This window comes from Streptosporangium longisporum, from assembly GCF_039534895.1.
Lineage (GTDB): Bacteria > Actinomycetota > Actinomycetes > Streptosporangiales > Streptosporangiaceae > Streptosporangium > Streptosporangium longisporum.
This window is the reverse complement of sequence record NZ_BAAAWD010000006.1, coordinates 287,224-344,894: the sequence shown is the minus strand read 5'-3', so window position 1 is coordinate 344,894 and position 57,671 is coordinate 287,224. Positions and strand designations below refer to the sequence as shown.

Annotated in this window: 48 protein-coding genes (2 of these 48 only partly in view); 30 read left to right on the top strand and 18 right to left on the bottom strand. The window is 72.7% G+C overall.

Annotation, left to right across the window (positions count from 1 at the left end):
• Both ABD832_RS05625 and cofD read right to left on the bottom strand, forming a co-directional pair.
• Nucleotides 1–569 carry the start of a coenzyme F420-0:L-glutamate ligase gene (locus ABD832_RS05625; RefSeq protein WP_413224128.1) on the bottom strand. The gene continues 766 nt to the left of window position 1, outside the view, so 569 of the gene's 1,335 nt are visible here — the first part of the coding sequence; its start codon is at nucleotides 567–569; the stop codon falls past the left edge of the window.
• Nucleotides 566–1,585: a 2-phospho-L-lactate transferase gene (gene cofD / locus ABD832_RS05620; RefSeq protein WP_344889362.1), complete on the bottom strand. Its 1,020-nt coding sequence runs from the start codon at nucleotides 1,583–1,585 to the stop codon at nucleotides 566–568. The genes ABD832_RS05625 and cofD overlap by 4 nt, the downstream gene beginning before the upstream one ends.
• A gap of 287 nt (nucleotides 1,586–1,872) precedes the next feature.
• On the opposite strand from cofD, the gene ABD832_RS05615 reads away from it, so the two are divergent.
• The 4 genes from ABD832_RS05615 to ABD832_RS05600 all read left to right on the top strand — a co-directional run bounded on the left by ABD832_RS05615 (nucleotide 1,873) and on the right by ABD832_RS05600 (nucleotide 10,012).
• Nucleotides 1,873–4,872 carry a hypothetical protein gene (locus ABD832_RS05615; RefSeq protein ID WP_344889359.1) on the top strand — a complete coding sequence of 1,000 codons (3,000 nt, stop codon included), beginning with the start codon at nucleotides 1,873–1,875 and terminating at the stop codon, nucleotides 4,870–4,872.
• Between the two features lie 227 nt (nucleotides 4,873–5,099).
• Complete coding sequence (locus ABD832_RS05610) at nucleotides 5,100–5,360, top strand: WhiB family transcriptional regulator (RefSeq protein ID WP_037969494.1); 261 nt, start codon at nucleotides 5,100–5,102, stop codon at nucleotides 5,358–5,360.
• Nucleotides 5,361–5,723: 363 nt separating this feature from the next.
• Nucleotides 5,724–8,600 carry a glycosyltransferase gene (locus ABD832_RS05605; RefSeq protein ID WP_344889356.1) on the top strand — a complete coding sequence of 959 codons (2,877 nt, stop codon included), beginning with the start codon at nucleotides 5,724–5,726 and terminating at the stop codon, nucleotides 8,598–8,600.
• Nucleotides 8,597–10,012, top strand: coding sequence for a DUF5719 family protein (locus ABD832_RS05600; RefSeq protein WP_344889353.1), 1,416 nt, complete (start codon nucleotides 8,597–8,599; stop codon nucleotides 10,010–10,012). Before ABD832_RS05605 ends, ABD832_RS05600 begins: the two co-directional genes overlap by 4 nt.
• An 83-nt stretch (nucleotides 10,013–10,095) precedes the next feature.
• Here the strand turns inward: ABD832_RS05600 and ABD832_RS05595 are convergent, their stop codons facing one another.
• On the bottom strand, nucleotides 10,096–10,551 hold the full coding sequence (locus ABD832_RS05595) for a metallopeptidase family protein (protein ID WP_344889350.1): 456 nt from the start codon (nucleotides 10,549–10,551) through the stop codon (nucleotides 10,096–10,098).
• A gap of 241 nt (nucleotides 10,552–10,792) precedes the next feature.
• Here ABD832_RS05595 and ABD832_RS05590 point away from each other — a divergent pair, with 241 nt between their 5' ends.
• From ABD832_RS05590 to ABD832_RS05570, 5 genes are read left to right on the top strand one after another with little or no spacing between them, the layout of a single operon-like run.
• Complete coding sequence (locus ABD832_RS05590) at nucleotides 10,793–11,161, top strand: DUF3499 domain-containing protein (protein WP_344889347.1); 369 nt, start codon at nucleotides 10,793–10,795, stop codon at nucleotides 11,159–11,161.
• Between the two features lie 49 nt (nucleotides 11,162–11,210).
• Nucleotides 11,211–12,566, top strand: coding sequence for a phosphomannomutase/phosphoglucomutase (locus ABD832_RS05585; RefSeq protein WP_344889344.1), 1,356 nt, complete (start codon nucleotides 11,211–11,213; stop codon nucleotides 12,564–12,566).
• 4 nt (nucleotides 12,567–12,570) lie between these two features.
• Nucleotides 12,571–12,744 carry a Trm112 family protein gene (locus ABD832_RS05580; RefSeq protein ID WP_344889341.1) on the top strand — a complete coding sequence of 58 codons (174 nt, stop codon included), beginning with the start codon at nucleotides 12,571–12,573 and terminating at the stop codon, nucleotides 12,742–12,744.
• Nucleotides 12,741–13,844, top strand: a complete 1,104-nt coding sequence (locus ABD832_RS05575) for an SIS domain-containing protein (RefSeq protein WP_344889338.1) — start codon at nucleotides 12,741–12,743, stop codon at nucleotides 13,842–13,844. Before ABD832_RS05580 ends, ABD832_RS05575 begins: the two co-directional genes overlap by 4 nt.
• A 46-nt stretch (nucleotides 13,845–13,890) precedes the next feature.
• Nucleotides 13,891–14,832: a cation diffusion facilitator family transporter gene (locus tag ABD832_RS05570; protein ID WP_344889335.1), complete on the top strand. Its 942-nt coding sequence runs from the start codon at nucleotides 13,891–13,893 to the stop codon at nucleotides 14,830–14,832.
• Between the two features lie 105 nt (nucleotides 14,833–14,937).
• Here ABD832_RS05570 and ABD832_RS05565 read toward each other — a convergent pair whose 3' ends face one another.
• Nucleotides 14,938–15,417 carry a MerR family transcriptional regulator gene (locus ABD832_RS05565; RefSeq protein ID WP_344889332.1) on the bottom strand — a complete coding sequence of 160 codons (480 nt, stop codon included), beginning with the start codon at nucleotides 15,415–15,417 and terminating at the stop codon, nucleotides 14,938–14,940.
• Between the two features lie 211 nt (nucleotides 15,418–15,628).
• Here ABD832_RS05565 and ahcY point away from each other — a divergent pair, with 211 nt between their 5' ends.
• A complete protein-coding gene (gene ahcY, locus ABD832_RS05560; RefSeq protein ID WP_344889329.1) occupies nucleotides 15,629–17,056 on the top strand; it encodes an adenosylhomocysteinase in 1,428 nt (475 codons plus the stop codon).
• A gap of 70 nt (nucleotides 17,057–17,126) precedes the next feature.
• A complete protein-coding gene (locus tag ABD832_RS05555; protein ID WP_344889326.1) occupies nucleotides 17,127–18,368 on the top strand; it encodes an adenosylhomocysteinase in 1,242 nt (413 codons plus the stop codon).
• A gap of 82 nt (nucleotides 18,369–18,450) precedes the next feature.
• On the opposite strand, the gene ABD832_RS05550 is transcribed toward ABD832_RS05555, so the two are convergent.
• Nucleotides 18,451–19,080, bottom strand: coding sequence for a DUF305 domain-containing protein (locus ABD832_RS05550; protein WP_344889323.1), 630 nt, complete (start codon nucleotides 19,078–19,080; stop codon nucleotides 18,451–18,453).
• A gap of 159 nt (nucleotides 19,081–19,239) precedes the next feature.
• On the opposite strand from ABD832_RS05550, the gene ABD832_RS05545 reads away from it, so the two are divergent.
• The 4 genes from ABD832_RS05545 (at nucleotide 19,240) to ABD832_RS05530 (ending at nucleotide 24,066) form a co-directional block, all read left to right on the top strand.
• On the top strand, nucleotides 19,240–20,691 hold the full coding sequence (locus ABD832_RS05545; protein ID WP_344889320.1) for an LVIVD repeat-containing protein: 1,452 nt from the start codon (nucleotides 19,240–19,242) through the stop codon (nucleotides 20,689–20,691).
• Between the two features lie 424 nt (nucleotides 20,692–21,115).
• Entirely contained in the window at nucleotides 21,116–22,441 is a 1,326-nt protein-coding gene (locus ABD832_RS05540) for an LVIVD repeat-containing protein (protein ID WP_344893330.1), read from the top strand.
• A gap of 216 nt (nucleotides 22,442–22,657) precedes the next feature.
• Nucleotides 22,658–23,710 carry a hypothetical protein gene (locus ABD832_RS05535; RefSeq protein WP_344889317.1) on the top strand — a complete coding sequence of 351 codons (1,053 nt, stop codon included), beginning with the start codon at nucleotides 22,658–22,660 and terminating at the stop codon, nucleotides 23,708–23,710.
• Complete coding sequence (locus ABD832_RS05530; protein ID WP_344889314.1) at nucleotides 23,710–24,066, top strand: GntR family transcriptional regulator; 357 nt, start codon at nucleotides 23,710–23,712, stop codon at nucleotides 24,064–24,066. The genes ABD832_RS05535 and ABD832_RS05530 overlap by 1 nt, the downstream gene beginning before the upstream one ends.
• Nucleotides 24,067–24,162: 96 nt before the next feature.
• On the opposite strand, the gene ABD832_RS05525 is transcribed toward ABD832_RS05530, so the two are convergent.
• Nucleotides 24,163–25,263 carry an RDD family protein gene (locus ABD832_RS05525; protein WP_344889311.1) on the bottom strand — a complete coding sequence of 367 codons (1,101 nt, stop codon included), beginning with the start codon at nucleotides 25,261–25,263 and terminating at the stop codon, nucleotides 24,163–24,165.
• A gap of 37 nt (nucleotides 25,264–25,300) precedes the next feature.
• On the opposite strand from ABD832_RS05525, the gene ABD832_RS05520 reads away from it, so the two are divergent.
• Complete coding sequence (locus tag ABD832_RS05520; RefSeq protein ID WP_344889308.1) at nucleotides 25,301–26,296, top strand: stage II sporulation protein M; 996 nt, start codon at nucleotides 25,301–25,303, stop codon at nucleotides 26,294–26,296.
• A 15-nt stretch (nucleotides 26,297–26,311) separates the two neighbouring features.
• Here ABD832_RS05520 and ABD832_RS05515 read toward each other — a convergent pair whose 3' ends face one another.
• From ABD832_RS05515 to ABD832_RS05495, 5 genes are all read right to left on the bottom strand, one after another.
• Nucleotides 26,312–27,712 (bottom strand): DUF58 domain-containing protein, encoded by a 1,401-nt coding sequence (locus ABD832_RS05515; RefSeq protein WP_344889305.1) that lies wholly within the window; start codon nucleotides 27,710–27,712, stop codon nucleotides 26,312–26,314.
• A 3-nt stretch (nucleotides 27,713–27,715) separates the two neighbouring features.
• Entirely contained in the window at nucleotides 27,716–28,687 is a 972-nt protein-coding gene (locus ABD832_RS05510; RefSeq protein WP_344889301.1) for an AAA family ATPase, read from the bottom strand.
• A gap of 269 nt (nucleotides 28,688–28,956) precedes the next feature.
• Entirely contained in the window at nucleotides 28,957–30,051 is a 1,095-nt protein-coding gene (locus ABD832_RS05505; RefSeq protein WP_344889298.1) for a DUF4350 domain-containing protein, read from the bottom strand.
• A gap of 167 nt (nucleotides 30,052–30,218) precedes the next feature.
• On the bottom strand, nucleotides 30,219–30,890 hold the full coding sequence (locus ABD832_RS05500; RefSeq protein WP_344889295.1) for a DUF4129 domain-containing protein: 672 nt from the start codon (nucleotides 30,888–30,890) through the stop codon (nucleotides 30,219–30,221).
• Nucleotides 30,887–32,269 carry a DUF7847 domain-containing protein gene (locus tag ABD832_RS05495; protein ID WP_344889292.1) on the bottom strand — a complete coding sequence of 461 codons (1,383 nt, stop codon included), beginning with the start codon at nucleotides 32,267–32,269 and terminating at the stop codon, nucleotides 30,887–30,889. Before ABD832_RS05495 ends, ABD832_RS05500 begins: the two co-directional genes overlap by 4 nt.
• A 340-nt stretch (nucleotides 32,270–32,609) precedes the next feature.
• On the opposite strand from ABD832_RS05495, the gene mtrA reads away from it, so the two are divergent.
• From mtrA to ABD832_RS05465, 6 genes are all read left to right on the top strand, one after another.
• Nucleotides 32,610–33,287: an MtrAB system response regulator MtrA gene (gene mtrA, locus ABD832_RS05490; RefSeq protein WP_030907316.1), complete on the top strand. Its 678-nt coding sequence runs from the start codon at nucleotides 32,610–32,612 to the stop codon at nucleotides 33,285–33,287.
• Between the two features lie 24 nt (nucleotides 33,288–33,311).
• On the top strand, nucleotides 33,312–35,051 hold the full coding sequence (mtrB, locus tag ABD832_RS05485) for an MtrAB system histidine kinase MtrB (protein WP_344889287.1): 1,740 nt from the start codon (nucleotides 33,312–33,314) through the stop codon (nucleotides 35,049–35,051).
• A 34-nt stretch (nucleotides 35,052–35,085) separates the two neighbouring features.
• A complete protein-coding gene (locus ABD832_RS05480; protein WP_344889284.1) occupies nucleotides 35,086–36,876 on the top strand; it encodes an LpqB family beta-propeller domain-containing protein in 1,791 nt (596 codons plus the stop codon).
• Between the two features lie 143 nt (nucleotides 36,877–37,019).
• Nucleotides 37,020–37,724: a ComF family protein gene (locus ABD832_RS05475; RefSeq protein ID WP_344889281.1), complete on the top strand. Its 705-nt coding sequence runs from the start codon at nucleotides 37,020–37,022 to the stop codon at nucleotides 37,722–37,724.
• A 520-nt stretch (nucleotides 37,725–38,244) separates the two neighbouring features.
• Entirely contained in the window at nucleotides 38,245–38,916 is a 672-nt protein-coding gene (gene hpf, locus ABD832_RS05470) for a ribosome hibernation-promoting factor, HPF/YfiA family (protein WP_344889278.1), read from the top strand.
• A gap of 94 nt (nucleotides 38,917–39,010) precedes the next feature.
• Nucleotides 39,011–39,715, top strand: coding sequence for a response regulator transcription factor (locus ABD832_RS05465; RefSeq protein WP_329090540.1), 705 nt, complete (start codon nucleotides 39,011–39,013; stop codon nucleotides 39,713–39,715).
• 153 nt (nucleotides 39,716–39,868) lie between these two features.
• Here the strand turns inward: ABD832_RS05465 and ABD832_RS05460 are convergent, their stop codons facing one another.
• Nucleotides 39,869–41,056 (bottom strand): winged helix-turn-helix domain-containing protein, encoded by a 1,188-nt coding sequence (locus ABD832_RS05460; protein ID WP_344889273.1) that lies wholly within the window; start codon nucleotides 41,054–41,056, stop codon nucleotides 39,869–39,871.
• A gap of 185 nt (nucleotides 41,057–41,241) precedes the next feature.
• On the bottom strand, nucleotides 41,242–41,547 hold the full coding sequence (locus ABD832_RS05455; RefSeq protein WP_344889270.1) for an HGxxPAAW family protein: 306 nt from the start codon (nucleotides 41,545–41,547) through the stop codon (nucleotides 41,242–41,244).
• Between the two features lie 250 nt (nucleotides 41,548–41,797).
• Between ABD832_RS05455 and secA the strand changes: the two genes are divergently transcribed.
• On the top strand, nucleotides 41,798–44,611 hold the full coding sequence (secA, locus tag ABD832_RS05450; RefSeq protein ID WP_344889267.1) for a preprotein translocase subunit SecA: 2,814 nt from the start codon (nucleotides 41,798–41,800) through the stop codon (nucleotides 44,609–44,611).
• A gap of 191 nt (nucleotides 44,612–44,802) precedes the next feature.
• Here the strand turns inward: secA and ABD832_RS05445 are convergent, their stop codons facing one another.
• The 3 genes from ABD832_RS05445 to ABD832_RS05435 form a co-directional block, all read right to left on the bottom strand.
• Nucleotides 44,803–45,441 carry an Rv3235 family protein gene (locus tag ABD832_RS05445; RefSeq protein WP_344889264.1) on the bottom strand — a complete coding sequence of 213 codons (639 nt, stop codon included), beginning with the start codon at nucleotides 45,439–45,441 and terminating at the stop codon, nucleotides 44,803–44,805.
• 221 nt (nucleotides 45,442–45,662) lie between these two features.
• Entirely contained in the window at nucleotides 45,663–47,207 is a 1,545-nt protein-coding gene (locus ABD832_RS05440) for a PTS transporter subunit EIIC (protein WP_344889261.1), read from the bottom strand.
• A 189-nt stretch (nucleotides 47,208–47,396) separates the two neighbouring features.
• Nucleotides 47,397–48,137, bottom strand: coding sequence for a GntR family transcriptional regulator (locus ABD832_RS05435; protein ID WP_344889258.1), 741 nt, complete (start codon nucleotides 48,135–48,137; stop codon nucleotides 47,397–47,399).
• Between the two features lie 160 nt (nucleotides 48,138–48,297).
• Here ABD832_RS05435 and ABD832_RS05430 point away from each other — a divergent pair, with 160 nt between their 5' ends.
• The 7 genes from ABD832_RS05430 to nagZ all read left to right on the top strand — a co-directional run bounded on the left by ABD832_RS05430 (nucleotide 48,298) and on the right by nagZ (nucleotide 54,422).
• Nucleotides 48,298–49,332 carry an SIS domain-containing protein gene (locus ABD832_RS05430; protein WP_344889255.1) on the top strand — a complete coding sequence of 345 codons (1,035 nt, stop codon included), beginning with the start codon at nucleotides 48,298–48,300 and terminating at the stop codon, nucleotides 49,330–49,332.
• A gap of 81 nt (nucleotides 49,333–49,413) precedes the next feature.
• The gene (locus ABD832_RS05425) at nucleotides 49,414–49,650 is read left to right on the top strand and encodes a PTS sugar transporter subunit IIB (protein ID WP_344889252.1); all 237 of its coding nucleotides are present in this window, start codon (nucleotides 49,414–49,416) and stop codon (nucleotides 49,648–49,650) included.
• 43 nt (nucleotides 49,651–49,693) lie between these two features.
• Complete coding sequence (locus ABD832_RS05420) at nucleotides 49,694–50,149, top strand: PTS sugar transporter subunit IIA (protein ID WP_344889249.1); 456 nt, start codon at nucleotides 49,694–49,696, stop codon at nucleotides 50,147–50,149.
• Between the two features lie 115 nt (nucleotides 50,150–50,264).
• On the top strand, nucleotides 50,265–50,930 hold the full coding sequence (locus ABD832_RS05415) for an HAD family hydrolase (protein ID WP_344889246.1): 666 nt from the start codon (nucleotides 50,265–50,267) through the stop codon (nucleotides 50,928–50,930).
• A 50-nt stretch (nucleotides 50,931–50,980) separates the two neighbouring features.
• Nucleotides 50,981–51,238 carry an HPr family phosphocarrier protein gene (locus ABD832_RS05410; protein ID WP_344889243.1) on the top strand — a complete coding sequence of 86 codons (258 nt, stop codon included), beginning with the start codon at nucleotides 50,981–50,983 and terminating at the stop codon, nucleotides 51,236–51,238.
• Complete coding sequence (ptsP, locus tag ABD832_RS05405; protein ID WP_344889240.1) at nucleotides 51,235–52,917, top strand: phosphoenolpyruvate--protein phosphotransferase; 1,683 nt, start codon at nucleotides 51,235–51,237, stop codon at nucleotides 52,915–52,917. The genes ABD832_RS05410 and ptsP overlap by 4 nt, the downstream gene beginning before the upstream one ends.
• Nucleotides 52,918–53,036: 119 nt before the next feature.
• Entirely contained in the window at nucleotides 53,037–54,422 is a 1,386-nt protein-coding gene (gene nagZ, locus ABD832_RS05400) for a beta-N-acetylhexosaminidase (RefSeq protein WP_344889238.1), read from the top strand.
• A 150-nt stretch (nucleotides 54,423–54,572) separates the two neighbouring features.
• Here the strand turns inward: nagZ and ABD832_RS05395 are convergent, their stop codons facing one another.
• Both ABD832_RS05395 and ABD832_RS05390 read right to left on the bottom strand, forming a co-directional pair.
• Nucleotides 54,573–54,716: a hypothetical protein gene (locus ABD832_RS05395; protein ID WP_344889235.1), complete on the bottom strand. Its 144-nt coding sequence runs from the start codon at nucleotides 54,714–54,716 to the stop codon at nucleotides 54,573–54,575.
• 66 nt (nucleotides 54,717–54,782) lie between these two features.
• Nucleotides 54,783–57,671: the 3' portion of a cation-translocating P-type ATPase gene (locus ABD832_RS05390; RefSeq protein WP_344889232.1), read on the bottom strand. It continues 1,710 nt past the right edge of the window; only the last 2,889 of its 4,599 coding nucleotides appear in the window; its start codon lies beyond the right edge, outside the window; it ends in the stop codon at nucleotides 54,783–54,785.

Genomic DNA, 57,671 nt, shown 5'->3' with positions numbered 1-57,671 from the left:
ACCTCCAGGGCGTTGCCGTGGTCGTCGGACATCCCCCGGTAGTCGAGGGCGGGCGTGACCCCGGCCAGGCCGACCGCCATGTCGGTCTGGCCGTTGCGCCACGGCCGGCCGAAGGTGTCGGAGACCACCACGCCGACCGAGACGCCGAGCAGCTCGGCCAGGCGCGCCCGGATCGCCGACGCCGAGGCGTCCGGGTCGGCCGGGAGCAGCACCACCGTGCCCGGCCGGGTGTTGGAGGCGTCGACCCCGGCGGCGGCCATGACGAACCCGTGCGCGGTCTCGGCGATCACGGTCTCCCCCCTGCGGGCGACCACCCGCCTGGTCTCGGCCTCGACGGCCTCGGCGCGGGTCACGCCGTGCAGGACCCGGCCCTCGGCCTTGCTCGCGATCTTGGAGGTGACCACCAGGATGTCGCCGTCGCGCAGGCCGGGCAGGGCCGTGGCGATCAGCTCGCCGAGGTCGTCGCCCTCGCGGACCTCGGGCATGCCGGGTACGGCGAAGATCTCCACCTTGACGTCCCCGGGCTCGCGTCCGGCCCGTCCCGGCCCGCGCCCGCCCCGGCCCGTCACGCCCCCTCCCCGGGGGAGACGTCCGTGCGGGGGGTGTCCGTGGCTGGGGTGTCCGTGGGGGAGGGGGTCGAGGTGACGGGCGAGGCCAGCCGGACGGCCATGTCCAGGGCGGCGCGGGCCAGGGCGGCGGCGGAGTCGAGGTCGTGCATGATCAGCGGGCGGGCCTCCACCTCCACGCCATCGAGGGCGACCCCGGCGTCCTCCTCGGCGACCAGCCAGCCGTCCACCAGCGCCGGTCCGTACAGCTCCAGGACGGCCTGCGCGGTGGTGGGGACGCCGATCGCGGTCAGGCAGGCGTCGGCCATGCCCCGGACCGGGGCCCCGCCGACGATGGGCGAGACGCCCACGACCGTCTTGCCCTCCAGGGCCTCGCGGATGCCCTTGATCTGCAGGATCGTGCCGATGCTGACGACCGGGTTGGACGGCGGCAGCAGGACCACGTCGGCCGCGGCGACCGCCTCCAGCACCCCGGGGGCGGGGACGGCCTGGTCCGCGCCGACCAGGATGATCTGCTCGGCGGGCACCGAGGCGCGCAGCCGTACCCACCACTCCTGGAAGTGGACGGCGCGCCGGCCGCGCTCGTCGGAGATCACCACGTGGGTCTCGGTACGGTCGTCGCTCATCGGGATCAGGCGGACGCCCGGCTGCCAGCGCGCGCACAGCGCCTCGGTGACGGCCGAGAGCGGGTATCCGGCGTCGAGCATCTGGGTGCGCACGATGTGGGTGGCGAAGTCGCGGTCGCCGAGGCCGAACCACTGCGGCTCCACGCCGTAGGCGGCCAGTTCCTCCTTGACGACGTGGGACTCCTCCCGCCGCCCCCAGCCCTGCTCCTCGTTGATGCCGCCGCCCAGCGTGTACATCACGGTGTCCAGGTCGGGGCAGACCCGAAGGCCGAAGAGGCTGATGTCGTCACCGGTGTTGCCGATGACGGTGATCTCGGAGTCGGGGGCGGTGGTGAGGAGACCCCGCAGGAAGCGGGCGCCGCCGATTCCACCGGCGAGGGACACGATGCGCATGCCGTCCAGTGTTCCACTAGGTCGTCACGGGCGCGGGCGGGGTGCCGTGCGGGCCGTCCGGGGCCGCCTGGGGCCGTGCGGGTCGGCCGTGCTGGTGGACCGTGCTGGTGGGCCGTGCTGGTGAGCCGTCACACCGCCGGTACGGGGGAGTTGCCTGTCGGAAATATGCATGTATGGGGGACAATGGAGCACTTATGGGGGTGGTGGGCTTCCTGGGACCACCGGCGGCAAAGTCAGCCATGTGCAAAACTGACCCGGGTTTACCTAAAGACCCTATGGGGGTAGTTGTGATCAATGTCGAAGCGAGCCGGCTTCGGGAACCGGCGGCGTGGCTCCTGGCCGCCGTCGCGTCCGCGATCGTCCTCGTCGGCATCGAACGCCTGCTGTTCGGGGGGTCCACGTTCGGGGACTCGTCCTTCACCGCGCGCGCCGCGGCCCACCTGAGTACCTTCACCTCGCCGGTGACCGTCGCCCTGCTCGTCGGGGCCGTGCTGCTGGCCACCCGCTTCGGCCCGGCGATCGCGCGACTGCGCCCGCTGGTCCTGCTGGTGACGGTCACCCTCGGGCTCTGCGTGCTGTTCGGCCTGATCGCCCTGCTGGGCGGGGTGCTGGGCGACTCGACGAGCACCCGGGAGAAGATCGAGATCCTCCTGGTCCACCTGCCCTCCCTCGCGCTGGCCGCGGTCGCGTTGCTGTACGTGCTGCCCAGGGCGATCCCGGCCACCTCCCGGGCCGCCGGCGTGTCCGGCCCGCTGTTCGGCGGGCAGGGACACCAGAACCCCGTCCCCGGCGGGTACGGCCCGGTGGGAGGGCAGGGCCCCTTCCAGGGACAGGGCCCCTCCCGTGAGCACGCCCCGTTCCAGGGCGCCCCGGACGGCCGGGGCCCGCGCGACGGCCACGCCCACCCCCAGGGCGGGGACGGTTACGCCCACCCCCAGGGCGCTCCCGGCCAGGACCCTCACTTCCAGGGCGTCCCGGGTCAGGGCCCTCACTCCCAGGGCCCCCACTTCCAGGGCGTCCCCGGACAGGGTCCCCACCCCGGGCAGCACCTTCCCCAGCAGGGGTTCCACCCGCAGGACCGGCCGGCGCAGGAGATGCAGCCCGCGCAGTCCCCGCCCCCGCACGTCCCGTACGGCCGCCCGGCCCTCCCGCCGGCCCCCGCGCACGCCTCCACCGGCACCCCCGCCGAGAACACCGCCCAGGAGTCCGTCCCGCTGTCGGCTCCCCCCGCAGGACACGCCCCGAGCCCGTACACCGCCACGGACGCCCCGCCCGCGCCCCCGGCCACGCCGTACGACGCGCCGTCCCTCTCCTCCTCCGCCTCCTCCGTGCCGGCGGAGCAGCAGGACCGGACGGAACCGCGCCTGCCCAACCCGCTCTCCTCCGATTCCTCGTACGGGCGGCCCGACCCGGCGTACGGGCAGGCGTCCTCCGACCCGGCGTACGGGCGGCCCGACCCCCAGGGTCTCGGGCACCGGACCGACGCCCCGGCCTACGGGTGGCAGGAGGCGACCTCGTCGGGATCCTCCGGCCGTCACTCCGAGGCGCAGGGCACCGGACGGGCCGAGCACGAGCAGGGGTCGTACCCGCAGCCCGAGCAGCAGGGGTCGTACCCGCGGGCCGAGCAGCAGGCGGACCCGCGGACCGAGCAGTGGGCGACGGCGGGGTATCCGCAGCCGGAGACCCAGGGGTACGCGCAGACCGGGCCGGACGACCGGCGACGGGCCGAGGCGCAGGAGCACGGACGGCGCGCCGAGTCCCGCCAGCCCGGGTACGGGCAGCACCACTCCAGCCCGCGGCTGCCCGATCCGCTCTCCTCCGACCCTCTCTCCTCGGAGTCGTTCACCTCGAACCCGCGGCTGCCCGATCCGCTCTCGTCGGACCCGCTGTCGGAGTCGTTCACCTCCAGCCCGCGACTGCCGGACCCCCTCTCCTCCGAGTCGTACACCTCGAACCCGCGGCTGCCGGACCCCCTCTCCTCCGAGTCGTACACCTCCAGCCCGCGGCTGCCGGACCCGCTCTCGTCGGACCCGCTGTCGGAGTCGTTCACCTCCAGCCCGCGGCTCCCCGACCCCCTCTCCTCCGACCCGGCGTACGGGCGGTCCGAGCCGCGTGATCAGGCACGGCAGGAGTCGTACGGACGGCAGGAGCCCTCGCCCGCCGAGCCCTCGGGCTGGTACACCGACTCCCAGGCCCAGGGTGCCGACCGGTCCGAGCAGTGGGCCCGCGGAGGTTCCGAGCAGGGCCACAGGCCCGAGCCGCAGGCGCACGGATTCCCGGAGCCGCAGGGCTACCTCCGGCCGGAACCGGAGGACCGGTCGCAACCCGCATCCCAGGGACCCGGGCACCGGCAGGACCCGCAGGGGTTCGGGCAGCAGGGCCCGTACACCCCCGACCTCCAGGCAGCCGCCCCGCAGGCGTACCGGCCGGAGCAGCAGGTTCCCGCTGGTCAGGCCGGGGTGCCCCTCGCGCCCGACGACGTCTCCGCGTCCCCGTTCGAGGACCGTCCCTCACCCTTCGAGGACCGGGCGCCGCACGGCTTCCCCACGCCTCCGGAGAACTACGGCGGGCCGGTCGCCGGCCACCCGGGTGCGGACCCCGCGTACTCGACCGCGCCGGACCTGCACTACCCGACGCCGGACCCGGTGGACCTGAGGTCCCAGCAGATGGCCCAGGCCTACCAGCAGGCGAAGAACTACCAGCAGACGCACGGCAACGAGTCGCCGCTCCGCCTTCCGGAGTACGGGGCCTCGGGCCACGGCGACCCGCTCGGGCACCCGCAGACCTCGCAGGCGTCCCAGCACCCCCAGCCCTCCCAGGACCGGTACCCCCAGACCCCGCCCTCCCAGACCCCGTCCCCCCAGGACCAATACCCGCAGGCCCAGCCCTTCCAGCCGCAGTCCCCTCAGGAGCAGTACCCGCAGGCCCAGCCCTCCCAGGCCGAGTACCCCCGGGACCGGTACTCCCAGGCGCAGCCCCCGTACGACCCGGCGCCGCAGTACCCGCCGCGTGACGAGCAGCGGTGGGAGCCCGAGTCCGAGGCGACGCTCCGGTTCAACCCGGCCGCCTACCGGGACGACCCGCTGGGCGCCCCGGTCACTCCCCCGGGGGCCCCCGCCCACACCCCCGAGACGTGGGACTCGAAGCCGATAGATCCCACCGCGATCTATCGTCCCGAGCAACGCCGGGGACAGGTCACGGATGAGGAAACCCCGGATACAGACAAGGTGGGCCCCGGTCAGGATCAGAACATCTCCTGGTACGGTTCCGACCGCCGAGAGCGCTGAGCCCCTGGCGGTGACAGCGATCACCTGGTGCAATTGCCGTCGTGGCAGGCAGACGACCCACAACCGGGGAGAGCAGGTCTTTCCCCGGATACCAGCATGCCGCTTGACGTCACACCGGGCACGCGCGTGTAATTACACACGTGTTGTTACGCCTTCCTCTGGGTGGGTAAGGGGCAGGCGTTCATAGGGGGGCTCCATTTTGCGGGCGTGCGGCAGGGAGGTGTGCAGTGGCCGACCTGGTCATCGCACAGGAGAGCATCGCTGAAGAGCAGCTTGGCTGGCAGGAGCGTGCCTTGTGCGCGCAGACCGACCCGGAGGCGTTCTTCCCGGAGAAGGGAGGCTCCACCCGCGAGGCCAAGAAGGTTTGCCGCTCCTGCGAGGTGCGTGCCGAGTGTCTTGAGTACGCACTGGAACATGACGAGCGGTTCGGCATCTGGGGTGGACTGTCCGAGCGTGAACGCCGCCGGATCAAGCGCGAGGCCGTCTGACCCGTCCGGACGAGGGCCGGCCGGCAGGCCGGAGCACACCGAGGATCCGGACGGCACGCGAGTCCGAGCACCGATGAACACGAAGTCCGACACACCGATGAACACCTGACAACATCCGACCGGTACCGAACGGGTGCCGTGCAGGGCACCGTGCGGGTGCCGCAAGGCCACCGGAGAGGTCCGGACGGTCCGACAGAGAACACGTGACGCCCTGGAGAGGGCTTGACGAATATGCCCACGGGGCCACGTGACGTCGGTCGCGTGGCCCTTTTTCATGGGCGTCATCAGCTGTAAGACATACTCCGACATAGGGTGCCGTATCGTGGTCGCGCCGATCACCGCCCCCTCCTGAACACGGGACGTATGTCCATCAACGACCCCCAGCGCCCCCCTCGCCCTCAGCACACGGTCACCGCGATCGTCGTCTCCCACGACGGTTCCCGCTGGCTGGGGGAGACCCTGGAAGCCCTGCTCCGGCAGACCCGCCCGGTGGACCGGGTCGTCGGGGTGGACAACGGCAGCAGGGACGGCAGCGCCGACCTGCTGACCCGGTCCCTCGGCCCCCGCGCCGTCCTGACCCTGCCCCGCTCGACCGGGTTCGGCGAGGCCGTGACCGAGGTGCTCGACCGGCTCGGGCCCGGCGGCGGCCGGGAGTGGATCTGGCTGCTGCACGACGACTGCGCCCCGGACGCCCACGCCCTGCAGATCCTGCTGGAGGCCGCGGACTCCGACCCCAAGGCGGCGGTGCTCGGTCCCAAGCTGCGTGACTGGGTGGACCGGCGGCTGCTGCTGGAGGTCGGCTTCACCGTCGACCGGACCGGCCGCAGGGACACCGGGCTGGAGGCCCGCGAGTTCGACCAGGGACAGTACGACGGCACCAGGGACGTGCTCGCGGTCTCCACCGCGGGCATGCTGATCCGCAGGGACGTGTGGGAGGAGGTCGGCGGTCTCGACCCCGCCCTGCCGCTCTTCCGCGACGACCTCGACCTGTGCTGGCGGGTCAGGGTCGCCGGGTACCGCGTGCAGAACGTCACCCGGGCGGTCGCCTGGCACGCCGAGGCCGCCACCCGGCGCAGGCGCCGCATCACCGCCAGCGGCGACCATCCCCGCCGCCTGGACCGCCGCAACGCCCTGTTCGTCGTCATGGTGAACCTGCCCCCGCGGGCGCTGCCGTGGGCGCTGGTCCGCAACCTGTTCGGGTCGCTGCTGCGCACGGTGCTGTTCCTGGTGGCCAAGCAACCGGCCAACGCGCTGGACGAGTTCCTGGCCTTCGGCTCGGTGTTCGGCCATCCGGTACGGATGATCAAGGCCAGGCGGACGCGGTCCAGGGGACGCGGATCGGGGGCCGTGGCGACCGCCAGGCTGCTCACGCCCGCGGGCGCGGGCTACCGCAGGCTCGTGGACCGGGCCCGCAACTACCTGGCCGGGGCCGGGTTCGTGGAGTCCGCCGGTCGCCACCACGCCGTGGCCGCCCAGCGCCCGCAGGAGGACGGCGAGGAACTGCTCGCCGACACCGGGGTGATGCAGCGCGTCTTCGGCAACCCGGGGGTGCTGCTCTTCCTGGCGCTCACCCTGGTCACACTGATCGCCGAGCGGGCCCTGAACGGCGGCGCCCGGCTGGGCGGCGGCGCGCTCGTCCCGGCGATCGGCGGAGCCTCGGACCTGTGGGACCTCTACCGCGAGGGCTACCACCGGACCGGCCTGGGCACCGACGCCTGGGCCCCGCCGTACGTGGCGGTGCTGGCCGCGCTGTCCACGGTGCTGTTCGGCAAGACCTGGCTCGCGGTCTCGGTGCTGCTGCTCGGCTGCGTGCCGCTGGCCGGGATCTCCGCCTACGCGGCCACCCGGTGGATGATCCCGGGCCGCTGGACCCGGGTCTGGCTGGGCTCGTCGTACGCCCTCCTGCCGGTGGCCACCGGCGCCGTCGCCGCGGGGCGGCTGGGCACCGCGGTGGTGTTCGTCCTGCTGCCCGTCTACGCGGCGCTGGCCACCGTCGTGCTCACCGGGGAACGGCGCCGGGCCCGTCGCGCCGCCTGGGCACTGGGGCTCCTGCTGGCGGTCGGCACGGCCTTCGCGCCGCTGGTCCACCCGCTCACCGCGGTGCTCGGCGGGCTGGCGGCGCTGGCCTTCCCGCGCCGGGGCGTCGCGGTCTCGATGCTGGTGGCGTTCGCCGTGCCGGTGGCCCTGCTGCTGCCCTGGCTGGTCCAGATGGCCGCCTCCCCGGGACGGCTGCTGCTGGAGGCCGGTCTGCACCAGCCCTCGCTGGTCGATCCCGCGCTGAGCGCCGAGTCGCTGCTGCTGCTGAGCCCGGGAGGGCCGGGCATGCCGCCGCTCTGGGTGACGGCCGGCCTCATCGTGGCCTGCCTGCTCGCGCTGCTGATGCGGCGCAACCGGATGGTCATCGCGGTCGGCTGGGGCGTCGCGCTCTTCGGGCTGCTGACGGCGATCCTGGTCAGCAGGACCTGGGTCACCTCGATCAACGGCGACGTGGAGGCCCCGGCCTGGCCGGGGGTGCCGCTGGCCTTCGCCGCCACCGGCATGCTGGTGGTGGCCGCGCTCACCGCCGGCCGGATCACCGAGTTCCGGGCCGCCGGGGGGACGCGCAGGCTCGTCGCGTTCGGCGTCGTCGTGGTGGCGTTCTCCACGCCGCTGCTCGCCGCGGGCATGTGGATCGCCAGGGGCGCGGACGGCCCGATCCGCGGGACCGTGCGCGACGTCGTCCCCGCCCTGGCCGCGGTGAACTCCGCGGGCGGCGAGCGGACCCTGCTGCTGCGCGCCTCGCCGGACCGGCTGCTCTTCACCGTGCTGAGCGGGCGCACGCCGATCGTCGGCGAGGCCGACATCCCCGTCCCCGAGGGTCCCAGGGAGCGGGTCCGCCTGGCCGCCGCCGGGCTGGTGTCCGGCCGGGGCGGGGACGACGCCCGCGTGCTCGCCGCCCACGGCGTCCGTTTCGTCGTGGTGACCGCGCCCGTCGATCCGCAGGTCAGCGCCGCGCTCGACTCGCAGCCCTCGCTGGCGAGGATGAGCCTGTCCCGCTCGGTCGGCGTGTGGCGGCTGACCTCGCCCGTGGCCGCCCCGCCCACCCCGCCCGGTGATCCCTGGCACGGCCGCTGGCTCCTGGTCCAGACCGTGCTGGTGATCGTCGTCATGGTGCTGGCGGCGCCCGGCCGCGGCGAGAACGACGAACCCGCGGTCCCCGTGGACCTGCCCGAACCCCGTAGAGAGCCGGTCGCCCGGTGAGATCCCTGATCGAGAACCGATTCGGCCTGCTGGCCCTGGTGCTGGTGGCCCTGCTCGCCCTGTACGGGACGGCCGCCGCGAGCCGGCCACAGGTCGCCGCCACCCCGGCGCCCCGCCCCGAGAGGGTGCCCGTCGCCTCTGTGACGGCCGTCTGCCCGGCGCCCGGCGAGGCCGCCGTCGGCGTGCTCGCGCCTCCGGGAAGCAGGCAGGCGGGCGCCGCCTCGCTCGTCACCGGGGAGAAGACCCTGGCCACCCTGGACACCCCGGGACGCCTCTGGCGCGAGGAGGTGCCCGCCTCGTCGCCGCCCCTCGTCGTCACGGCCTCCGGGAGCATGGCCGCGGGCCTGGAGGCGTCACAGACCCGGAAGGAGACCTCGGGCGGGCAGCGGGGGCTGGCCGGGGTGCGCTGCGCCGAGCCCACGGCGAGCACCTGGCTGGTCGGGCCGGGACCGGCCGCGGCCGACGTCACCCTGTACCTGTCCAACGCCGATCCGGCCGCGGCCATCGCCGAGGTCATGATCTATTCCGGTGAGGGCCCGGTGATCACCGACCGCGGGAGCGTGTTCACCCTCAAGCCCGGGGAGAGCCGCACGGTCAAGGTCGCCGATCTGGCGCCCTCGGCGCTGGTCATGGCGATCCAGGTACGCACCACCTCGGGGCGGGTCACCGCGGCGGCCCGCGCGCTGATGAACGACGGGCGCGGCGTGGACTGGCTGCCGGTCTCCGCCGCCCCCGCCACCCGCGTCGTGGTGCCCGCCATCCCCGGCGGGGGCGGGAGACGGGAGCTGCTCGTCGCCTCCCCCGAGGAGGTGGACACGCTGGTCGAGATCAGGGCGCTCACCCCCGACGGGACGTACGCCCTCAAGGGCCGCGAGCTGGTGGAGGTGCCCGCGGGTTCCGTCGCCACCCTGGACCTGTCCACCGGGGTCGGCGGCCAGCCCGCCGCGCTGCTGCTCACTTCCGACAGCCCGGTCGTCGCCGGGCTCGTCGTCACCGGCACCGGCGCGCGGCCGGACGTGGCGTTCACCGCCGGGTCGGCCCCCATCGACCTGGGCAGCGTCGTGGCCGAGAACCGTACGGGCGGCAAGACGGCCTCCCGGCTGCTGCTGACCGCGCCGCAGACGGCGGGCTCGGTGAGCGTGCAGGTGGTGACCGGTACGGACGAGGCGCCCGAGCCGTTCCAGGTGGACATCTCCGCGGAACGCACCCGGCAGGTGGACCTTCCCAAGATCAAGGGGGCCTTCGCGGTGGTCGTGCAGCCGCTGCCCGGCTCGGGGCCGGTCCACGGCGGGCGCGTGATGGAGGAGCGGCTCAAGGGGGGGACGGCGCTGACCGTGCAACCCCTGGCCGCGGCCCGGATGTGGGCGCTGGTCCCGCCGATCGCCGAGTCCGCCGCGACCGTGCTGCCCTGAGCCGTGCCGTCCCTGAGCCGGGTGCCCCGGGCCCGTGCCGTCCCTGAGCCCGTGCCATGCCGGGGGGGCGGTCGTGCCGGAGGTCAGTCGTGGTCGTCGAAGCCGGGGTCGACCGACTCGGGGGAGAGCCCCAGCAGGCCCGCGACCTGTTCCACCACGGCCTCGTGCACCATCGCGCCCAGGTGGTCGCGGTCGCGCGACCGGCTCTCCAGGGGGCGGCGGTAGATGATCACGACGGCCGGACGGCTCCCCGCGGCCGGTTCGGACCGTCCGAACGGGATCGGCTCCCCGGTCAGCAGGCCCGGCCCGTCGCCCAGCTCGCTGATCGGCGGGACCTCCTCGACCGCGAACTCCACGGCCGCCAGCTGCTTGCCCCAGCGGGGCTTGAGCCGGTCGACCGCGTCCAGCACCAGGTCGTCGAACCGCTCGCTGCGGGCCTTGGCGATCGGCACGTGCGAGGGCGCCAGCGGGCCGCGCAGGCCGCGGCCGTGCCTGTCGCGCCTGCGGGGAGAACGGGGTCTGCCGGGTGCCGGGCTCACGGCCCCAGCTTAGACGCGACCCGGGCGGGCACGGGAGGGCGCCGGTCGCGGACGGCGGGACCTCCCGGGGACCTTCCGGGGAGATCCGAGGGAGATCCCGGGGAGATCCGGGGGCGTGCGGACAGGGGGTGAAGCCGTACAGGCGGGTGGAAGCCAGGACACGTGTCCGAATTGTGGCGACACGCTCGTTAAGAGCGCTCAGATAGTGGCGCCCCGGACGCTTACCGGATACGGTCCCACCGTGAGCCCCGTCCGCCGCTGTTCCCGCACCGCGTGCAGTCAGCCTGCCGTTTTCACGCTCACGTACGTCTACGCCGATTCGACCGCTGTTCTCGGGCCCTTGGCGACGTACGCCGAGCCGCACTGTTACGACCTGTGTGCCGAGCATGCCGAGCGGCTCACCGCCCCCCGCGGCTGGGAGGTGGTCCGCCTGCCGACCGACGGCACCCCGCCCAGCACGGACGACCTGGAGGCCCTGGCGAACGCGGTCCGCGAGGCCGCCAGGCCCGCGCCGAGCGGCGGCACCGAGCCGGTCGGCCAGGGGGTCGAGGTCGGCCGCAGGGGGCACCTGAGGGTGCTCCGCTCGGCTCAGCCCCAGCGTGACCGCTGACCCTACTAGGCTGGGGGGCACCGGACACGACGTAAAGGGTGGAGCTGGAGTGGGCGACCTCGCCAAGATCTTCAAGGCGTACGACGTTCGTGGCGTCGTGCCGGACGAGTTCGACGAGGCGACCGCCGAGGCGGTGGGCGCGGCCTTCGCCGAGGTGACGGGCGCGAGGACCGCGGTCGTGGCGTACGACATGCGGGCCTCCTCGGTGCCGCTGGCTGCGGCCTTCGTCCGGGGGGTCGTCTCCCGCGGGGCGGACGTGATCAACGCGGGCCTGGGCTCCACGGACATGCTCTACTACGCGAGCGGCAGCCTCGGGCTCCCCGGCGTGATGTTCACCGCCAGCCACAACCCGGCCCGCTACAACGGCATGAAGATGTGCAGGGCCGGTGCCGTGCCGATCGGCGGCGCCACCGGGCTCGTCGAGATCCGCGACCGGGCGGCCGAGATCCTCGCCTCCGGCTCCCTGGGCGGCCCCGGGGGCGGCACGGTCTCCGAGCGCGACCTGCTGGCCGGTTACGCCGAGTACCTGCGCGATCTGGTCGACCTGTCCGGCATCCGGCCGCTGCGGGTCGTGGTGGACGCCGGCAACGGGATGGGCGGGCACACGGTCCCGACTGTGCTGGAGGGGCTGCCGGTCGAGCTGACCGCCCTGTACTTCGAGCTGGACGGGACCTTCCCCAACCACGAGGCCAACCCCATCGAGCCGGACAACCTGCGCGACCTGCAGAAGGCCGTGCTGGACGTGGGCGCCGACCTCGGGCTGGCCTTCGACGGCGACGCCGACCGCTGCTGGGTGGTGGACGAGCGCGGGGAGTCGGTCTCCCCGTCCACGATCACCGCGCTGGTCGCGGTCCGCGAGCTGGGCAGGCACCCGGGAGCCGCGATCATCCACAACCTGATCACCTCCCGGGGGGTCCCGGAGATCGTCGCCGAGCACGGCGGCCGGGCGATCCGCACCCGGGTGGGCCACTCGTTCATCAAGGCCGAGATGGCCCGGACCGGCGCGGTCTTCGGCGGCGAGCACTCCGCCCACTACTACTTCCGGGACTTCTGGTTCGCCGACTCCGGCATGCTGGCCGCGCTGCACGTGCTGGCCGCGCTGGGCGAGCAGGAGCGGCCCCTGTCGCAGGTCCTGGCGGAGTACTCCCGCTACGCGGCCTCCGGGGAGATCAACAGCACGGTCGCCGACCAGGCGGCCGCGACCGAGCGGGTCCGCGCCACGTTCGCCTCCCGCGACGGCGTCACCTTCGACGAACTGGACGGCATGACCGTCTCCGGCCCCGGATGGTGGTTCAACCTCCGTCCGTCCAACACCGAGCCGCTGCTCCGGCTGAACGCCGAAGCGGCCGACGAGACCCAGATGGCAGCGATCAGGGACGAGGTCCTTGCCCTCGTGAGGAGCTGAACACGTGAAGATCGACGACTGGCTGCTGGAGATCCTGGCCTGCCCCAACTGCAAGTCCCCGCTGCGGGCCGAGCCCGCCGTGGACGAGCTGTCCTGCACCTCCGCCTCCTGCGGCCTGGTCTACCCGGTCCGCGACGACATTCCGGTCCTGCTGGTCGACGAGGCCCGGAAGTCGTGAACTGGGAGCCGGATCGGCTCGACGACCAGAAGTGGCTGACCGAGGGCGACCCCTCGGGCATGCTGCGAGCCGTGGCCGACTCGGCCGCGCAGATCCGTACCTCCCGCAGGGCCGCCGTGGAGGCGGGCCTGTCCTCGCTCACCGGCCAGGGCCGCCCCCGGGCGATCGTGGTCGCGGGCATGGGGGGTTCGGGCACCGCCGGTGACATCCTCAACGTGGTGTGCGGCCCCGGCGCCCCGCTGCCGATCGTGACCGTCAGGTCCCACCGGCTTCCGGGCTGGATCGGCGCGACCGACCTGGTGATCGCCGTCTCCCGTTCCGGCGGGACCGAGGAGACCGTCACGGCGGCCACCGAGGCCGTCCGGCGCGGGTGCCGCCTGCTCGCCGTCGCCGCGCCCGGCTCGCCGCTCCAGGCGATCGCCAGGCAGGCGGGGGCGCCGTTCGTGCCCGTCGAGGGGACGCGTCCGCGTGCCGCGCTGTGGGCGCTGGCGGTCCCCCTGGTGGTCGCCGCGGCCGAGCTCGGCCTGGTCGAGGCCGGGGAGGAGATCTTCGAGGGGGTCGCCGGGCGGCTGGAGGACCTGGCCAACCGCTGCCGCCCGGCCAGCGAGTCCTTCATCAACCCCGGCAAGTCGCTGGCCATGGACGTCGCCGAGACCGTGCCGATGATCTGGGGGTCCTCGCCGGTGGCGACCGTCGCGGCCCAGCGGTGGGCCTGCCAGTTCGGCGCGACCGGCAGATACCCGGCGATGTGGGGGGAGCTGTCGGAGGCCGGCCACAACCAGGTCGCCGCCCTTGACGGCCCGCTCGCCCAGCGCGACATCTTCGCCGACGAGAGCGGAAGGTCGCTCCGACTGTTCCTGCTGCGCGACGTGGATGAGGACCCCCGGCTGCTGCGCCGCAGGGAGGCGTCGGTCCGGCTGGCCGAGGGACGCGGTGTCCCGGTCACCCAGATCGCCGCGGAGGGGCTGCACCCGCTGGAGCGGCTGGCCACGCTGATCGCGCTCGGAGATTTCGCGAGTACATACCTCGCACTCGGGTACGGGCTGGACCCGACCCCTGTATCGGCCATCACCGAACTCAGGGCGAGAATTTCCCAATAGGATTCCTGTCTCGTCTTTCGACCATACGAGCTGAGCGGAGGCTGCCGTGAGCGCGGGCGGCGGTACTAAGGCAATCATCGCGGCGTTGGCCGCCAACCTGGCGATCGCCGTGGCCAAATTCGTGGCGTTCCTCTTCACGGGTTCGTCATCGATGATCGCCGAATCGGTCCACTCGGTGGCCGACTCGGGCAACCAGGCACTGCTGCTGCTGGGCGGCAAGCGCGCGCAGCGCGCCCGCACGCCCCAGCACCCCTTCGGGTACGGCAGGGAGCGCTACTTCTACGCGTTCGTGGTCGCGGTGGTGCTGTTCACCATCGGCGCGGTGTTCTCCCTCTACGAGGGCATCCACAAGCTCCAGCACCCCGAGAAGCTCACCTCCCCGCAGTGGGCCTTCGGCGTGCTGATCTTCGCGATCATCGCCGAGTCGTTCTCCTTCAGGACGGCGATCATCGAGTCCAACCACGTCCGGGGCAACCAGTCCTGGGTGCAGTTCATCCGCCGCTCCAAGTCGCCCGAGCTTCCGGTCATCGTGCTGGAGGACCTCGGCGCGCTGCTGGGCCTGATCTTCGCGCTCTTCGGCGTGACGATGGCCGTGGTGACCGAGAACCCGGTCTGGGACGGCGTCGGCACCATCATGATCGGCGTGCTGCTCGCGGTGATCGCGATCATCCTGGCGATCGAGACCAAGTCGCTGCTGCTCGGCGAGGGCGCGGGCCCGGAGGTCGAGGCCGCCATCATGCAGGCGCTGGAGAGCGCCCCCGAGGTGACCCGGGTCATCCACATGCGCACGCTGCACCTGGGCCCCGAGGAGGTCCTGGTCGCGGCCAAGATCGCGGTCGACCACGACGACACGGCCGCCGACGTGGCCCGTGGCATCGACGAGGCCGAGAAGCGCATCCGCGCCGCCGTCCCCACGGCCCGGGTCATCTACCTGGAGCCCGACCTGTACCGGTCCGACGTCTCGGCCCCCTCCTCCGGCGCCGTCTGACCGCACCGTCCCGCCGTGCCCCGGCCGGTCACCGAACGGGTGACCGGCCGGCGCCGTCCGGACTGCCTTCTGCGGGCCTTCTTTTCAGGCCGCCCGTCGCGGGCGTCAGGGCCGCCCGTCGCGGGTGGCCCCAGGGACGCCGCCGCGAGCGGTCCCGGAGATGCCGGTGCGAGCGGCCCCGGGGATGCCGCCGCGGGAGGCCACGGAAGTGCCACCGCGGGAGGCTCCGGGAATGCCGCCGCGAGCGGCTCCGGGGCCACCCTGGAGCAGGCGCAGCGCCTTCTCCTTCTCGAAGTCCAGGGCCCTGCGGGGGATCTGCAGGCGGCCGATCCGCAACCCCAGATCCCGTACGGCCTGGGCGACCGCGGGCTCGCTCAGCACGCGCAGCGCGAAGGCCAGCTCGGCGGGGGAGACGTCGAACCGCCGCTCCAGCTCCAGGCTCTGGGCGACGGCCGCGAGCTCCTCGGGACCGAACCGGCGGTGCGCGCCCTGGTTCCTGATCGGGGGCAGCAGCCCGAGCGCCTCGCGGTAGCGGAGCATCCTGGGAGACATCCCGAGCCTTCTGGCGGCCTCGGTGATCCGCATCGACGACCCCTTTCCGCGGAACCTTACATTCTTGTGTCAGGTTAACCCCTCAAAGGGTGCGCGCGGTCGTTCCGTCCGCCTAAACTCGCAAGCGTCGAACTTTCCGGTGGAGCGGTGAGCCGGGGCCCGAGAGCGAGGCCGGTCGCGGGACGAGAGCGACGGGCGCGGGCGCGAGGCACGTACCGCCCATCAACCAGAGGGGTAACCACACATGGACTTCAAGGTCGCCGACCTTTCCCTTGCGGCCTTCGGCCGCAAGGAGATCCAGCTGGCGGAGCACGAGATGCCGGGCCTGATGGCCGTCCGCGAGGAGTACGCCGCGGCCCAGCCGCTCGCCGGTGCGAAGATCATGGGCTCGCTGCACATGACCATCCAGACCGCCGTCCTCATCGAGACCCTGGTCGCGCTGGGCGCCGAGGTCCGCTGGGTGAGCTGCAACATCTTCTCCACCCAGGACCACGCCGCCGCCGCCGTGGTGGTCGGCCCCGAGGGCACTCCGGAGGACCCCAAGGGCGTCCCGGTCTTCGCCTGGAAGGGCGAGACCCTGGAGGAGTACTGGTGGTGCACCGAGCAGGCGCTGCTCTGGCCCGGCGGCGGTGGCCCCAACATGATCCTCGACGACGGCGGTGACGCCACCCTGCTCGTCCACAAGGGCGCCGAGTACGAGAAGGCCGGCGCCGTGCCGAGCGCCTCCGAGGACGACCCCGAGGAGTGGGGCGTCATCCTGGAGCTGCTCCGCCGCACGGTCACTCCCGAGGGTCACTGGACCAAGGTCGCCGCGGGCATCAAGGGTGTCACCGAGGAGACCACGACCGGTGTGCACCGCCTGTACGAGATGTTCAAGAACGGGACGCTGCTCTTCCCGGCGATCAACGTCAACGACTCGGTCACCAAGTCCAAGTTCGACAACAAGTACGGCTGCCGCCACTCGGTGATCGACGGTCTCAACCGCGCCACCGACGTGCTGATCGGCGGCAAGGTGGCGCTCGTGGCCGGTTACGGCGACGTCGGCAAGGGCTGCGCCGACGCGCTCCGCGGCCAGGGCGCCCGCGTGATCATCACCGAGATCGACCCGATCTGCGCGCTCCAGGCGGCCATGGACGGCTTCCAGGTCGCCACGCTGGACGAGGTCGTCGGCAGCGTCGACATCTTCGTCACCACGACCGGCAACTTCAACATCATCACGGCCGACCACATGGCCCAGATGAAGCACAACGCCATCGTGTCCAACATCGGCCACTTCGACAACGAGATCGACATGGCCGGCCTGGCCAGGATCCCGGGCATCGAGAAGACCGAGGTCAAGCCGCAGGTGCACACCTGGCGCTTCCCCGACGGCAAGCAGATCATCGTGCTCGCCGAGGGCCGCCTGATGAACCTGGGCTGCGCCACCGGCCACCCGTCGTTCGTGATGTCGAACTCCTTCACCAACCAGGTGATCGCGCAGATCGAGCTGTTCACCAAGACGGACGACTACCCGATCGGCGTCTACGTGCTGCCCAAGCACCTGGACGAGAAGGTCGCCCGCCTGCACCTGGACGCCCTGGGCGTGAAGCTCACCAAGCTCACCAAGGCCCAGGCCGAGTACATCGGCGTGGACGTCGAGGGCCCCTACAAGTCCGACCACTACCGTTACTGATACCGATCGGTACGTTCCACCGGGCCCCCGCGACGTCGCGGGGGCCCTGCCGGGTGAGCGGGGGAGAGACGTGGACAGCGCTCTGGTGGCCGCCGGGGAGCGGAGGATCGGGTGGGCGGCGCGGGCGATGCCGGTGCTCACCGCCCTCGGCGAGCGGTTCGCCGCCGAGCGGCCCTTCGAGGGCCTGCGGATCGCCGCCTGCCTGCACGTCACCGCCGAGACCGCCGTGCTCATGGGCACGCTCCGGGCCGGCGGGGCGGAGATCGCCCTGGCCGCCTCGAACCCCCTGTCCACCCAGGACGACGTGGCCGAGGCGCTGCGCGACTACGGGATCGTCGTGCACGCGGAGGCCGGGGTGACCAGGGAGGCCTACTACCGCCACATCCACCAGGCGCTCGACATCCGCCCCGACCTCGTCCTGGACGACGGCTGCGACCTGGTCAACATCCTGCACACCGAGCGGACCGACGTGCTGGAGACGGTCTCCGGAGGGTGCGAGGAGACCACCACCGGGATCATCAGGCTCCGCAGGATGGCCGCGGAGAACGCCCTGCGCTTCCCCGTGGTGGCGGTCAACGACACCCGGACGAAGCGGATGTTCGACAACCGCTACGGCACCGGCCAGTCGACCATGGACGGCATCATGCGGGCCACCAACACGCTGCTCGCGGGCAAGACCGTGGTGGTCGCCGGGTTCGGCTACTGCGGCCGGGGCGTCGCCGAGCGGGCCAGGGGGCTGGGCGCGCGGGTCGTGGTGACCGAGATCGACCCGGTGAAGGCGCTGGACGCCCTGCTCCAGGGCTACGACGTGCGGTCGATGACCGCCGCGGCCGAGACCGGGGACGTCTTCGTCACGGTCACCGGCAACCGCGACGTGATCAGGGGGGAGCACCTGGTCCTGATGAAGGACGGCGCGATCCTGGCCAACGCCGGGCACTTCGACGTCGAGATCGACGTCCGTGCCCTGGACGACCTGGCGCAGGCCGTCCATCGCGGCGTACGCCCCAGCACCGACGAGTACGTCCTCGCCGACGGCCGCAGGATCCTGCTGCTCGCCGAGGGCCGCCTGGTGAACCTGAGCGCCGCGGAGGGGCATCCCGCGGCCGTCATGGACATGTCCTTCTCCGCGCAGGCGCTCTCGGTGGAGTGGCTGGTCCGCGAGCGGGCACGGCTCGCGCCCGGCGTGTACGACGTGCCGGAGGACGTGGACGTGGAGGTGGCGCGGCTCAAGCTGGCCGCCGCCGGGATCGAGGTGGACGAGCTGACCGATGACCAGGAGGAGTACCTGCACTCCTGGCGGCTCGGCTCGTAGGCGTCACCCGTCCTCCGCAGGCGTCACACCCCTCCTCGCAGGCGTCACGCCGTCACCCTGCTCCTCGCGGGCGTCCACCCGCTCAGAGCTCGGCCTCCATCTCCCGCATCCTGCGGATCTCGGCGCTCTGGGTGACCGAGACGTCGTTGGCCAGCTCCTCGATCCGCTGGTGCGAGCCGGAGACCAGCAGCTTCTCGGACATGGTGATCGCGCCCAGGTGGTGGGCGGTCATGAGCTCGATGAAGAGCCGGTCGAAGTCCTTGCCCGAGGCGGCCTTGAGCGCCTCCATCTGCTCCGGCGTGGCCATCCCGGCCATGCCCTCGTGCCGGGCGTGGTGGTCGGGGGCGCTCACCCCCTGCTGCTGGAGCCAGGAGATCATGAACTGGATCTCCGGGCCCTGGGTGTCCTTGATGCGCGAGGCCAGGCCCTTCAGCCGGGTGTGCTCGCCCCTGGTGGGGGCCAGGGCGGCCATGTCCAGGGCCTGGCGGTGGTGGACCACCATGTTGCGGACGTACGTCACGTCGGCGGCGTTGGCGGTGTCGGTGGGGACGATCGTGGCGGCCTCGGAGGGGCCGACGGTCCTGGCCTGCTCGCCCGGCTTTCCCGGGACGATCACCGGTGCCGACGCCCGTGAGGCCGCGGGCGGTTCCGCCTCCGAGGTGCACGCGGAGAGGGAGAGTGCGGCGATCACGATGACGAGCGCGGCACGCACCCGGCCTCCTTCTGCCAGTTTCCAGTAATGCATGACCGTAACTGCCTGCGCATCCGTCCGTAAAGGGCTCACCCCGGCAACAGTTGCTAACACTATGACAACTTGTCGCGCGAGGCGCTTGGGTGAACTATTTGGACTTTATGCTCCATTTATAGGTGCATGTACCAAGGAGGTCCACGAGTGTCCACCCTTTTCGGGAAGGGCCTGACCGGTCGTTTCCTGATCGCGGCAGGCATCGCCGCCGCGACGGCACTGGCGGCGCTACCCGCGCAGGCCGCTGACATCCCGGCGCCCGGTGAGATCGCCAAGAGCGCGAACATCGAGCACGTGCTCAACGTTCCCAAGCCCGCCGAGCTCCCCGACATCCACACCGACATGGCGTTCCAGGGCGACTACGCCTACGTCGGCAACTACTCCGGCTTCTCGATCTACGACATCCGGAAGCCGAAGCGGACCTCTCTGGTCAGCTCGGTGCTCTGCCCCGGCGGCCAGATGGACGTGGCGGTCTACGGCAACCTCCTCTTCGGCGCGGTCGACTCCTCCCGCAACGACGACTCCTGCAACAGCGTCGGCCAGACGGCCGACATCAAGGAGTCGTGGGAGGGTGTGCGGATCTTCGACATCAGCGACAAGAAGAACCCCAAGTACATCAAGGCGGTCGAGACCGCCTGTGGTTCGCACACGCTGACCCTCGTCCCGGGCAAGGGCAGGGACCGGCGCAACGTCTACGTGTACGTGTCCTCGTACCGGCCGGGCGCCGCGTTCCCGGACTGCCAGCCGCCGCACGACAAGATCTCGGTCATCAAGGTGCCGCTGCGCACGCCCACCGACGCGGCCGTGGTCGCCACCCCGGTGCTCTTCCCCGACGGCGGCAACCCCGGTGACGGCCTGCCGTACCCGGAGGGGACCTCGGCGACGAGCGGCTGCCACGACATCACCGCCTACCCGGAGAAGAACATCGCGGCCGGAGCCTGCATGGGCGAGGGCATCCTGATGGACATCTCCGACCCGGTCGCCCCCAAGGTCACCGCCACGGTCCGGGACGACCAGAACTTCGCGTTCTGGCACTCGGCGACCTTCAACAACGAGGGCACCAAGGTGATCTTCACCGACGAGCTCGGCGGCGGCAGCAGGGCCACCTGCAACGAGGCGATCGGCCCCAACCGCGGTGCCAACGCCTACTACGACCTCGCCGGCGGGCAGTTCGTCTTCAAGAGCTACTTCAAGATCGCCCGCCACCAGGCCGACACGGAGAACTGTGTCGCGCACAACGGCTCGCTGATCCCGGTCAAGGGCAAGGACATCATGGTCCAGGCCTGGTACCAGGGCGGCATCTCGGTCGTGGACTTCACCGACTCGGCCAACCCGCAGGAGATCGCGTTCTTCGAGCGCGGCCCCGACGAGACCGCCGCCCCGCTCAGCGGTGGCTTCTGGTCGGCGTACTACTACAACGGTTACATCTACGGTAGTGACTTCAACCTCGGCCTCGACGTGTTGAAGATCAACGACCGGCGCACGGACAAGGCGTCGAAGGTGAGGTTCGACATCCTGAACGCGCAGACCCAGGCCTCCTACCGGGAGGGCCACGGCCACGGCCACGGTCACCACTGATCGACGATCGACGGCGGGACGGCCGCCGGGAGCCCGGACGGGGCACCCGGCGGCCGTCCCTTTTCCCGTCGCGGCGTGCCCGGCCTTCCGGGGCCGGCCGTCCCCGGAAGGGTGACGTCCGTGCGGCCGGTCCCGTCGCGGGCGCCCCTCGCCGGCGTGGGCCCCGGCCGCGATCGCGTGACCTCGGACATCCCGGCTGGCGCGTACGAAAAAGGCGTTAATCATAATGTCCACAAGATCTCAAGTAAAGACCCCGTATTACATTTTATTGTGACAAACCAACAGGCGATCCCCCGGATCTGTCAAGGATGTTGTTTGTTAATTTATGGGTGCCTTATGTCTGCTCCTAGGAGGCACCCGAGTGTTCGCTCATCGAAGAGCCGTACGGGCGTTGGTGGTGGCGGCGACGGCCGCGGCCACGCTGATGTCCACGGTGTCCGCGCAGGCCAACGACATCCCCCCGCCAGGTGAGGTCGTCACCAGCCCCAACGTGACGCACGTGGGCACCCTGCCCAAGCTCCCCGGTCTCGAAGCCACCACCAACAGCGACATCGCCTTCCAGGGCGACTACGCCTACGTCGGCAACTACGGCGGCTTCTCGATCTACGACATCAGGAACCCCACGCGGGCCAAGCTGGTCAGCGGAGTCCTGTGCCCCGGCTCCCAGATGGACGTCTCCGTCCACGGCGACCTGCTGTTCACCGCGGTCGACAACTCCCGCAACGACGACTCCTGCAACAGCGTCGGCCAGACGGCCGACATCAAGGAGTCGTGGGAGGGTGTGCGGATCTTCGACATCAGCGACAAGAAGAACCCCAAGTACATCAAGGCGGTCGAGACCGCCTGTGGTTCGCACACGCTGACCCTGGTCCCGGGCAAGGGCAGGGACCAGCGGCGCAACGTCTACCTGTACGTCTCCTCGTACAACCCGAGCGCCGCGTTCCCGGACTGCCAGCCGCCGCACGACAAGATCTCGGTCATCAAGGTGCCGCTGCGCAAGCCGACCGACGCGGCCGTGGTCGCCACCCCGGTCGTCTTCCCCGACGGCGGCAACGAGACCCAGCCGGGCCTGCTGCTGCCGACCAGCGGCTGCCACGACATCACCGTGTACGCCGAGAAGGACATCGCGGCCGGGGCCTGCATGGGTGACGGCGTCCTGTTCGACATCTCCGACCGGGCGAACCCGGTGGTCACCGAGCGGACCACGGACCCGAACTTCGCGTTCTGGCACTCGGCGACCTTCAACAACCGGGGCAACAAGGTGATCTTCACCGACGAGCTCGGCGGGGGAAGCCTGGCCACCTGCAACGAGGCCACCGGTCCGACCCGGGGTGCCGACGCCGTCTACGAGATCGTCAAGGGCAAGCTCGTCTTCAAGGGCTACTTCAAGATCGGCCGTCACCAGACCGACACGGAGAACTGTGTCGCGCACAACGGCTCGCTCATCCCGGTCAAGGGCAAGGACATCATGGTCCAGGCCTGGTACCAGGGCGGCGTCTCCTTCGTGGACTTCACCGACCCGGCCAACCCGAGGGAGTTCGGCTACTTCGAGCGCGGCCCCGAGCCCGACGGCGGACGCGGCGGCATCTGGTCCGCGTACTACTACAACGGGTACGTCTACGCGAGCGACTTCCGCCGGGGACTGGACGTCCTGCGGATCGACGACCGCCTGACCGACCCGGCCAAGCGGGTCCGCATGGACCGGCTGAACGTGCAGACCCAGAGCTCCTACCCGGAGCGCCGGCACTGACCACCCGGCGGGCCGCCGTCCCGTGTCCCTGACGGGGGACGGCGGCCCGCGACCACGGACCCGACCGACGGGTCCGCTCCAGCGTGAACGACGCCCCGGCCGCCTGCGGCCGGGGCGTTTCGGCGTGACAGGACCCTCTCCTGCCGGCCACGGTCCAGGCCATGGCGCGACTGTTTAGACTGTTATAGTCTAATACAAACAGTAGGAGGTGGGATCGTGTTCATCCCCTTGTCCGCCGTGTCTCCCTACCGCTCCGATCACGCCGCGCCGGGACGGACGCGTCGGCTGGTCCTCACGGTCCTCGGCCCGGTGTTCCTCCTGGTCGTGCCTCTGGCCACCATCAAGCTGTACACCGGGCGCCTTCCCGGCCATGTCCACTTCGCCGGGTGGGCCGTCGACACCGGGTACGAGCTCACCTGGCGGGGCGTGTCCTCCCAGTCGCTCTTCGGGCTGATGGTGTGGTTCGAGACCGCGCTCGTCATCCCCTTCCTGTACTACTGGCGTCTGCCCCGGGTCCAGCGCGGACTGGTGGCTTTCAGCTTCGCCTTCGGCCTGTACGTGCCGGTGTCGGGCCTGCTGTCGATCTCGGCCACGGGCTCCGCGAGTCGGCCGGTGTGGCACGTGGCGGTGGAGGCCGTCGCGCTGGCGGTGGGGTTCGCGCTGGGCAGGGTGGCGGCGGGTCCGCTGCCGCAGCCGCCCGAGGTGACCGCCGCACCGCCGTCGCACGCGCCCGCCATGGCGCTCGGCCCGCGGCAGCGTGTCCTGTTCACCACCTCGGCCTGGTCGGTCCGGACCCTGCTGGCCGCCACGGCGCTGGCGGCGGCCACCGTGTCGATCGTTCTGTGGGACGACCTCGAATGGCAGCGTGTGGTGCTGCTCGCCGGGATGACGGTCTTCGTGGCGGCACAGGCGCGTACCCGTCTGCAGATCGACGGCTCGGGGGTGACCCTGAGGGTCCCCTGGATGCCCATCCTCAGCCGTACCGTGCCGTACGCGCTGATACGGTTCGCCGAGGCCAGGAACGAGCCTCCCCCCTACCGCGGGCCGGCCGAGGCCGAGGCGGGCGCGGCGGGGAGCGGGCCCCCTCCCGGGCGGTACAGGCTGGGCGACGGCACGAACGGGTGGGGTGCCGTCAGCGGTAAGGGCCCGGTGCTCGCCCTGTCCCTGGCCGACGACCGGTGGTTCGTCTACTCCACGCGTGAGGCGCGGGAGGCGGCGGCCCTGGTCAACGGATGGCTGCACAGGCGACGACAGGCGGGGACGGCATAATGTTGATCACGGTTGATCCCTCGTCGGCCCAGCCGCTCGCCGACCAGGTGGCGGACTCGGTCCGCGTCGCCCTGGCCGGCGGCATGGTGGGCCCCGGGGATCGGCTCCCCTCGGCGCGGACCGTGGCCGCCGCCCTGGACATCAACCTGCACACCGTCCTGCGCGGTTACCAGCAGCTGCGCGAGGAGGGGCTGGTCGAGCTGCGCCGGGGCCGGGCGGCCGTCATCACCGGGCAGGCCGACGGGCTCCGCCTGCGGCTCGCGGCGGCGGCCGAGGAGTTCGCCAAGGCCGCGCGGCAGGCCGGCGCCTCCACCGAGGAGGCGCTCGCCGCGGCCCGCGAGGCCCTGACGCGATGACGCGACCGGTACGACGGGCATGACGAGCGCCGCGACGGGCGTGACGAGCGCCGCGACGGACGCGGTGGTTGGACGAGCGCGGTGGCGCGACGACGGTCAGGCCGGGGGGACGAAACCGCCCGGGGTGGGCCCGCCCGCCCGGTCGGCGGGCTCGGGGGCGACCGGTGGAGGAGCCGGTCCGGGCCGGTACGCGTCGGGCTGGGGAGCGCCGGGATGATACGCGCCGGTCTGAGGAGCACCGGGGTGGTACGCGCCGACTTGGGGAGCGCCGGTCGGGTACGAGCCGGTCTGAGGAGCGCCGGGATGGTACGCGTCGGTCTGGTACGCGCCGGACGAAGGAACGCCGGGCGGGTACACGCCGGGTGCGGGAGCGCCGGGCCGGTAGGCGCCCGGTGAGGGAACACCGGGCTGGTACGCGCCGGGTGCGGGTACGGCCGGCGGGTACGCCCCCGTGCTCCGGGCCAGGCGGAACTGCTCGCGGCGCCGGCGCTCGGCCAGGACGGCCGTCAGGTAGGCGAAGGGCGGCACGCCCGGCGGTGCGGGCGGGGAGACGAAGGCCGACATCTCGGTGGCGATGCGCACACCCATCTCGTGCCGGACGGCGGGGGACAGGTCGTGCCAGCGCATGAGGTACTGCCGCGCGGTGGCCGCGACCTGCTCGGGCAGCCGGGACAGCTCCAGTGTCGCCGCCCACGCGGCGAGCGGCGGGGGCATGTCCAGCACCGGCCCGTACTGCCGGGGAGCGCGCTCGGAGATCACCATGGTGCCGGAGAAGACATCCCCGAGCCTCTTGCCCCGCTCCGAGATCAGCGAGCTGATCAGCGCGGGGGCGCCGCTGAGGATCCAGAACTCCAGGACCCCGGCCAGCCCGCGGAACAGGGCCTGGCGGAACCGCTCGGGGCCGCCGTCGTCGCTGACCACCCGGAGCCCCAGGGCGAGCTTGCCCAGGCTGCGCCCGCGGCTGAGCGTCTCGAAGATCACCGGATAGCCGACGAGCACGAGCACGCTGAGCGCGAGATAGACCATCGTGGTCAGGGCGGCGTCGTTCAGCAGGCCCAGGCTGCCGACCAGCAGGGAGACGCCCAGCAGCGTCGCGGCCTGGACGGCCATGTCGATCAGCAACGCCGCGGCCCTGCTCGGGAGCTGGGCGACGCGTACCTCTACGACCACGGCCTCGCCGGTTACGACATCGGACACATCCAGCACCCTACCTTCGACTGGATAGGCTGCCCGAGTGGACATCGACGCCTTCGTCACCGCGCACCGCCCCGCCTGGGACCGCCTGGAGGCCCTGATCAGGCGGCGCAGGTCGCTGAACGGCGCCGAGGTCGACGAGCTGGTCGACCTCTACCAGCGGGTGGCCACCCATCTGTCGCAGGTCCGCTCGGTCTCGGCCGACCCGATCCTGGTGGGCCGCCTGTCGGCGCTGGTGGCCCGGGCCCGCTCGGCCGTGACCGGCGCGCACACCCCCGCCTGGCGGGAGTTCGTGCGCTTCTTCACCGTCTCCTTCCCGGTGGTCGCCTACCGGGCCCGCCACTGGTGGGTGGCCACCACCGTCGCGTTCCTGCTGGTCTCCACCGTCGTCGCGGCCTGGGTGGCGGGGGACCCCGCGGTCCAGGCGTCGATCGCGACGCCCGAGCAGATCACCCAGCTCGTCGAGCACGACTTCGCCGACTACTACTCGGAGAACCCCGCGGTCTCGTTCGCCGGGCAGGTCTGGGTGAACAACGCCTGGGTCTCGATGCAGGTCATCATGATGTCCCTGCTGCTCGGCCTGCCGATCCCGTACGTCCTGTGGGAGAACGCGCTCAACGTGGCGTTCTCGGCCGGGCTGATGGCCTCGCGCGACAAGCTGGACATCTTCTTCGGCCTGATCACCCCGCACGGCCTGCTGGAGCTGACCGCGGTGTTCCTCGCCGCGGCCGTCGGCATGCGCCTCGGCTGGACGGCCGTGGACCCGGGCCCGCGCGGGCGCCTGGAGGCCCTGGCGGAGCAGGGCAGGGCCGTGATGAGCGTGGCCCTGGGCCTGGTCGTGGTGCTCCTCGTCTCCGGCCTGATCGAGGGCCTGGTCACGCCCTCGGGGCTGCCCACCTGGGCCCGGATCGGCATCGGCGTGGTGGCCGAGGTCCTCTTCCTCGCGTACGTGATCTTCTTCGGCCGCCGGGCCCTGGCCGACCGCGAGACCGGGGACATGGAACGCGCCCCCGACCTCGCCCCGAGCGCCGGCTGACCGTCCCCGCGGGTCTCAGAGCCGTCCGGCCGCCTTCAGCGCCAGGTAGGCGTCGGCCAGCGCGGGGGCGAGCCGCTCGGGGGCGGCGTCCACGACCTCCACGCCCTGCGCGCGCAGCAGGGCGGTGATCCTGCGCCGCCCGGCCGCCAGGTGTTCGGCCGCCGCCGCGCCGTAGACCAGCTCGGAGGTGCCGCGCCCGGCCGCCATCTCGGCCACCTGCGGGTCCGAGACCGCGGCCAGGAGGACCAGGTGCCGCGAGGAGAGCCGGGGGAGCACCGGCAGCAGCCCCTCCTCCAGCGCGGCCGGGTTGAGATCGGTCAGCACCACGACCAGGCAGCGCCGCCTGGCCCGTGACAGGACGGCGGCGACCATCCCGGCCGAGTCGGCCTCGACCAGCTCGGCCTCGATCGGGGCCATGGTGGTGACCAGCGAGGAGAGCAGCTCCGCGCGGCCCGCGCCGGAGACCCAGGCCCGTACGGCCCGGTCGTGGGCCATGAAGTCGACCCGGTCACCGGCCCGCGAGGCCAGTGCGGCCAGCAGCAGCGCCGCGTCCATCGACCAGTCCAGGCGGGGCCAGCCGGGCACGACCCGCGCCTCACCGGCGGGACCGGCCCGGCCGGCCCGCTCGATCCGCTCGGCCCGCTCGGTGACGGCCGCCGTGCCGGACGGCGGGATCGGGGAGATGCCCACCCTGCCCGCGGAGGTACGGCCGGTGTCCAGCACGATCAGCACCCGCCGGTCGCGCTCGGGCCTCCAGGTGCGCACCACGACGTCGGCGCGGCGCGCGGTGGCCCGCCAGTCGATCGAGCGGACGTCGTCCCCGGCCACGTACTCCCGCAGCGAGTCGAACTCGGTGCCCTGCCCCCGGACCATCGAGGGGTGCTGCCCCTCCAGTTCCCTGAGCCTGGACAGCTTGGCGGGCAGGTGCTTGCGGCTGAGGAAGGGCGGCAGCACCCGGACCGACCAGGGCACCCGGTGCGATCCCTGACGCGCCGCGACGCCCAGCGGGCCCAGTGCCCGTACGGTCACCGTGACCGCCTCGCGGTCGCCCCTGCGGGTGGGCGTGAGCGTGGTGACCAGGCGGCGGCGCTCGCCCGGGGGCACGTCCAGCGGCAGGTGCCGCGGGGTGGCCCCGGCCGAGGGGGGCCAGGCGTCCCTGAGCACGCCGCGCACCCGGCGCGGTCCGGGGTTCTCCACGATCAGCTCCACGGTGACCGACTCGCCGAGCCGTACCAGCCGCTCGCCCGACCGGGTGAAGCGCAGCGGGCGCACGCTCCCGGCCAGCAGCAGGTCGACCACGACCAGCGCCGCGATCAGCAGTGTCACCCCGGCCACCGCGGCTCCCGGAGCGGGCGCGAACAGCACGGCCAGGGTTCCCAGCAGGGCCAGCAGGGCGGCCCGTCCCGTCAGCGCCATGGGTCAGCGGGGGACGGGGACGGAGGCGAGGATGGCGTCGATGAGGCCGTCGGCGCTCGCACCCTCCAGCTCGGCCTCGGGCCGCAGCTGGATCCGGTGCCGCAGCGCGGGCCTGGCCAGCGCCTTGACGTCGTCGGGCGTCACGTAGCCGCGGCCGGACAGCCAGGCCCAGGCGCGGGACGCGGCCAGCAGCGCGGTGGCGCCACGCGGCGAGACGCCGAGCCGGAGCGCGGGCGACTGGCGGGTGGCCCTGGCGATGTCCACGATGTAGCCGAGCACCTCCGGGCTCGTGTGCACCCGGCCTACCGCGGCGCGTCCGGCGGCGAGGTCGGCGGCGCCGGCCACGGCCCGGACGTGCGACAGGTCGCGCGGGTCGAAGCCGAGCGCGTGCCGCTCCAGCACCGCGATCTCCTGGTCGCGCGGCGGCAGCGGGACGGTCAGCTTGAGCAGGAACCGGTCGAGCTGGGCCTCGGGGAGCTGGTAGGTGCCCTCGTACTCGACGGGGTTCTGGGTGGCGGCCACGATGAACGGGTCGGGCAGCGCGCGCGCGTCCCCCTCCACGCTGATCTGGCGCTCCTCCATCGCCTCCAGCAGCGCGGCCTGCGTCTTCGGGGGCGTGCGGTTGATCTCGTCGGCGAGCATGAGGTTGGTGAAGACGGGTCCCTCGCGGAACTCGAACTCCGAGGTCTTCGCGTCGTAGATCAGCGATCCGGTGATGTCGCCGGGCATCAGGTCGGGGGTGAACTGCACCCGCTTGAAGTCGAGCGAGAGCGCCGCGGCCAGCGTCCTGACCAGCAGGGTCTTGGCGACGCCGGGCACGCCTTCGAGCAGTACGTGTCCCCGGCAGAGCAGCGCGATCACCAGGCCGGTGACCACGGCGTCCTGGCCGACGACCGCCTTGGACACCTCCGTCCTGAGGGCCGCCAGCGCCTGCCGCGCGGCGTCCGCCCCCGGCACCTCCGGTGCACCCTGCACGCCCGGTCCCTGCACGCCCGGTGCGGTCTGTACGCCCTGCGTGCCCGGTGCCCCCTGGGTCCCGGGCGCCCCGGGCGTCGTCGGCGCCGCGGGTCCGTGCGGTGCTCCAGGTCCGTGCGGTGCTCCGGGCGCGTTCGTTGTCCCGGGTCCGTGCGGTGCCCCAGGCGCGTTCGTTGTCCCGGGTCCGTGCGGTGTCCCGGGCGTGCCCGGTTCGGGCCCGGCGGGGGAGGAGACCGTCGCGGCGAGATCGCCGTTCCCCGGTGGTGTGGTCACGACTTTCCGACCTGCCTTTCCACGAAGTCCATGTATGCGGCCAGGGCCACCAGCCCGGCCTCGTCGGCCGGCGGCGGCCCGTACAGGGCGGCGCCGATGTGCGGCGCGGCCTGGCCGGTCCGTTCGGCGATCGCGTTCACCAGGGCGTCGGCCCCCGCCCCGGAGGGCAGTCCGAGCCGGGGGGTGACCCGGTCGGTGAAGCCCTCGCGCAGCGCCGCGGCGGCCCGGTCCCGGGCCCGCCTCGCCCGGTACAGCCTCGCACGTCCCTCGACGGTCTCGGCCGCCCTGACCACGACGGGCAGCCGTTCGGTCACCACCGGGCCGAGCCTGCGGCCCCGCCACAGCGCCAGCAGCAGCACCGCGAGGAACAGCTGCACCACGGCCCAGCTGACCCCCTCGGGGACCAGGTCGTAGAACCCCGCGGGCCCGTCCGCCGGCGGGCCGGTCTCCGGGACGGTCAGCCAGATCAGGGTGGGCCTGGCACCGGCGAGGTTCATCGCCAGCGCGGCGTTGCCGTCCTCGGCGAGCCGGAGGTTGGTCATGAACGCGTCGTCGCCGGTCACGGTGACCGTCCTGCCCCCGGTGGAGCGGGAGACCAGGGTGGGGCGCCCGCCCGAGGGGTAGCAGCCGACGGCCCCGGCCGGTGCGACATAGGTCATGCCGCCGACGTGGGCACTGCCCGCCCTTGTCGCGGCCGGCAGCCCGCAGCCGGGTTCGCGGGAGCGTACCCGCGCCTCGCGGACCAGGGTCACGTCCGGCGCGAGCAGCCGCAGGTGCCGGCCCACCCCTGCGAGCAGCAGGTCGCCGGGGACCGCGGCGAGCCGTCCGGCGTCCCCGGCGGTGAGCGGGAAGGCCGAGGTCACCAGCAGCGTGCTGCCCGCCGGTCCGGCCCGTCCGGCCTGGGCGGCGGCCTCGGCCACCGAGGTGACCGGCAGCACCCGTACCCCCTGGGCCTGCAGCAGCCGGGCCAGGCCCCTGCCGCCGGACAGGGAGGCGTCGGCCGGGTCCAGGAGCCTTCCGCCCTGGCCGGAGCCGCCCAGCAGCACACCGGCCACCGCGCCCACGACCACCACCAGCGCCACCAGGAGCATGCCCCTGCCACCGCGCCACAGACCGGCGGCGGTCGGGGAGACGGAGGTCGTGGCAGCAACGGAGCTCGCGGAGCCCTGGGACGGCGTGACCGGTCCCGGGGCGGCGGGGCCGGATCCGGGCGAGGGAGGCGCGGGGGCCGCATCGGCCCGGCCGGGCGCGGCCGGGCTCACGGCGCCGCCGTCGGTGCCGCAGGCGTGGCCGCGACCGCCGAGGGACGGGCCGCCCGCAGGTGCTCGTCGAGATCACGCATGATCCGGTACGCCTCGGGCGTGCCGGGCACCTCGCCGTAGGTCACGTCGTCGAACACCCGGGCCGCCACGGTCAGTTCGGCGGCCAGCGAGGGCAGCGCGCGCCCGGCCTCGGCGGCCAGCTCCCCGGCGGTGCGGCCGGGGGCGACGTCGACGATCACACGGTCCTCCAGGTCGCGGGCGACGGCCCGGAGCCGTTCCCGGACCGCCTCGGCCCACCTGCCCTGTTCCGCCAGCCGCTCGGCGGCCTCGCGGTGCTCGGCGGCGGTGAGGCGGCGGTCGCCGAAGACCCCCCCGGTACGCGCGGTGCCGCTCCGGGAGGTCCTGCGGGCGACCAAGAGCAGGGCGACGACGGCGGCGACCACGATCGCGACGAGGGCGGTCCGCGCGGCCACGCTGCCGACGACGCCGATGGCGTCCTGGTCCAGCAGGTCCCCGAAGAACTGGTCCATCCACCGGGAGAAGCGGTCGAGCGAGGACTCCCTGGCGTACTCCGGCCCGCGCAGTTCCCCGGAGGCCCGGCGCCGGGCCTCCTCGCGGTCGATGCCGACCGGGGGCGTCAGGGCCGGGAGCGTCGGCAGGGAGGTCACGGGGCTCCCCGGTCCGGCCGCTCCTGCCCGGGGAACAGGCCGGGCGCGACGGACGGGTCCCACAGGTCGTCGGCCGAGGCGTGCACCCAGCCCTGTCGCTGCTGCTCGATCGCCCCGGTCTGCAGCACCAGGTCGAAGGCCTCGACACGCATCCGCCGGTCGGCGTAGAGCAGGCCGTTGACCGCGGCCTGCAGGGGATAGGTGATCATCGAGCCGAGGGTGACCCCGACCGCGATGAGCACCGCCGTGAGGATCTTCGAGGTGAGGGAGCCGTCGCCCAGGACGCCGAGGAAGGTCCCGCCGAACACGAAGGGAAGGGCGAGCGCCTGGCCGATGAGGAAGGCGATGATCTGGGTGAGGATCAGGATGCCCAGGGTCCGCCAGAAGCCGCCCGTGATCAGCTGCCAGGACCTGCGCAGCGAGTCGACGACCCCGCGCCGCTCCAGCACCGCGGCGGACGGGGCCAGCGCCAGCCGGGTGCTGAAGAACATGGCGTAGGCGATGAAGACCAGCAGCGCGAGCACGCCCGCGACGCCCGTCGCCGCGTACCCGGCCCCGGTCGCGGCGAGCGCGGCGAAGAGCCCCACGATCAGCAGGATCGGGACGAGCATGATCAGCAGGGTGACGCCCACCAGCCCGAACAGGGTGGGCACCCGGCCGCGGGTGCGCGCCCAGGCCTCGCCCGCCGTCATCCTCCCGCCGAAGACCGCGCGGCCCAGGATGGCGGTGATCACACCGGTCAGCAGCGTGACCGCGACGAACTGGACGCCGTAGGAGATCAGGGTGCCGCCGTAGTCGGCGAAGAAGCCGGCGTCGGGCACGTCCGTCGCGCCGGGGTCCTGGACGGCCGCGCCGATGGAGTCCAGGGCGAGCGTCTGGGATATCGCCAGCGGGATGGCCGCCAGCGCGGCGGCGATCGCCGACAGGCCCAGGACGCTCTTCGGGTTGGAGCGCATCAGCTTGATCGCGCCGTCCAGAATGTCGCCCAGGCCGAGCGGGCGCAGCGGGATGATCCCGGGCCGCATCGCCGGGGGCGGCCCGCCGTAGGGCTGCTGCCCGTACTGCTGCTGCCCGTAAGGGGGTTGACCGTAGGGAGGCTGCCCGTAGGGAGGCCCGCCCTGGGGAGGCTGCCCGTACGGCTGCTGCCCGTGGGGCGGTCCCTGCGGGGGCGGTGCCTGCCCGTACGGGGGCCAGGGGCCGGGGGCGGACTGCGGCGCCGGTCCCTGGGGCGGGGCCGGGGAGGCGCCGGGGGTCGCGCCGGGGGCGGTCCACGGCGATCCCGGGGCGTCGCCGTACGGCGGAGGTTGGCTGGACGCCCAGCCCGGGGGAGTGCCGGGGGCGTCGGGAGCGCCGGGAGTGGTGCCGTGACCGTCTGACATATCCCAATCCTGGCATGTGGACACGCCGTTCGTGGTGACCGGGCGATCACGTACCCGTTTCGCTCCCGGAGATCGGCGGAGATGCCGGAGAGATGGCCGGGACACCGCCGTCTGCCGCAGACTGGGACCGTGGTCATCACCGCCCGGTGTCCGCAGTCGCCGGGGCAGGGGGCGGCCGTGCGGGGGCATCACTGTCCGCTCCGCGTCGTGTACGCCTAATATTCGTCATTCGGACGCCCGGTCATCGACCGGTGTCATCCAGTAGGCGGACGAGGGTAATCTTCGACCACCGAGCGGTTTATCCCATTACTCCCGAACTGCGTAAACCGAATGAGGGGCCATGAAAGGACGCGTGCTGGTCGTCGACGACGACGCGGCTCTCGCCGAGATGCTCGGGATCGTGCTGCGCGGGGAGGGTTTCGAGCCTTCCTTCGTCTCCGACGGGGACAAGGCGCTCGACGCGTTCCGCGACACCCGGCCGGACCTGGTCCTGCTCGATCTGATGCTGCCCGGTGCCGACGGCATCGACGTCTGCCGGCGCATCCGGGCCGAGTCCGGGGTGCCGATCGTCATGCTGACGGCCAAGAGCGACACCATCGACGTGGTGCTGGGGCTGGAGTCGGGGGCCGACGACTACATCGTCAAGCCCTTCAAGCCCAAGGAGCTCGTCGCCAGGGTCCGCGCCCGGCTGCGCCGCACCGACGAGCCGACGCCGGAGATCCTGCAGATCGGCGACATCACCATCGACGTGGCCGGGCACTCGGTCAAGCGGGAGGAGGAGACCATCAACCTCACCCCGCTGGAGTTCGACCTGCTGGTCGCCCTGGCCCGCAAGCCGCGCCAGGTCTTCACCCGCGAGGTCCTGCTGGAGCAGGTCTGGGGCTACCGCCACGCGGCCGACACCCGCCTGGTCAACGTGCACGTCCAGCGGCTCCGGGCCAAGATCGAGAAGGATCCGGAGCACCCCGAGATCGTGGTGACGGTCCGCGGGGTCGGATACAAGGCCGGACCGGCCTAGCCGCGGCTCCCCCCGGACCCCGTGATGCCCTCCGCACCGAAGAGACGCCGTCGCACCCCGCGCCAGCTGCTGCGGGGTGCGCGGCGGCGTACCCGGCGCGCGGCCGGGCGGGTGCGCCGGATCTTCTGGCGTTCGCTCCAGCTGCGCGTGGTCACCAGCACGATGGTCATCTCCATCGTGGTCGTCGCCGTGCTCGGCGTCTTCCTGATGCAGCAGATCGTCAGCGCCACCCTGGAGAACAGGGAGATCGCGGCGAAGAGCGAGGCGCAGGCCGACAGGAACGCGGTGCTCGGCTATCTCAGCCAGCCGGCCGCCGAGACCGCCAAGCAGCCCGCGGACTCGGGGCAGGCGCTTCCCGGGGCCGGGGACACCCCGCTCGGCCAGGCCACCGCCGCCCTCGCCCGCCGCGCGGGGTCCGCCAGCCGGTACTCGGTGATCATCCGCAACGAGACGCGGCCCGGGGAGTTCTACGGGACCACGAACATCGACCCGCTCAGCATCCCGGCCAGGCAGCGCGAGGAACTGTTCAAGAAGGAACCCGGCGAGGAGACCACCTGGTACACCCCGCTGCACTACCTGGGTCAGCGGGAGACCGTCCCCGGCATCGTCATCGGCACCCGGCTGGACACCTTCGGCACCCCCCTGGGCTCCTCGTACGAGATCTACCACCTGGTCCCGCTGGAGCGGGAGGAGCTGATCCTCGCCTCGGTGCAGCGGATGCTCGTCCTGGTCGGGGCGGGGCTCGTGCTGCTGCTGGCCGCGATCGCCTCGCTGGTCACCCGGCAGGTCGTCACGCCGGTCCGGCTGGCCAGGCAGGCCGCCGAACGGCTGGCCGCCGGCCGCCTGGACGAGCGACTGAAGGTCCGCGGCGAGGACGACCTGGCCCGGCTGGCCGCCTCCTTCAACGACATGGCCGCGAACCTGGCCCTCAAGATCCACCAGCTGGAGGAGCTCTCCCAGGTCCAGCGCCAGTTCGTCTCGGACGTCTCGCACGAGCTGCGCACCCCGCTGACCACCGTGCGGATGGCCGCCGACCTGCTCTTCGACGCCCGCGAGGACTTCGATCCGATGGCCGCCCGGTCGGCGGAGCTGATGCAGAACCAGCTCAACCGGTTCGAGGCGATGCTCGCGGACCTGCTGGAGATCAGCCGCTACGACGCGGGCGCGGCCGACCTCGACGTCGACTCCGTCGACGTCAGGGACGTGGTGCTGCGCGCCGTGGCCGACTCCGAGGCGCTGGCCGAGCGCCACTCCACCCGCTTCGACCTGCGCCTTCCCAGTGAGCCCTGCATGGCCGAGATGGACAGCCGCAGGGTCGAGCGGATCCTGCGCAACCTGCTGTTCAACGCGATCGAGCACGGCGAGGGCCGCGACGTGGTGGTCTCGGTCGCCGCCGACAGGGACGCGGTGGCGGTGGCCGTGCGCGACCACGGGGTGGGCCTGAAGGCCGGCGAGGAGAACCTGGTCTTCGACCGCTTCTGGCGGGCCGACCCGTCCCGGGCCCGCACCATCGGCGGCACCGGCCTGGGCCTGGCCATCTCCCGCGAGGACGCGATCCTGCACGGCGGATGGCTGCAGGCGTGGGGCGCGCACGGGGAGGGCTCGCAGTTCCGGCTCTCCCTGCCCCGGGTGGCCGGGGCGGTGCTGCGGGGCTCGCCGCTGCCGCTGGTCCCGCCGGAGGTGGAGATGCGCCGCACCTGGCGCGGGCAGATGACGCCGGTGCTGTCGCCGGCCGCGAGCGACGGGGGACGGGATGCCGACTAGGGGCGGCCCGCGGCCGATTCCGCCGCGGCCCGGGATGCCGGCGGCGCGGGGAAGGATCGCGCGCCGGGCCGGGGCGGTGCTCCTGGCCGTGGTCACGGCGTGGGGGACGGCCTCGTGCTCGGTCATCCCCACCGGCGGCAAGTCCGTCGTGTCCGTCGACGACGAGCGCAAGGGGGACCAGCTGGGCGACCCGTACGCGCGGGTCATCGCCATGCGGCCCAAGGCCGGCTGGTCGCCCGAGGAGGTCGTCACCGGGTTCCGCGCCGCCATGGCGAGCCTGGACGACCCCGGCTTCGGCATCGCCCGCGAGTACCTGGCCGCCGACTTCGCCGCCAAGTGGAACCCGGGCAGCGGCGTCACGGTCTACCGGCAGGGCGCGTACGAGAGGTTCGCGCCGCTCAGGAACGGGGACAGGCAGGCCCAGGTCACGCTCAAGGGCACCAAGGTCGCGACCATCGACCCGGACGGCCGCTACCGGCCGGGCGGCGGCCCGCTGAACGAGCCCTTCACCCTCTCCATGCAGGCGAGCGGGGAGTGGCGGATCAGCTCGGCCCCGGACGGGCTGCTGCTGTCCGAGGCCGACGTCGCCCGCGGCTACCTGCCGGTCGACCTGTACTTCCTCGACGCCCGGCGCAAGGCGCTGGTGGCCGACCAGGTGCGGGTGCCCATCGACCCGGGGGCCAACTTCGCCAAGACGACGGTCGAGCGGCTGCTGCGGGGACCGAGCAGCTCGCTGAAGGACGCGGTGCGCACCGCCTTCACCGGTGTCCGGCTCCTCGACGTCACCACCGAGAACAACCGGGTCGTCGTCGACCTCGACGACAGGGTGCCCGCCGACCTGATCGACCCGATGTCGGCCCAGCTCGCCGCCACGCTGTCCGCGCTCACCAAGGGCGGCCTGGGCTTCGAGGTCAAGGTCAACGGCGAGTCCTACCACCCGGACGCGCCGCTGCGCATCGACGCCCAGAAGCAGGCGAGCTTCGACTCCTGGCTGGCCCCGGGCACCGTCGAGCCGTTCTACCTCTCCGGGGGCGGTCTGCGGCTGCTGGGCAAGGAGAACACCGGGCAGCCCGTACCGGGCAGGGCCGGGCAGAAGCAGCAGGGCGACCACCCGCCGGCGATCAGCGGGGAGGCCGAGAGGCAGGTGGCCGAGCTGTCCCAGGAACGCACGGACATCTCGGTCGCGCCGATCGCCGCCGGAGGCGAGTGGCGGATCTGGGTCACCGGGCACTCCCTGGCCCCGCCCGCCTGGGACCGCTACCACACGCTCTGGGTGGTGGACCGGCCCAACGACCACACCTCGATCGTGAGCCGGTACGAGAGCGGCGGCAAGCGCCACCACCGGGTGCAGGCCCCCGACCTGGAGACGGTCTTCGTCAAGTCGCTCAAGGTCGCGCGGGACGGGGTGCACGTCGCGGTGATCGTCAAGGACGGGCTGGGCGAGCAGGTCCAGGTCGGCACGGTGATCGGCGAGAAGGACCGCACCCGCATCACCAACCTGCAGACCGTGGTGCACAGCGAGGCCGGCCGGAAGATCGAGGACATCGCCTGGAACGACGGCACGACCCTCTACGTGCTCACCGGCACCTCGGAGCTCCTGGAGGCGTCGGTCGCCGCCGAGCCCGTCTCGCTGGGCACCGGCTCGCGGATCAAGAGCATCACCGCCCTGGACGGCAGGCTGCTGGCCGGGGCCGAGAACGAGCAGGGCGAGCGGCAGGTCTTCTACTGGACCTCCACCAAGTGGGAACCGCTGGTCAAGCACGAGAACGGCTCGACCGACTTCCTGGAGAACGGCCCCTCCTTCCCGGTCTTCCCCCTGGACTGAGCGCCGGGGTGGCCCCGGAGGCCCCCGGGCCTCCCGGCCCTGTCGCGTCCGGGCCGCGGGCGGGTGCCCGCCGGTCCGCGCGGGACTCCCGCCGGTGCCCTGGGCTGGGCTTTTTTGTCGGTGCTGTATGGCACGGTGGATTCGTGACGACCGCCATGCTCGACCTGATCCTGCCGCCCCGCTGCGCCGGATGCGACGCGCCGGGCGCCCTCGTCTGCCCCCGCTGCGCGGCGGAGCTGCACGGGGAGCCCGCCCGCCGCACCCCCGACCCGGCCCCGCCCGGCCTGCCGGACTGCTGGTCGGCCGCCGAGTACACCCCCGCCGTACGGCGGGCGATCATCGCCTACAAGGAGCGCGGGCGCACCGCCCTGGCTCCGCCCCTGGCCGGGGCCCTGGCCCTGGCCGTCGCCACCGCGGCCGGTGAGCGGCCGGTGCTGCTGGTGCCGGTGCCCAGCGCCCGCCCGGCGCTGAGGCGCCGCGGGCACGACCCGACGGCCCGGCTCGCCGAGCTCGCGGCCGGTTACCTCCGGGAGGCCGGCTGGCCGGCGACCGTGGCGCGGGTGCTCGCCCAGCGCCGCCGGGTCGCCGACCAGGCGGGGCTCAGTTCTCTCCAGCGGGCCGCGAACCTCTCCTCGGCCTTCACGGTCGCGGTCGGCCGCAACGCGCCCGTGCCGCGTTCCTGGGGCGGCACGGAGGTCATCGTGCTGGTCGACGACGTCGTCACCACCGGGGCGACGCTGGCCGAGGCGGCCAGAGCGCTGCGGGAGGTGGGCGTGACCCCCTCGCTGGCCGCCACGGTCGCCGCGACACGCCGGAGAACACGATCCGAAGATCGTGACCCTGGGTGAGGTCCGCGCCGTGACGGTTCCCTGACCCCGCGGCCACACCTCGCTGTCCTCGACGCGCCGTCGGCGCTGCTCATCGCCGGGGCCCGGAACGCGGCCCGGCCGCTCCACCGCCCCCGGGCAGAGCCTTCCCCGGGCCCGGACCGGGCCGCGGGCTACGCAAAGTGATCCTTTGATCGGCCGCCGTGCTGACATTCGGCCTGGATACGGATAGCGTCTGAGCCATGGCACCCGCTCGGGTCCGTGGTTGCGCCGGACCGACCTCCGAAACGAGGCCGGCCCGGCTAGCCGATGCCAGCCGCAGGCGAAACGGTCCACGTAAGACGACTTCTCGTCGATCGATCACGGTGCGGCTTAGAGGTAAGTCCTGCCTTCCCAAGGAGCCAGATGTTCCTTGCCAGGAGAGAAGGGCATGTAGTGGCAAAGAGCTGCGAAACCCTCAGCAGGCGGATGTGGGGACGAAGACCAGGTCGGCCGAGCGGGTGTCGCAATACCACCGTCGAGATTCGAAGGGGGGCTGTGCATGGAGATCATCGTCAAGGGTCGGCACACCGGAGTGAGTGACCGATTCCGTGACCACGTGAACACCAAGCTGGCCAGGATCGAGCGTTTGGACCACAAGCTCATTCGCGTTGACGTGGAGGTGTCCAAGGAACGTAATCCGCGCATCGTCGACCAGCGTGAGCGGGTCGAGCTCACCATCCACTCACGTGGTCCCGCGGTCCGGGCGGAGGCCTCGGCCGACGACCGCTTCGCCGCCCTTGACATAGCGCTCGGCAAACTCGAAGGACGGCTGCGGCGCCTGGCCGACCGCCGGAAGATCCACCACGGCAACCACTGCCCTCCCTCGGTCGCCGAGCTGACCGCCGGCGCGCTGGCGGAGTCCCTGGAGAGCGACCCCGGCGCGCTGCTCACGAAGCAGCCCGAGGCCGAGACCGAAGTGGACAGGAACCGGGAGGACGACGTCCCCGAGGACGAGGCGCTCATCCCGATCCAGATGGACGGCGACGGGCCGCTGATCGTCCGGGAGAAGTCCCACCAGGCCGAACCGATGACGATCGACCAGGCGCTTCTCGAGATGGAGCTGGTCGGGCACGACTTCTACCTGTTCCGTGACAAGGAGAGCGGGCAGCCGAGCGTCGTGTACCTGCGTCAGGGGTACAACTACGGCGTGCTGCGGCTCGTCGAACCCTGACGGCCGCGTTCGAAGATCCTCTCCGACCAACCGAGGACCACGAAACCCGTGTCATCATGGCGGTCCACCGGCTCTGGCCCCCCGAGGAGGAGGCGTGACGGAACCCGACGACGCAACCGGCCCGACCGGGCGTGGTGAACCGATCCGCGTGCTGATCGTTGACGATCACGCGCTGATCCGCCGCAGTCTGGAGATGGCGCTGGCCGCCGAGACGGACATAGAGGTTGTCGGCGAGGCGAGCGACGGTCAGGAGGCGGTCGAGCTCGCCGACCGCCTCACCCCGGACGTCATGCTCATGGACGTCCGGATGCCACGCAGGAGCGGCATCGAGGCCACCCGCGAGATCAAGGCCTCGGTGCCGAGCACGCGGATCATCATGTTGACGGTGAGCGACGAGGAGGAGGACCTCTTCGAGGCGATCAAGGCGGGGGCCACCGGCTACCTGCTGAAGAACGTCCAGCTCGACGAGGTCCCGGAGGCCGTGCGCGGCGTCCACGAGGGTCAGTCGCTGATCAACCCGGCGATGGCCGCCAAACTCATCAGCGAGTTCGCCAACATGAGCCGCAAGGAGGCCGAACGGCCCCCGCAGCTCCCCGTCCCGCGCCTGACCGAGCGGGAGATGGAGGTCCTCCGCCTGGTCGCCAAGGGGATGAACAACCGCGAGATCGCCAAGCAGCTGTTCATCTCGGAGAACACCGTGAAGAACCACGTCAGGAACATCCTGGACAAGCTTCAGCTGCACTCCAGGATGGAGGCCGTGGTCTACGCGGTCCGTGAACGGATGCTGGAGATCACCTGACCTGCCGCCGACGCGGTGAGCGCCCCGGCGTTCACCGCGTCGGCGCCGCCCGGCCCGGAGCCCTGTCCGGCCCGGAGCCCCGTCCGGGCTGTCCGGCTCTGGGCGTCCGATCCGGGGTGCCTGGTTCGGGGTGCCCGGTCCGGGATGCCTGGCTCAGGGTTCCCGGTTCAGCGCGTCTCGCAGGGGACCGGCGAGCGCCGCGTCCACCCGGTCGACGCGGACGGTCTCGCAGCCGACCCACCCGGCCGCCTCCCGGAGCGCCGCGGCCAGCGGGGCCGCGCCCCTGGCCGGGGTGACGCCCGCCTCCAGGCTCACCTGGCGGGCCACCAGCACCGAGCCCTCCCGGGCCGGGTCGACCCGGCCGATCAGACGCCCCCCGGCCAGGACCGGCATCGTGAAGTAGCCGTGGACGCGCTTCTCCCGGGGCACGTACGCCTCCAGGCGGTGGTTGAAACCGAAGACCCGCGCGGTGCGGGCACGGTCCCACACCAGGGAGTCGAACGGGGACAGCAGGGTCGTGCGGTGACGGCCCGAAGGGGCCGCCTCCAGCGCGGCCGGGTCGGCCCAGGCGTCGGCGGCCCGTTCCGGCCACCCCGGGACGCGGACCGGCACCAGCCCGGTGATCCCCTCGGCCAGGCACCTGTCCAGCAGCGACGCCTCGGGCGCCTTGAGACGCAGGAAGTCGACCAGGTCGGCGCGGGTGGCCACCCCGAGCGCGCGCCCGGCCATCCCGGCCAGGCGGGTGACGCACTCGGCGTCGGAGAGGTCCTCGGCCAGCAGGTCCGCCGGGACCGCCCGTTCGGCCAGGTCGTAGACCCGCCGCCAGCCCACCCGGCGTGTGCAGACGACCTCGCCGGTGTCGAGCAGCCACTCGATGGCGATCTTGGAGTCCGACCAGTCCCACCACGGGCCGCCCTTCTTGGCGCCGCCGATGTCCGCGGTGGTGATCGGGCCGTTCTCGCGGACCAGGTGCAGCACCTTGCCGACGCTGTCGGGCACCTCGTGCCAGCGGAACCTCCTGGCCCGGAAGTACCTCCGGCGGAAGGCGTACAGCGGCCAGTCGCCGATCGGCAGGATGCACGCGGCGTGACACCAGTACTCGAACGCGCGGGCGGGCTCGTCCCAGTAGGCCCGCTCGACCGCCGCCCGGCCCACGGCGCCCAGCCGCGCGTAGGCGACCAGCTCGTGAGAGCGGGCCAGCACGGAGATCGTGTCGAGCTGGACGGCTCCGAGCCGGCGCAGGGTCGCGGGGACTCCGCCGCGCCGGGCCTGCGCGCCCAGGAACCCCTGGGCGTGCAGGATCACGCGGCGGGCCTCGTCGGGGGAGAGGGAGAGCTTCATGAACCGCCCCTGGGGAGACAACACGTCGTACGGCCAGAGGCTAGCGCCTCACACCGACGAAAACCCTATGCCGGTGTCAGCCGGCGCCGCCGGTGCGGTCCCCGGTCGCGGCGCCGGTGCCGGCCGGTGGCGGCGAACGGCGACCTGACGCCGCCGCCGGTCCGGCTCCCGGTCGTGACGCCCGGTCAGTCGAGGACGGCGCCGCCGGCGGTGCCCTCGCTCGTGTTCGCACGCGGGGCGTCCACGACGACGTCGGAGAAGACGTTGAAGACGAGCGTCAGCACGCCGCCCATGGCGCAGACCCCCGCGCCCATCCAGAAGACCGTCCAGTTCGGGCCGATGCACAGGGCGACCCCGCCGATCGCGAAGCCCAGCAGGATCACGGTCACCGCGAGCCAGGACGACGCCCTGCCGCCGTGGCTGCCCTCGGGTGTCTCCCTCGTGCGAGGGTGTCCGGCCTCGGTGGCCCTGGGGTTCTCTTCCGCCGTCACGGCCGCTCCTTCAAGATCCGGCGACACCTCCGAAGATCGATCATTACGGAAGTGGCGAACTCCGACATACCCTTTAAAGCTGGTCGTACTCTCTCAAAGAAGAGGGCAAGGAACTCCGTGGGCCACAAGCGCGTCTTTCAGGGTGGCTGTGTCTGGTGGCGGAACCGCCTACGATGGCAGCGGAGAACCATGTCTCGTCCTCAGCCGGGCCGGTCCGGCCGCGGAAGACCTGCGAGGAGCTTTACCTAAAGTGCCAGCCTTTCTCGATAGAATTCTTCGCGCCGGCGAAGGCAAGCTTCTGCGTAAGCTCAAGCGGATCGCCGACCAGGTCAACTCCATCGAAGACGACTTCACGAGCCTGACCGACGCCGAGCTTCGCGCGCTCACCGACGACTACAAGAAGCGCTACGCCGAGGGCGAATCCCTCGACGATCTGCTTCCCGAGGCTTTCGCCACCGTCCGCGAGGCCTCCCGGCGGGTGCTGGGCAAGCGCCACTTCGATGTGCAGATCATGGGCGGGGCCAACCTGCACATGGGGAACATCGCGGAGATGCGCACCGGTGAGGGCAAGACCCTCACCTGTACGCTGCCCACCTACCTCAACGCCCTGACGGGCAAGGGCGTCCACGTCATCACGGTCAACGACTACCTGGCCAAGCGCGACGGCGACGAGATGGGCCGCATCCACCGCTTCCTGGGCCTCGAAGTGGGCGTGATCCTGGCGAACATGCCCGCCGACGAGCGCCGCAAGCAGTACAACGCGGACATCACGTACGGCACGAACAACGAGTTCGGCTTCGACTACCTGCGCGACAACATGGCCTGGTCGCTCGAGGAGTGCGTGCAGCGCGGCCACCACTTCGCCGTGGTCGACGAGGTCGACTCGATCCTCATCGACGAGGCCAGGACGCCGCTGATCATCTCCGGTCCCGGCGAGCAGTCCGGCAAGTGGTACTCGGAGTTCGCCAAGATCGTTCCCCGGCTCCGCAGGGGCACCGAGGGCAAGGACGGCGAGGAGAACACCGGCGACTACGCCGTCGACGAGAAGAAGCGCACCGTGGGCATCTTCGAGTCCGGCGTGGAGAAGGTCGAGGACTGGCTCGGCATCGAGAACCTCTACAAGCCCGAGCACACCCACCTGGTCGGCTTCCTGAACAACGCGCTGAAGGCCAAGGAGCTCTACAAGAAGGACAAGGACTACATCGTCGTCGACGGTGAGGTCCTGATCGTGGACGAGTTCACCGGTCGCGTCCTGCACGGCCGCCGCTACAACGAGGGCATGCACCAGGCCATCGAGGCGAAGGAAGGCGTGAAGATCAAGGACGAGAACCAGACCCTCGCCACGATCACGCTGCAGAACTACTTCCGCCTCTACGAGACGCTGTCGGGCATGACCGGTACGGCGGCGACCGAGGCCAACGAGTTCCACCAGACCTACAAGCTCGGCGTCGTCCCGATCCCGACCAACAAGCCGATGATCCGCAAGGACCAGGCCGACGTGGTCTACAAGACCGAGGACGCCAAGTTCCTGGCCGCGGTCGAGGACATCAAGGAGCGCTACGACCGGGGACAGCCCGTCCTGGTCGGCACCACCAGCGTCGCCAAGTCCGAGCGCCTGGCCAAGGAGCTCAAGCGCCGGGGCGTCAAGCACGAGGTGCTCAACGCCAAGAACCACGCGCGTGAGGCGGCGATCATCGCCGAGGCGGGCCGCAAGCACGCCGTCACCGTGGCCACCAACATGGCCGGTCGAGGCACCGACATCATGCTCGGCGGCAACCCCGACTTCCGCGCCGACCTGGAGCTGCGCGGCCGCGGCCTCGACCCGGTCGAGACCCCGGAGGAGTACGACAAGGCCTGGGGCGAGGCGCTGGAGAAGGCCAGGGCGGCCGTCCAGGCCGAGCACGACGAGGTCACCGAGCTCGGCGGCCTGTACGTCCTGGGCACCGAGCGGCACGAGTCGCGGCGCATCGACAACCAGCTCCGCGGTCGTTCCGGCCGTCAGGGCGACCCCGGCGAGTCGCGCTTCTACCTCTCGCTCGAGGACGACCTGATGCGGCTGTTCAACTCGGCCAGGGTCGAGATGATCATGACGCGCCTGAACATCCCGGACGACGTGCCGATCGAGTCGGGCATCGTCTCCAAGGCCATCGCCTCCGCCCAGCACCAGGTCGAGCAGCAGAACTTCGAGATCCGCAAGAACGTCCTGAAGTACGACGAGGTGATGAACCGGCAGCGCAAGGTGATCTACGCCGAGCGTCACCGGGTCCTGGAGGGTGCCGACCTTCGCGACCAGATCCGCGGCTTCGTCAACGACGTGATCGACGAGTACATCACGGCGGCCACCGCCGAGGGCTTCGCCGAGGAGTGGGACCTCGACAAGCTCTGGAAGGCGCTCGGCCAGCTCTACCCGATCGGCATCACGATCGACGAGGTCGTCGAGGAGGCCGGCAGCCGCGAGGAGCTCACCGCCAAGCTCCTGGAGGAGCGGGTGAAGGCCGACGCGATGGCCGCCTACGACCGTCGCGAAGAGGAGATCAACGCGCAGGCCATGGACCCGGAGGGCATGCGGGTCCTGGAGCGCCGCGTCATCCTGTCGGTCCTCGACCGCAAGTGGCGCGAGCACCTGTACGAGATGGACTACCTCCAGGAGGGCATCGGCCTGCGCGCGATGGCTCAGCGCGACCCGCTGATCGAGTACCAGCGCGAGGGCTTCGAGATGTTCACCCAGATGCTCGACGGCATCAAGGAGGAGTCGGTCGGCTTCCTGTTCAACCTCGAGGTCGAGGTGCAGAGCAACCCGATCGTCGAGGAGGCCGACCCCTCCGAGGACGCGGCGATCGCGGAGGCCCGCTCGATCATCGCCCGCGGCCTGCGCGGCCCGCAGCGTCCGTCCGAGCTGGAGTACACGGCCCCGGGCGAGAGCGGCGAGGCCGAGCACACCAAGGTCAGCACCAAGGCCCAGCGTGACGCGTACGGCAACGTCGAGCGCAACGCCCCGTGCCCCTGCGGCTCCGGCAAGAAGTACAAGCGCTGCCACGGCGACCCCAGGCACGTCGAAGCCTGATCGCCGCCCAAAGGGCCCGCACGTCACCGTGCGGGCCCTTCGGCGTGTCACGGCCCCCTGTGCCCCTTGTGTCACGGCCCCTTGTGTCACGGGCCCCTGTGTCACAGCCCCCTGTGTCACGGCCGTTCGTGTTGCGGCCCCTTGTGTCATGACCCTTTCGGCGTGCCACGGTTCCTGTGGTGTGCCGGCGCTCAGGGGGTCGTCTCGACCTCGACGCAGAGCCACCGCACGCCCCTGCGCTCCAGCCTCAGGGCCAGCACGCGCGAACGGTCGCCGCAGTCGACCACGGCGCACATCTCCACCACCCCGGTCTCCGGCCGGGAGACGTGCGTCCTGCCCGCCCTCGGAAGGCGCGTGCACCGCATCGTCCCTCCCTTGCGGGCCAGCTCGGCCTGGGTCCTGGCGGTCAGGTGGGCCGACACGCTCGCCGGGGGACGCCTCCCGGCCAGGATCTCTGCGACGGCCTGGACGAGGGTCCACAGCCACCGGTCGTCGGGGGGCGCGCCCGGCGACCTCGTACCCGCGGGATTCGGGGTTCTCGTGGCGGGACTCGCCGGGGTTCTCGTGGCGACGGGCCTCGGCGGCCCCGGCGGCCTCGTCGGTGCGGGGTCCGGCGCCTCGGGGGCGGGACCCCGGCGCGCACCGCCGATCCGGGCCACCGGGGGCGGGGGCTCCTGCGCCACCGGGCCGAGGGCCAGGGCGAGGGTCCCCTGCACGTACGGCGGTGCGGCCGAGCCGTCCCCGCCGTGGCGATCGTCGTCGTAGGGAGGCTCTGCGGCCGGGGACGGCGCGAGGCGGGGAAGCGTGGGCAGGCGTCGGGGGGATGACATGGGCGACTCCGTGATGGCCGGCTCATGGGCGGTGAAACTCACACATCAAGGAGGTTCCGGCCCGCCGTCCAGATACGCCGCCCGCCAACTTCCGTGAGATCCCGGTGGTTTCGTCCTGGTCGGCGAGGAAGGTCACCCCAGGTTGGAGTGGCCGGTCGCGGTGACGAGCGGGTTCCGGCCCGAGCGGTGATCGCCGGCGGACGCCCGGAACCGCCCCCGGACTACCCGGACCCGCCAGGCCCGGAAGCCCGGGGAGCACCGGCAGGCCCGGGAGGCGGGGTGGCGGAGCCCACGGGTGGAGTGGACGTCACGGGCCTGGCGGGCTCGGCGGGAGCGGTGACCCCGGTGGCCCCGGTGGCCCCGGTGGGTTCGGCGGTCGGAGCGGATGTCACGGGCTCGGCGGGGGCAGTGGGCTCAGCGGACTCGGTGGGCTCGGGGGGAGCGGCGGTGACCGCGGGGGACTCGCCCGAGTCGACGTCGGGCTCGGGCTCCCGGCCGGGGGTCATGATGTTCAGCCTCCTGATCAGGAAGCTGAACCCGGTGTAGTAGACCACCGCGTAGACCAGCCCCATCACGATGATGATCGGTATCCCCTGGGCGTTGGGCGCCGTCCCGTACAGGACCAGGTCGATCAGTCCCGAGGAGAAGCTGAAGGCGAGCTTGGCCCCGAGGGCGGAGGCCAGGGCCAGGGAGACACCGGTCAGCACGATGTGGATCACGAACAGGACCGGCGCGACGAAGATGAAGGCGAACTCGATGGGTTCGGTGATCCCGGTGAGGAACGCGGTGAGCGCCGCGGAGATCATGATCGAGCCGACCGCGGTGCGCCGGTGCGGCGGCGCGGCCCGCCAGATGGCGAGCGCGGCGGCGGGCAGGCCGAACATCAGGACGGGGTAGAAACCGGCCTCGAAGCCGCCGTGGCCGACGGCGCCGTTGTTGAAGCAGATCAGGTCGCCGGCGAGCCGCTTGCCGTCCACCACGCACTCGGGGACCTGCGTCCAGATGACGTTGTTGACGATGTGGTGCATCCCGAGCGGGAGCAGGGCACGGTTGACCATGCCGTAGATGCCGGCGCCGAGCTCGCTGTTGGAGGCGAGCCAGGTCCCGCCGGCGCGGACCCAGCCGCCGAGCACCGGCCAGACGGCACCGAGGAACACGCCGATCACCAGCCCGGCGAAGGCGGTCAGGATCGGCACCAGGCGGCGCCCGCCGAAGAAGGCCAGCCAGGTGGGCAGCCTGGTGCGGTGGTAGCGCTGCCACAGCAGCGCCGACACCAGGCCCATGACGATGCCCCCGAGCACCCGGGTCGGGTTCTGCGCGCCGAGGTCGAGCACCACGTCCGGGACGCCCGGGGTGCTCCTGTCGAACACCTCGACGGTGATGGACTCCCGCATGCCGGCGTCGAAGAGGATGAAGAACATGTTCATGCTGACGGCGTGGAAGACCAGGTAACCGACCAGGGCGGCCAGCGCGGTGGAGCCGTCGGCCTTGCGGGCGAACCCGATGGCGACGCCGATCGCGAACAGCACGGGCAGGTTGTCGAACAGGGCGCCGCCCGCGGTGCCGACGATACGGGCCACGTCGTCGAGCAGCGCGCTGTCGCTCCGGCCCAGCAGGTCGTCCTGTCCGAGCCGGAGCAGCAGGCCCGCGGCCGGCAGGACCGCGATCGGCAGCATCAGGGAGCGTCCCAGGCGCTGGAGCACGCTCATCGCGGCGGACCCGGCCGGGGCGGCGGGCAGGCCCGCGTCCGCCGAAGGAGGACTCATACGGGCATTTCCTCCAAGGCTGGAAGGGAGGAGGTCGGCGGGGCCGGTCACCCGGAGCGGTCCTTCGAAAGGAGGGACCGGTCACGAGGGGCGGCGATCGGCGGGACCGGCCGCCGGGACGGACCGGCGGGACGGGCTCACTGGACGGGTTCGGGGGACGGGCGGGGACGGATCCGCGGGCGACCGGGGTCAGCCGCGGCGGGCCGGTGTCTCCAGGATGGTACGGAGCTGGTAGCGGTCGGCGCGATAGGTGGAGACGCCGAGTTCGGCGCAGACGCCCCCGGCGAAGGACCGCCGCTGGAGCAGCAGCACGGCCCCGCCGCGCGGCAGCTTCAGCAGGTCCGCGTCCCCGGGGTCGGCGATGCCGCCGTCGATGGTCAGCTCGCCGGCGTCCAGCACCAGGCCGTACCGGGTCTCCAGCAGGGCGTACAGGGAACGGCCCGTCAGGTCGTGGGTGTCCAGGTCGGGCGCGATCGAGACCGGGATGTGGGCCCGCTCGATGCACATGGGCTCGTCGGCCGCGGTCCGCAGCCGCTCGATGAAGTGCACCTCGTCGCCGGGCCGGATGCCGAGCTCCCTGGCCAGGTGGGCACTGGCCCGGACCACCCGGCGGTCCAGGTCGCGGGAGCCGGGCTCCATGCCGCGGGCACGCATCTCATCGCTGAAGGAGGTGAGCCGCAGCGACATCTCGATCTTGGGACGGGCCACGAAGGTGCCCTTGCCGGCGACCCGCTGGAGGCGGCCCTCGGAGACCAGGTGGTCGACGGCCTGCCGCACGGTCATCCGGGACAGGCCGAAGCGCTGGCACAGCTCGCGCTCGGACGGGATCGCCGTGCCGATGGCCAGCTCGTTGTTCTCGATCAGGTCGAGCAGGATCTCCCGTAGCTGGAAGTACTTGGGGACCGGGCTGTCCGGGTCGATGTGCGCCATGAGATTCCTCCCCCCTCGATCTGAGATGACTGATGAGTTATGGTTCGTACTGGTCTAGTCCGGACTAGACCACAGGCCGGAAAAGGGTGTCAACGTACGGACCGGCGACGGATCGATAACGGCCCGATCTCGTCCGTCCGAACCGAAGGATGAGCGCGAGATGACCACCAAGATGCGCAGCGAGATCGCCGAGCAGCCCGCTGCGTTGAGAGCCACGCTCGACGCACTCCTTCCCAGGACCGCGGAGGTGGAGCGGCTCGCGGGGCAGACCCGTCAGCTGCTGTTCATCGCCCGCGGCACCTCGGACAACGCCGCAGTCTACGGCCGCTACCTGGCCGAGGCGCACACGGGCAGGCTCTCCACCCTGGCCGCCCCCTCGATCGCCACCACCTACCGGCGCAGGCTGGACCTGGACGGTGTGCTGGCCGTCGCGCTGTCGCAGTCGGGCCGTACCGAGGAGATCGTCGAGACCCTGACCTGGGCCAAGGACTGCGGGGCCCGGACCGTGGCCATCACCAACGGCGGCGAGGGCACCCCCCTCGCCCAGGTCGCGGACCTCGCCCTGTGCACGGTGGCGGGCGAGGAGAAGGCCGTCCCGGCGACCAAGACCTACACCACCGCGCTCGCCGCGCTGGCCGTGCTCGCCCTCGGCCTGGGGGCCGACGTCGACCCCGGGGACCTGCGGCGGGTCCCGGACGCGGTGGAGAAACTGATCACCGACCCGGGCGACCTGGAGGCGATCGTCGAGGGCCTCGCCGACAAGCCGGGCGTGGTGGTCTCCGGCCGCGGGCTGGCCTTCTCCACCGCGCTGGAGCTGGCGCTCAAGCTCAAGGAGGCGTGCTACCTGCACGCCATGGGCCTGTCCTACGCCGACCTGCTGCACGGCCCGATCGCGGTGGTCGACTCCGACACCCCGGCCCTGCTGGTCGCGGCCGGTGACGGGCCGACCCTGGCCGGTACGGTGGCGCTGGCCGAGCGGGTGACCGGCGCGGGGGCGGCGGCGTACACGGTCGGCGGCGGCACCGCGCTCTCCTCGGTCGCCACCGCCGCGCTGAACGGCCCCGACCTGCCCGAGTGGGTGGCCCCGATGGGCCTGATCGTCCCGGGTCAGCTCCTCACCGAGGCGCTGGCGCGACGGCTGGGGATCGACCCCGACGCCCCGCGCGGCCTCAACAAGGTGACGCAGACCGACTGACGCCGGCGCGGACCGGCGGGTGCCCGCCTCCTCTAGCCTGTTCATGGCCTGGGAGCAGGATGGCCACGATTGGAGGGCGACATGGCGGCCGACGCCGACGCGATCATCGCTGGACTCGGTGGTGCGGGCAACATCATCGAGATCGAACCGTGCATCACCCGGCTGCGCACCGAGGTGCGCGACGCCTCCAAGGTCGACCAGGCGGCCCTGCGCGCGGCCGGTGCGCACGGCGTGATGGCCGCGGGCAACATCGTCCAGGTGGTGGTGGGTCCCGAGGCCGACACGATCGCCAGCGACATCGAGGACATCATCGGCTGACGGGACCGTCCTCGCGGGCGGCGGGCGTGCCGAGGGGAGTGCGGTGACCACGGTTCTGGCACCGGTCACGGGGGTGGCCGTCAGGCTCGGCGCGGTGCCCGACCCGGTCTTCTCCGAGGGCCTGGTCGGCTCCGGCATGGCGATCGAGCCGGACAGGACTCCCGGCCCGGTGGTCGCCCCCATCGCGGGCACCATCGTCAAGCTGCACCCGCACGCCTTCGTCGTCGTCGGCGACGACGGCCGCGGGGTCCTGGTCCACCTGGGCATCGACACGGTCGAGCTCAGGGGCGAGGGGTTCGAGCCGCTGGCCGCCGAGGGCGACCGGGTGCGCGCGGGACAGCCGGTCATGGCGTGGGACCCGGCCCGCATCGAGGCGGGCGGGCGCCATCCCATCTGCCCGGTCGTGGCGCTGGAGGCCGCGGCGGGCACCGTCTCCGGCTTCGCGGCGGGCGCGGTGGCCGCGGGGGACGGGCTCTTCGAGTGGGACGACCCGGCCTGAGGGCTCGCGTCCCGCGGGAGCGGCGGGGATGCTGGAAGGGCGAGCGGGAACGAGACGGACGACGACCGATGACGAACGACGACCGATGACCGACGACGGGGAAGGAGGACCCGCCATGGAACCGGCCATGCCGGCCGCGGGAGGGCGGACGAAGGCGGCGCTCTTCGACCTGGACGGGACACTGATCAACAGCGAGCGGCGGAGCATGGCCATGTGGTCGATGCTGCTGGAGCGGCACGGGGTGAGCCACGACGAGACCGTGCTGCGCGAGTTCATGGGACGGCGCGGCCGCGACGTGCTGGCCGAGCGGGCCCACCTCTTCCCCGGCAGGGAGGTCGAGGAGCTGATCGGTGAGGTCCTCTCCTTCAAGGACCATCCCGGCCTGCCCGACATCGTGCCGGTCCCCGGAGCGGCCGAGCTGATCCGCGGCGTCGCGGCGTACGGCTCGCCGATCGCGGTGGTCACCTCCGCGGGCCGTGACTGGGCCGAGGAGCGGCTGGCCCAGATCGGCGTCCGCGACCTGCTGGACACGCTGGTGTCCGCCCTGGACGTCACCAACGGCAAGCCCGACCCCGAGGGCTTCCTGCTCGCCGCGGCACGCCTGTCGGTGGATCCGGCAGACTGTGTCGTGTTCGAGGACTCCATCGCCGGGATCGCGGCGGCCAAGGCGGCAGGCATGGCCTGCGTGGGCATAGCGACGACCCACGAGGGCACGGACCTGGCCGCGGCCGACCTCGTGGTCGCGGACCTGACGGGGGTCACCTGGCCCCCGGGCACATGAACGACGAGCCGCGCGGTCCCCACCGCACGGCCGAACCGCAGGAGGAACACGTGGCCGAGCGCCAAGTCACCGTCACATCAGAGGTCGGCCTGCACGCCCGGCCCGCCGCGACGTTCGTGCAGACGGCGGCCAAGGCGTCCCTGGACGTCACCATCGCCAAGGGATCCGGTGAGCCGGTGAACGCCAAGAGCATCCTGTCGGTCCTCTCGCTGGACGTCAGGGAGGGCGACATGGTGGTGATCAGGGCCGAGGGCGAGGGTGCCGACGAGCTCCTCGACCGGCTGGCCGGGATCGCGTCGGCGCCGTGAGCGCGCTGGCGGGGGTGGGTGTGAGCCCGGGGGTCGGTCTCGGCCCCGCCTACGTGCTCGCGTACCGGGCCCCCGTCCCGGAGCCGGGATCCCGGCACGACGGGGACGCCGCCGCGGAGCTGGCCGGTGCCGTCCGGGCGCTGGAGCGGGTCGCCACCGACCTGGAGGAGCGCGGCGCCAGGGCCGGGGGCGAGGCCGCGGGCATCCTGGAGGCCCAGGCCATGATGGCGCGCGACCCCGGGCTGGCCGCCGGGGTGGCCGAGCTGATCGAGGCGGGTACCGCCGCGGCCCGCGCGGTCCACGAGGCGTTCGGCCGCTACCGGGAGGTGCTCGCCGCCGCCGGTGGCTACCTCGCCGCGCGCGTCGCCGACCTGGACGACGTCAGGGACCGGGCCGTCGCGGTGATCGAGGGCCGTCCGATCCCGGAGCTGCCCACCGGGGACGGGGAGCCGTACGTCCTCGTCGCCCGGGACCTGGCGCCCGCGGACACCGCGCTGCTCTCGCGGGACGTGGTGGCCGCCTTCGTCACCGAGCAGGGCGGCCCGACCAGCCACACCGCGATCCTGGCGCGCGCCATGGGGGTCCCGGCCGTGGTCGCCTGCCCCGGGGCGACCTCGATCCCGTCGGGCACCCCGATGCTGGTGGACGGCACCTCCGGCCTGGTGCGGACCGCACCCTCCGGCGAGGACGTCCTCGCCGCGCGCGACGCCGACGCCGCGCGTCAGGTCGCGCTGTCCGCCGTCACCGGCCCGGGGAGCACCGCCGACGGGTACGCCGTGCCGCTGCTCGCCAACGTCGGCGGGCCGCACGACGTGGCCGCCGCGCTGGAGTACGGGGCCGAGGGGATCGGGCTCTACCGGACCGAGTTCCTCTTCCTGGACCGTGCCGAGGCGCCGTCGGCGGCCGAGCAGGAGGCCGCCTACCTGGAGGTGCTGGACGCCTTCCCGGGCGGCAGGGTGATCGTGCGGACCCTCGACGCGGGCGCCGACAAGCCCCTGGCCTTCCTGCCGCCGGGCGAGCACGAGCCCAACCCGGCCCTGGGGGAGCGCGGGGTCCGGCTGCTGCGGGCGCACCCGGAGGTGCTGGCCGCCCAGCTGACGGCCCTGGCCGCCGCCGCGGCGCGCTCGGCGGGTGCGCTCCGGGTGATGGCGCCGATGGTGGCCACCGCCGAGGAGGCCGCATGGTTCGCGGCCGCCTGCGACGCGGCCGGGCTGCCGGCGGCGGGCGTGATGGTCGAGGTGCCCTCCGCGGCACTGCGCGCCTCCGACCTGGCCGCGCACGCGGGCTTCCTCTCGGTCGGCACCAACGACCTGACCCAGTACGCGCTCGCCGCGGACCGGCAGCTGGGCGCGCTGACCGGCCTCCAGGACGCCTGGCAGCCCGCCGTGCTCGACCTGGTCGCGCTGGCCGCGGGAGGAGCCGCCGAGCACGGCAGGCCGTGCGGGGTGTGCGGCGAGGCCGCGGCGGATCCGGCGCTCGCCTGCGTGCTCGTCGGGCTGGGGGCCACCTCGCTGTCGATGTCCGCACCCGCGCTGCCCGCCGTGCGGGCCGCGCTGTCGCGACACACCCGGGAGCAGTGCGTCCTCGCCGCGGGGGCCGCGCGTGCCGCGACCGGCCCCGAGGACGCGCGCGCCGCCGCCCGTTCCCACCTGCCGGGCCTGGCGGACCTGGCCCTGTGAGACGGGCGGCCGGGTGCGCGGCGGACCTGGCCCGATGAGACGGAGAGCAGGGTGCGCGGCGGACCGGCGGCGGGCGCCGGGGCGTCCACCCGGATAGCGTAAGCGTCATGTTTCGGTGGATGCGTGTGACGGGAATCGCGGCGACCGCGTCGGTGGTGTCGGTGGTGTCGGTGGTGTCGATGGCGGCCGGGTGCGCCGGTTCGGTCAGGACGGCCCCGCCCGCGGCCGGCGTCACCGGGCCGGGCGGGACCCCGGCGAGCTCCGGATCGTCCGGTACGGCGGACGGCACGGGCACCGGGGAGGCGCCGGCGAGCCCCACGGCCCCGGCGACCGCCGCCACCCCGGCGGCGCGGTCGCGGGACGTGGAGGCGGTGCTCGCCTCGATGACCGTGGAGGAGAAGGTCGGCCAGCTCTTCATGCCCGTGCTGTACGGCCAGGCGGCCGACACCGTCTCGGGTGAGAACCAGGCGCGGTTCGGCGCGAGCACCCCGGCGAAGGTGGTCGCCCGTCACCGTCCCGGCGGGGTGATCCTGTTCCCCTGGGCGGGCAACATCAAGAGCGTCCGCCAGGTGGTGGCGCTGACCAACGGGCTGCAGAAGGCGTCGCCGGAGATCCCGCTGCTGATCGCCGCCGACCAGGAGAACGGCAGGGTCTCGCGGCTCGCGCCGCTGGTCACCGACCTGCCCGGGGCCGCCACGATCGGCTCCACCGGGGACGCCTCGCTGGCCCGGCGGGCGGCCGAGGTGACCGGGACCGAGCTGCGCGCGCTGGGGATCAACCTCGACTTCGCGCCGGTGGCCGACGTCAACCTCAACCCGCGCAACCCGGTGATCGGCCCGCGCGCGTACGGCTCGGACCCGAAGAAGGTGGCGCCGATGGTGGCCGCCGCGGTCCGGGGGTTCCACGACGCCGGGATCGCGGCCACGGCCAAGCACTTCCCCGGCCACGGCGACACGAGCGTCGACAGCCACACCGGGCTGCCGGTGATCAAGCATTCTCGCGCGCAGTGGAGCAGGCTGGACGCGCCGCCGTTCGCCGCGGCCATCGGCAGGGACGTCGACGCGATCATGACGGCGCACGTCGTGATGCCCCGGCTGGACCCCTCCGGCGACCCGGCCACGCTCTCCAGGCCGATCCTGACCGGCCTGCTCCGCGAGAAGCTCGGGTTCGACGGGGTCGTCTCGACCGACGCGCTCGACATGGAGGGCGTGCGGAAGAAGTACGGGGACGGGCAGGTGGCGGTACGGGCGATCCAGGCGGGGGTGGACCTGCTGCTGATGCCGCCGGACTACGACGAGGCCCACCGGGCGGTGCTGGCCGCCGTACGGTCCGGGAAGATCTCCGAGGCGCGGCTCGACCAGTCCGTCCGGCGCCTGCTGAAGCTGAAGGCCGCCCGCGGCCTGCTGGGGAAGGCGCCGGTGGCCGACCCCGCCAGGGCGGAGCGGGTGCTGCGCTCGGCCGAGCACCGCAAGGTCGCCCGGCTCATCACCTCCAGGGCGCGCTGAGCGGGACGGGACCCGGGATCGGGCGGGCTCGGGCCCGGTCTCGGGCAGGTCCGGTGTCGGGCGGGGCCCGAGGCCGGTCGGGGCCGGGACCAGAGGCAACCCGGGACGGACGAGGCCCGGGATCGGGCCGGATCCAGGCCGGGGCCCGGGTCAGGCGAAGCCGAGGTTGCCGTTCCTGCCGAGGTTGCCGGTCCTGGAGAGCGAGGTGATCAGCGACTGGACGATGCGGGTGAGGAGGGCCTCGAGCAGCATCACGACCGCCTTGGCGAGCACGGTGGAGAGAAATCCGGACATCAGGGCCTCACAGTGAGTAGGAACACTTAAGGCGATAATTCATACCAAACGTGTCCAAGTCACCTATCAACAGGTTGCTGTTCGGTGAACGTTCGGTGACGTCCCCTGCGTGGCGGCCTGGAAGGCCACGGCCGCCGCGGTCGTGGCGGCCGCGCTGCCCAGGGCGATGATCCATCCCGTCGGGCCGAGGACGCGGCAGCCGAAGAACCGGCACAGGCCGGGCACCGAGACGGTCAGGCCCAGCACGGCCAGGGAGACCAGGGACGCCAGCACCACCATGCGGTCCCGGCTGCCCAGGACCAGTGTCTGGAGAAGCTGCGTCGCCACCAGCGCGACCAGGCCCATGGTGTCCGCCCGGCCGCGCGTGCCGGTCATCCGGCCGATCGCCCAGGCCGCGCCGGCCGCGCTCGCCGTGGTGACGGCGCGGAGCTGGATGTCACGGGTCAGGGAGGCGCCCAGCGAGGCCTCGGGCCCCTCCTGGAGGAGTTTCTCGGGGCTGGCCGCCGCGGGGGGACGGGCCGCGACCGCCATCGCGGGCAGCATGTCGGTGAGCAGGTTGACCAGCAGGAGCTGGCGGGTGTTCAGCACGTTCGCGCCGCTGATCAGGCTGGACCCGACCGCGAAGACGATCTCGCCGATGTTGCCGCCGAGCAGGATGCTCAGCGCGTCGCGGACCGAGCTCCACATGGCCCTGCCCTCGATGATCGCGTCCACGATCGTCTCGATGCGGTCGTCGGTCACCACGATGTCGGCGGCCGACCGGGCCGCCGGGGTGGCGCGGGAACCGAGGGCGATCCCCACGTCCGCGCCCCGGATCGCGGGGGCGTCGTTGGCGCCGTCCCCGGTGACCGCGACGACCTTGCCCGCCCGGCGCAGGCAGGCGACGATCCTGGCCTTGTGGGCCGGGGTGGTCCTGGCGAAGACCGTCACGTCGGGCAGCGCCTCCACCAGCGTGTCGTCGTCCAGGTCGTCCAGCTCGGGGCCGGTCATGACCCGCCCGCCGTTCAGCACGTTCAGCTCGGCGCCGATCGCCTCGGCGGTGCTCGGGTGGTCGCCCGTGATCATCACGATGCGCACGCCCGCCCGGCTCAGGCGGCCGACGCTCTCGGCCGCGGTGGGCCGTACCGGATCGGCCAGGCCGAGGAACCCCAGGAAGCGCAGGTCCTGGATGCGGGACTCGTCCAGGTCGCGGCGGTCGGAGGCGGCGCGTTCGGCGACCGCGAGCACCCGGTAGCCCCGCCGGGCGAGCTGGTCGAGCTCCTTGTCCAGTTCCGCCTCGACGACGTCGGTGAGCGGCACCACCCGGCCGTCGCGCAACACGCTCGAACAGCGGGTGACCACGATCTCGGGGGCGCCCTTGACGCTGAGCAGCGGTCCCGAGCCGCCCGTCCCGAGCACGGCGTGGTAGCCGCGTCCCGGCTCGAAGGGGAGTTCGTCGATCCGTTCCCAGGCCCCGTCCTCCTCCGGCGTCACGCCCAGCCGCTCGGCGCCGTTCAGCACGGCCCGGTCGGTGGGGTGCGGGACCGGCCGCCCGTCGTCGTGCCGCGGCCCGGCCCGCAGGCCCGCCGCCACGATCTTCCTGAGCGCGGGCGTCAACGCCTCGACGGGACGCTCGTCCTGCCCGTCCGAGACGCACCTCAGGCTGATGCGTCCCTCGGTGAGTGTGCCGGTCTTGTCGAAGCAGAGCACGTTCACCCGGCCCAGGGCCTCGATCGTGGAGGGGTTGGGCACCAGGGTGTTGCGCGTCGACAGCCGCCGGGCGGCGGCGAGCTCCGCGACCGAGGCGACGAACGGCAGCCCCTCGGGAACCGCGGCGACGGCGAGGCTCACCGCGGGCGCCAGCGCCGCGGGCAGGGACCTGCCCCGCATCAGGTCGGCGACCAGCAGGACCACGCCCGAGCCCACCGCGACCGGCAGGATGCGCCGGCTCAGCGCCCGCAGCCGCAGCTGCACGCCCGAGTCCGGAGGCTGCTCCTGGGTGAGCCTGGCGGTCCTGGCCGCCTCGGTGGACTCGCCCGCCGCGACCACCACGGCCAGCCCGACGCCGGCGGCCACCGTGGTCCCCTCGTAGACCATCGACGTGCGGTCGGCGACGGCAGGCGCGTTGACCGGCGCCGGTGACTTGGCGACGAGCTGGGACTCGCCGGTCAGGGCCGACTCGTCCATCTCCAGGTTCGTCGCCTTGGTCACGCGGCAGTCGGCCGGCACGGTGTCGCCCGCGCGCAGCTCGATCACGTCGCCCCGTACGAGCCCGTCGACGGTGGTGCTCACGGGCTGGTGGGGGCGGCGTACCCGCGCGGGGGTGGCGACCGCCTCGGTCAGCCGGTTCAGCGCCCGGTCGGCGCTGAACCGCTGGCCACCTCCGATGAGCGCGTTGGCGGCCACCACCGTGGCGATCATCGCCGAGTCGGAGACCGAGCCGACCATGGCCGACAGGCCCGCCCCGGCCGCCAGGATCGGCGTCATCGGGTTGACCAGTTCCTCCAGGGACGCGCGGAGCAGCGAGGGCGGGCCCTGCGTGCTCTTCTGCCTCGTCGAGGCCCTGCGGCGCGCGGCCTCGGTCTCGGTGATCCCGCCGGGGGAGGACTCCAGCAGGGAGAGCACGTCCTCGACCGCCATCGCGTGCCAGGGCGTGCGGTCCTCCCGGACCGGGGGCGCCTCCCGGCCGGCGTGCCAGCCCGCCCACTCGCCCGTGGCGATGGCCGCGATCGTCGTACAGTCGTTCACCAGCTGGGCCCTGCCCAGTGCCTGGGCCGACGACCCGAAGGCGGTCAGCGCGCCGCCGATCGTGGTGCCCGCGGTGGTGAGCCACACGGAACGCTCGCTGGTCCTCCTGGCCGGTGCCAGGCAGGTCAGCAGCAGGTGCGCCTCCTCCAGCTCGGCGATCACGTCCGCGTCCCAGGGGGTCCGGCCCGGCCGGCGCGGCACGCCGATGCCCAGGTCGGCCTGGGCCAG

Excerpts from the sequence above, each read along its gene's own strand:
- ABD832_RS05565 (WP_344889332.1), bottom strand. The coding sequence starts at position 15,417 with ATGCGGATCACCGAGGCCGCCAGAAGGCTCGGGATGTCTCCCAGGATG.
- ABD832_RS05480 (WP_344889284.1), top strand. The coding sequence starts at position 35,086 with ATGCCGGCGGCGCGGGGAAGGATCGCGCGCCGGGCCGGGGCGGTGCTC.
- ahcY (WP_344889329.1), top strand. The coding sequence starts at position 15,629 with ATGGACTTCAAGGTCGCCGACCTTTCCCTTGCGGCCTTCGGCCGCAAG.
- ABD832_RS05530 (WP_344889314.1), top strand. The coding sequence starts at position 23,710 with ATGTTGATCACGGTTGATCCCTCGTCGGCCCAGCCGCTCGCCGACCAG.
- cofD (WP_344889362.1), bottom strand. The coding sequence starts at position 1,585 with ATGCGCATCGTGTCCCTCGCCGGTGGAATCGGCGGCGCCCGCTTCCTG.
- ABD832_RS05430 (WP_344889255.1), top strand. The coding sequence starts at position 48,298 with ATGACCACCAAGATGCGCAGCGAGATCGCCGAGCAGCCCGCTGCGTTG.
- ABD832_RS05395 (WP_344889235.1), bottom strand. The coding sequence starts at position 54,716 with ATGTCCGGATTTCTCTCCACCGTGCTCGCCAAGGCGGTCGTGATGCTG.
- ABD832_RS05545 (WP_344889320.1), top strand. The coding sequence starts at position 19,240 with ATGTACCAAGGAGGTCCACGAGTGTCCACCCTTTTCGGGAAGGGCCTG.
- ABD832_RS05605 (WP_344889356.1), top strand. The coding sequence starts at position 5,724 with ATGTCCATCAACGACCCCCAGCGCCCCCCTCGCCCTCAGCACACGGTC.
- ABD832_RS05425 (WP_344889252.1), top strand. The coding sequence starts at position 49,414 with ATGGCGGCCGACGCCGACGCGATCATCGCTGGACTCGGTGGTGCGGGC.
- ABD832_RS05540 (WP_344893330.1), top strand. The coding sequence starts at position 21,116 with ATGTCCACGGTGTCCGCGCAGGCCAACGACATCCCCCCGCCAGGTGAG.
- ABD832_RS05415 (WP_344889246.1), top strand. The coding sequence starts at position 50,265 with ATGGAACCGGCCATGCCGGCCGCGGGAGGGCGGACGAAGGCGGCGCTC.
- hpf (WP_344889278.1), top strand. The coding sequence starts at position 38,245 with ATGGAGATCATCGTCAAGGGTCGGCACACCGGAGTGAGTGACCGATTC.
- ABD832_RS05435 (WP_344889258.1), bottom strand. The coding sequence starts at position 48,137 with ATGGCGCACATCGACCCGGACAGCCCGGTCCCCAAGTACTTCCAGCTA.
- ABD832_RS05440 (WP_344889261.1), bottom strand. The coding sequence starts at position 47,207 with ATGAGTCCTCCTTCGGCGGACGCGGGCCTGCCCGCCGCCCCGGCCGGG.
- ABD832_RS05460 (WP_344889273.1), bottom strand. The coding sequence starts at position 41,056 with ATGAAGCTCTCCCTCTCCCCCGACGAGGCCCGCCGCGTGATCCTGCAC.
- nagZ (WP_344889238.1), top strand. The coding sequence starts at position 53,037 with ATGCGTGTGACGGGAATCGCGGCGACCGCGTCGGTGGTGTCGGTGGTG.
- ABD832_RS05515 (WP_344889305.1), bottom strand. The coding sequence starts at position 27,712 with ATGGCGCTGACGGGACGGGCCGCCCTGCTGGCCCTGCTGGGAACCCTG.
- mtrA (WP_030907316.1), top strand. The coding sequence starts at position 32,610 with ATGAAAGGACGCGTGCTGGTCGTCGACGACGACGCGGCTCTCGCCGAG.
- mtrB (WP_344889287.1), top strand. The coding sequence starts at position 33,312 with ATGCCCTCCGCACCGAAGAGACGCCGTCGCACCCCGCGCCAGCTGCTG.
- ABD832_RS05445 (WP_344889264.1), bottom strand. The coding sequence starts at position 45,441 with ATGTCATCCCCCCGACGCCTGCCCACGCTTCCCCGCCTCGCGCCGTCC.
- ABD832_RS05495 (WP_344889292.1), bottom strand. The coding sequence starts at position 32,269 with ATGTCAGACGGTCACGGCACCACTCCCGGCGCTCCCGACGCCCCCGGC.
- ABD832_RS05505 (WP_344889298.1), bottom strand. The coding sequence starts at position 30,051 with ATGCTCCTGGTGGCGCTGGTGGTGGTCGTGGGCGCGGTGGCCGGTGTG.